Here is a 56,387-nt window from a genome sequence, read left to right as displayed (position 1 = left end):
CCGTCCGGATGAAAAGATTGAACTGCCGGTGTCCAATGTGCTGAAACTGTTTCTTGATGATGGCTCCTGGTACTGCCTGCGTCCATCCGGAACAGAACCGAAAATCAAGTGCTATTTCGGTGTGAAAGGGAGTAGTCACGACGAAGCACACGCCCGTTTGGAAGAAGTGAAAAAAGCCGTCCTGGAGCAATTGGAATCTATTTAACTTTACCAATGCAGTGAAAGGTGTCTCCTCCGGGAGGCGCCTTTTTCACGTTCCAGCGGGCATAAAATAGATATTGTTCTGTTCATGCGGAAAAAACACAGCAGAGTCTTGAGCAGGCAGTCAGTAGAAAACAGTAAAAAATAGTAAGCGGAAAACTGGAAATGATGAGACAAGAAATGGTAAACTGGACGACACAAAGACGAATAGCAAAGGTGAGTGAAATGGAAAACGAGCAGATTTATCCGGCCGAACTGGAGAAAAAACGGGCACAGATGGTGGAGATCGCTCTGAAGCGGGGGTTTACACATCCAGATACGATTCGTCTCAGCAGGGAAGTAGATGGAATCGTCCAGTCTTTTCAAGCTGTTACTGCCATGCCGGAGCCCGCATGGTGACCGCTTCCTGCAGTCAGATAGGCTGTGCGCTCCAGGTTTGGAGTGGGAATATTCTGAAAAATGTGTTATGATGGGGGAAAGCCGAAAAGAGGTGGCTCGATGGCGATCGTATTCATTTGCAGAGACTGTCGGGGAAAAGGGCGCATCGAGCGGAAAGTTCTTGGAGTAAAAAGACAGATGAAGTGCAGGACATGCAACGGTACCGGCAGAAAAAAGTATGTGAAAAAACAGGCAGCCGGAGCAGGAACAAATGGATAACAAAAAGACGCCCGGCTTTTGGGCGTCTTTTTGATGCTACTCCAGAATATCCCATCCTGTAGCGAGTTTTACATCCGGATGTTTGTCCTGGAACCAGCGGAGGGCGAAATCGTTCTCAAACAGCAGAACGGGACGTTTCTGCTGATCCAGAACGAGCATTTTCCGCGAGTCGGTCATGCCTTCATCCACACTGCCTTCTGTCACCCAGCGGGCGGCCTCATGGCTCATGTGCTGAAATTCAATATCCACATTGTATTCATTTTTCATTCTGTATTCGAATACCTGGAACTGCAGTTCACCAACGGCACCAATAATATAGTCTTCAAAGTATGGCGTTTTATAGAGCTGAATCGTTCCTTCCTGAACGAGCTGTTCCATTCCTTTATGGTACTGCTTATGCTTTAACGCATTTTTTGCAGTAACTTTTGCAAATTTTTCCGGCGGGAACTGCGGCATTTCTTCGTACTGAATCCGGTCACTTCCGGTGCAGATTGTATCACCGACCTGGAAATTTCCTGAATCGTATAACCCGACGATGTCTCCGGGCTTGGCAGATTCGACAGTCTCACGGTCCGAAGCAAAAAACGACGAGGACTGATTCAGTTTCATCTTTTTGCCGGTCCTCGAGAGAAGTACTTCCATGCCGCGGTCAAACGACCCGGAGCAGACGCGCAGAAAGGCGATACGATCGCGGTGGTTAGGGTTCATATTCGCCTGAATTTTAAAGACGAAGCCGCTGAAACGGTCTTCTTCCGGCATCACGAGATCACCGGATGCTTTTCTCGGCTGCGGAGAAGCTGCCAGGTGGACGAAGGAATCGAGAAAGGACTGCACACCGAAATTGGCAAGTGCACTGCCGAAGAAAACAGGAGTCATCGTACCGTTCTGCACTTTTTCCTGTGTAAAGGTATTCCCGGCTTCTTCCAGAAGAGCCGTTTCCTCTTCGAGTGTTTCTTTTTCGTAATCCTCCAGATTTTCTGCTTCCTCCAGCGGAACGATGCGTCGTTCCTGACTGGCTTCATCAAACATCTCCACCGTTTTATTCTGCATACTGTAAATGCCTTTCAACCGCTTGCCCATACCGATCGGCCAGTTCATCGGGTAGGTCTCCATCTCGAGCGTGGATTCGATTTCCTCCAGGAGTTCGAGCGGTTCTTTACCTTCCCGGTCCAGCTTGTTAATGAATGTCAAAATAGGAATGCCACGCATGCGGCAGACTTTAAACAGCTTCAGCGTCTGGGCTTCAATCCCTTTGACACAGTCGATTACCATCACTGCTGTATCTACAGCAGTCAGGGTCCGGTATGTGTCCTCACTGAAATCCTGGTGCCCGGGAGTGTCCAGAATATTAATCTGTGTGTCATCATAATGAAGCTGCATCACACTGGATGTAACAGAGATACCTCGCTGCTTCTCAATTTCCATCCAGTCAGATGTAGCGAATTTACCGCTTTTTTTTCCTTTTACCGTTCCTGCACTGCGGATACTGCCGCCAAGAAGCAGCACTTTTTCGGTCAGCGTCGTTTTCCCGGCATCCGGGTGGGAAATAATGGCGAACGTCTTACGGGGAAGTCCTTGTGTCATAATACATAACCCTTTCTATCCGATGCTCAAAGGCATTTCATCCAACACTTCATTATACGTGAAAAAGAGACAATGGTAAACAGTGGAGCGCTTCACAAAAAAACTCCCTCTCCGCTGGGGAAGAGGGAGGAGGCAGTCAGCTGCGTGACGCCTCGAAATCTGCAATTTTTTCGTCCAGTGTCAGTGTAACGGAAATTTCATCCCAGCCGTTCAAAAGCATTTCACGCATGTAGGGCGTAATGTCAAACGAAGCTTCAAAGCCTTCGCTGTCGTATACCTTCTGTTCTTCGAGGTCGGCAGTCAGACGGTAGCCCGGATTTTCCGCTTTCGCCATGAGCTGCTGCACTTCATCCTCTTCGAGTTTAATAGGGAGAATGCCGTTTTTTGAACAGTTGTTGTAAAAAATATCGGCGAAGCTCGGCGCAATAATAACGAGAAAGCCGTAGTCCTGAAGCGCCCATGGAGCGTGTTCCCGGGAGGAGCCGCAGCCGAAGTTTTCCCCGGCTACAAGAACGGTTGCTCCCTGATACTGCTCTTTATTCATGGAAAAATCGTTTCTCGGCTGATCATTATCGTCAAAGCGCCAGTTATAAAACAAGAACTGGCCGAAACCCTGGCGCTCGATCCGTTTTAAAAACTGTTTCGGAATAATCTGGTCTGTGTCCACGTTGGACCGGTTTAATGGAAAAACAAGTCCTTCGTGCTTTCGGATAGGTTCCATCGTGGTTCGTCACTCCTTTATCGTTATCGTCTATCAGCCTGCGGGAGTGGAGAAGTAGCTGCGTACATCCACGAAGTGTCCTTCTACAGCCGCAGCAGCCGCCATTTCCGGTGCGACCAGGTGGGTGCGTGCGCCATTACCCTGACGGCCTTCAAAGTTACGGTTGGAAGTCGAGGCACAACGCTCTCCGGGAGGTACGATATCATCATTCATCGCAAGGCACATGCTGCATCCTGCTTCGCGCCATTCGAAACCGGCGGCTGTAAAGATTTTATCCAATCCTTTTTCCTCGGCCTGCTGTTTGACGGTCTGGGATCCCGGCACAACGAGTGCACGTACGCCTTCATGCACGTGACGGCCTTCCACAACTTTTGCTGCGCGTTCGAGGTCACTTAGACGCGAGTTTGTACACGATCCGATAAAGACGTGCTGAATCGGTACCGAAGAAATCGGCTGACCCGCTTCCAGTCCCATATATTCCAGCGCACGTTCGATTTCTTCACGGTCTGCATCTGTTTCCGCATCCTGAGGTGACGGAACACTGCCGCTTACAGGAAGGCACATGCCCGGGTTAATGCCCCACGTCACCTGAGGCTCCACTTCATCGGCGTCAATTTCGACAACGGCATCGTACTCAGCGCCTGGATCGGTGGCAAGAGAGCGCCAGTAGTCCGCAGCTTCTTCAAAAGCTTCGCCTTCTGGCGCATGGCGGCGGCCGCGGATATAATCAATCGTCGTTTCATCCGGACTGATCAGACCGGCGCGAGCGCCTGCCTCAATCGACATGTTGCAGATCGTCATCCGTTCCTCCATCGAAAGGTCCCGGATCGCTTCTCCGGTATATTCAAGAATATGGCCGGTACCAAAACGGACTCCAAATTTACCGATAATCGCAAGGATTAAGTCTTTTGCTGTAACGGAAGGAGCCAGGCGGCCGTTTACTTTTACGTTCATCGTTTTCGGGCGGGCCTGCCAGATAGACTGTGTCGCGAGGACGTGTTCCACTTCACTTGTTCCGATTCCAAACGCCAGAGCGCCGAACGCTCCGTGTGTGGAGGTGTGGCTGTCTCCGCAGACAATCGTTTTGCCGGGCTGCGTTAAGCCGAGCTCGGGACCGATTACGTGCACAATGCCCTGATCGGGGTGATTAATGTCAGCAAGGTTGATGCCGAATTCCTGACAGTTGTCGTACAGCGTTTCCATCTGCTTTTTGGAAACCGGATCGCTGATAAAATGACGGGCAATCGTCGGAACGTTGTGGTCCATCGTTGCAAACGTCCGCTCCGGCCGGCGGACACGGCGGTTTTTCATGCGGAGTCCTTCGAAAGCCTGCGGGGAAGTAACCTCATGAACAAGATGAAGATCGATATAAAGCAGATCTGGTTTATCTTTTTCGGTGTGGACGACGTGATCCGCCCAGATTTTGTCTACGATCGTTCTGGCTCTGGCCATTTTTGATTCCTCCTTACGTTATGCGTAGCAGTTCATGATGCTGTTTGTCGTGCTGTCTGCTTTTAACAGCTCTACAACGACAGCGGTCATTTTGTGTGTGTTTACTTGTTCACCGTCTTTTACATTCAGGTCACCCGTGTGGTACCCACGGTTTAACGCTTCAGAAACGGCACATTCGATTCGTTTTGCTTCGTCCTCCATGCGGAAAGAATGGCGGAGCATCAGCGCAGCAGAGAGAATGGTCGCAAGCGGGTTGGCGATACCCTGTCCGGCAATGTCCGGTGCAGAGCCATGGACCGGTTCATACAGTCCGAATGCTTCTTCGTTGAGACTGGCGGACGGGAGCATTCCGAGAGACCCGGTAAGAACAGATGCTTCATCCGATAGAATGTCGCCGAACATATTCTCTGTAACGATAACATCAAACTGTGTCGGGCTGGTAATGAGTTTCATTGCTGCAGCATCCACGAGCATATGCTCCACGGTTACTTCCGGGTATTCCGGTTTGATTTCTTCTACAATTTCGCGCCACATCCGGCTGGATTCCAGTACGTTTGCTTTATCTACGGAGGTGAGGTGTTTCCGGCGGAGCATCGCCGCATCGAATGCACGGCGGATGATCCGCTCAATTTCTTCACGCGAGTAGGCGAGTGTATCGACAACGTCACTGCCGTTATTGCGGCGTTCACTCGGTGTGCCGAAGTACAGGCCGCCTGTTAATTCACGTACGATGAGCATATCGCTGTTTTCCACGACTTCCCGCTTCAGCGGTGAAGCATGAAGTAAATTAGAAAAACCTTGAACCGGACGGAGGTTGGCAAACAGGTTCAATTCTTTTCTGATTCCAAGCAGTCCTTTTTCCGGGCGGAGGTGGGAAGGGTTGTTATCCCATTTTGGTCCGCCTACTGCTCCGAGGAGAACAGCGTCCGCTTTGCGGCAGGCATCGATCGTATCCTGCGGCAGCGGGCTGCCGTGCTGATCGATAGCTGTTCCGCCGATATCTTTGGATTCAAATGTGAATGTGTGATTAAATTCGTCCGCGATCGTCTCCAGTACATCCTTTGCCGCCGATGTCACCTCGGTTCCGATGCCGTCTCCTGGTAGTAGTACAATGTGTTTTTTCATGGTCGAAAATCCTCCTTGTAGGTTTACCGGCGGCAGCCGGCTGATAACACGGTAAGAGAAAATCCCGGCCCGGCCGGGAGCCGGGCGGGGTCATTAATAGGCAGCGCTTTTTGCGTCTGCAGGAACCTGATTGTAAAAACCGCGGTTTACGCCGTTCAGGAAAGCTTTAACAGCTGCTTCCAGTACGTCCTGAGACGAACCGCGGCCTGCGTATTCACTGCCGTTTACTGTCAGTTTCACATTGGACTGAGCGAGAGCGTCGCGTCCGCTTCCGACTGAGCTTAAGCTGAAGTCGGTTAAGTGAACATCCTCTTCAATCATCTCATCAAGCGTGTTGAATAACGCTTCAACCGCACCCTGACCAGGTGCACTGGACTCGATCTGTGTACCGTCCGGCTTTGTTAGCTGCACAGTCGCAGTAGGGTGGTTGTCTTCGCCGTATTCCACCTGGAACCCTGTCAGCTCGTACTTTTTAATCTGCGGCGTCTGCGTCTGAACATCTGTCAGAATCGTAAAGAGATCATCATCCGTGATTTCTTTTTTCGTATCGGTCAGCTTTTTAAATTCAGTGAAGGCTTCCATCAATTTTTCTTCGGCAAGCTCTTCGTAGCCGAGCTGCTTCAGTTTGTCTTTGAAGGCATGTTTGCCGGAATGCTTACCCATCACAAGGGAATTGGATGTGACGCCGACCATTTCCGGTGTAATGATTTCATACGTCTGTGCATGTTTCAGTACGCCGTCCTGGTGAATTCCGGATTCGTGGGCGAATGCGTTTTGACCGACGACCGCTTTGTTTCTCGGTACGTGCATGCCGGAAAGTCTGCTGATTAGATCACTCGTCCGCTTAATTTCCTTTAGCACGAGCCCGGTTTCATGCGGGTAATAGTCACCGCGGATTTTGAGTGCGACAGCCAACTCTTCCAGTGCAGCATTTCCGGCACGTTCTCCGATCCCGTTGATTGTTCCTTCTACCTGCGTCGCGCCGTTTTCGACAGCGGCGATCGAGTTGGCCACAGCCATGCCGAGATCATCGTGACAGTGGGCGGACAAATCGACTTTGTCAATATTCGGAACATTCTGTCTGATATAGGCAAACATCTGTCCATACTCATAAGGTGTCGTATAGCCGACCGTGTCCGGCAGGTTGATAACCGTCGCACCGGCATCAATTACTTTTTCGATGATTTCAGCGAGAAACGGAAGGTCGGAGCGGGAAGCATCTTCAGCGGACCACTCAATTTTGTCAAACTTCGTTTTCGCATAAGTCACCATTTCAACGGCTTTTTCAATCACCTGTTCCGGTGTTTTTTTCAGCTTGTACTCCATGTGGATGGGGGAAGTGGCGATGAAAACGTGTACCCGCGGATCCGCTCCGTCTTTCAATGCTTCATAGCAGGCATCGATATCGGATTTCACTGCACGGGCAAGACCGGTGACAGATACATTTTTGATCGTTCTGGCAATTTCTCTGACGCTATCAAAATCACCCTTGGAGGAGGCAGGGAAGCCTGCCTCCATCACATCTACACCAAGGCGTTCCAGCTGACGGGCGATCTCCAGTTTTTCAGGGCCGTTCAGATTGACGCCGGGAGACTGTTCGCCGTCCCGCAACGTCGTATCAAAAATTTTAACGCGAGCCATTATTGACCACATCCTTTTTCTTTTGGGACTGCTTGACGAACGGCATCAGTTCACGCAGCTGGCGGCCAACCTCCTCGATCTGGTGCTTGTTTTCACGGGCATTGATGGCATTGAACTGTGGACGGTTCGCCTGGTTTTCAAGGATCCATCCGTGGGCGAATGTACCGTTCTGGATGTCTGTCAGGATATCTTTCATGCGTGCTTTTGTATCGGCATCAACCACACGTGGTCCGGAAACAAAGTCTCCCCACTGAGCTGTGTCGGAAATGGAATAGCGCATGCCTTCCAGTCCACCTTCGTAAAGCAGGTCCACGATCAGCTTCAGTTCGTGCATGCACTCAAAGTAGGCAACTTCAGGCTGGTAGCCTGCTTCAACCAATGTTTCGAATCCGGCTTTGACGAGGTGGGAAACACCGCCGCAGAGTACAGCCTGTTCACCGAAGAGGTCTGTTTCTGTCTCTTCCTGGAACGACGTTTCAAGCACACCGGCACGGCCGCCGCCGATTCCTTTTGCATACGCAAGAGCAATATCTTTCGCCTGGCCGGTAGCATCCTGGTAGATACCATATAGTGCAGGCACGCCTGCTCCATCTTCAAATGTACGGCGTACAAGGTGTCCCGGACCTTTTGGAGCGATGAGGAATACGTCAACGTCAGACGGTGGAACGATCTGGCTGAAATGAATGTTGAAACCGTGGGCAAACACGAGTGCATTGCCGGATTCCAGGTTTGGTTCGATCTGCTCTTTGTAGATAGTCGGCTGGTACTCATCCGGAAGAAGGATCATGATTACGTCTGCCTGCTTGGAAGCATCTTCTACAGTGGCTACTTCCACGCCGTCTTCCTGTGCTTTATCCCAGGATTTACCTTTTCTCAGGCCGACAACAACGTCAAATCCGCTTTCTTTCAGGTTCAGTGCGTGGGCGTGGCCCTGAGAACCGTATCCGATTACTGCGATTTTCTTCTCCTGCAGGATTGCTTCCTCAATGTTGTGGTTGTAAAGTACTTTTGTCATTTTCTCCATCCCTTTCTTTCTCTCAAATAGTTTTTATTTCAGTAATGAATACTGCGGCAGCTCCTGAACCTGCGGCTGCTGGCCGCGGGAGAAAGCTGTAAGACCCGTGCGGGCGATGTCTTTAATTCCATATGGCCGCAGCAGATCAATAAGTGCCTCTATTTTTTCGGGTTTTCCTGTCACCTGTACAGAAAGGCTGTCTTTACTGACGTCGATGACAGAAGCCCGGAAAGGCTCAATAATGCCCTGAACTTCATTGCGGACCGCTGCATTGCTGACAATTTTGATGAGTGCAAGCTCGCGTGCAACGATCGCTTTTTCTGAGAGGTCGGTTACTTTGAGTACGTCGATCTGCTTATGGAGCTGCTTTGTCAGCTGTTCCAGTTTGCGGTGATCTTCGACATCGACGACGAATGTCATCTTGGAGATGCCTTCCTGTTCCGTACGGCCGACTGAAATACTCTCAATGTTAAACTGACGCTTGTGCATCAGCCCGGTCACCCGGTTTAATACACCACTTCGGTTCTGTACTACGAGGGAGATGATTCGTTTCATGGTTTCACTCCTACCATATCGTTAATTCCGCGGCCCGGTGCTACCATCGGGTAGACATTTTCCTGGCGGATGACGCGTGCATCGATGACTACCGGCTCATCGGAGTGGAGCAGTTCACCAATCTGTGCTTCAAAATCAGCCTGTGACTCAATTTTGACGCCTTTGATATCATATGCATCTGCCAGTTTGACAAAGTCCGGCTGGGAATTAACGAGTGATTCCGAGTAGCGCTCCTCATAGAAGCTTTCCTGCCACTGGCGGACCATACCGAGCGCCTGATTGTTCAGGATAACGACTTTGACCGGCAGGTTCCGTTCCTGACATACCGACAGCTCCTGCATCGTCATCTGGAATCCGCCGTCTCCGACGATCGCAATGACGCGGTCATCCCGGTTCGCCAGCTGACAGCCGACTGCTGCCGGAAAGCCGAAGCCCATCGTGCCGAGTCCGCCTGAGGTTACCCAGCGGTCGGGACGGGTAAACTGAAAGTACTGCGCCGCCCACATCTGGTGCTGCCCGACGTCTGTCGTAATCGTCGCATCGCCGTTCGTTACCTCATAAATCTTTTTAACGGCCCACTGGGCGACCATTTCAGTCTCCGGAGAGTTATACCATAGCGGGTAGGCATCTTTGTTGTAGCTGAGTTCCTGAAGCCACGCTTCGTGATCTTCCGGGCCGGCTTTCATCTGGCGCTTCAGTTCCTCAAGCGCGGCTCTGGAATCAGCAACGACCGGGATATCGGTCGGAACGTTTTTACCGATTTCCGCCGGGTCGATATCGATGTGAGCGACCATGGCGTTCTTTGCAAAGTGTTCCAGGTTGCCGGTCAGTCGGTCATCAAACCGGGCGCCGATATTGATGAGAAGATCGGCATCGGTAATCGCCATGTTGGACGTATACGTACCGTGCATGCCCGCCATGCCGAGGAACAATTCGTGATCACCCGGAAATGCGCCGAGCCCGAGAAGGGTGGACGTAACCGGAATACGGTATTCATTAACCAGTTCAAGCAGCACGTCAGAGGCGCCGCCGTGCAGAACACCTGCACCTGTAAGGATCAACGGCTTTTTCGCTGTTTTTACAGCTTCAGCTAGTTTCTTGATCTGAAGCGGATTCGGCTTGATTGTCGGCTGATAGCCCGGCAGATGAAACGGCGACTGATCGGTTTCGAAGCATGGGTTTGCGGCAATATCTTTCGGAATATCGACGACGACCGGCCCCGGACGTCCAGTAGACGCAATGTGGAATGCTTCTTTGATGATACGCGGCAGTTCATATGCGGACTGAATCTGATAGTTGTGCTTCGTAATCGGTGTTGTGATGCCCATAATATCTGCTTCCTGGAATGCGTCGGTGCCGGTAACGTTTGTCGCCACCTGTCCGGTCAGCACGACGAGTGGAAGGGAGTCCATCATGGCATCTGCAATTCCAGTAACAAGGTTCGTTGCTCCCGGACCGGAAGTAGCGAGAACAACGCCGGGCTTTCTGCGGACTCTGGCATAGCCTTCAGCAGCATGAATGGCACCCTGCTCATGGCGGGTCAGAATGTGCTGGAACTCTTTATCAGAGCGGTAGAGGGCGTCATAGATAGGAAGGACCGCACCGCCTGGATATCCAAAAATCGTTTCGACACCTTCATCAATTAACGCATCGACTAAAACATCTGCTCCTGTCTGTACCTGCTGGGCAGGCTGCGCGTTGGTTTTCTTTTCTTCCACTTTCATCAACGATCCCTCCTTAAAGGATTAAAAAAACGAAAAAGACTTTTCTTCCTGCACGTGCTGATGAAAGATCACCAGCGTATGTGCGGGGAGAAAAGTCTTTCTTTTCACGGTACCACCCGGATTCACAGCATCCTCGCGGATACTGCCTTCGTAAGCCTGTCATCAGGCTTTATTTGATAACGGGTGCAGACACCCGGTCCGGCCTACTGTCAATTCAGCGGGACACTCGAGGACGATGTCGGAGCGGGCAGCTGTTCCGGGCTTCCACCATCCCCGGATCTCTGTTACAGCCGTCTTCCCGTTCCTTTATCCTTTCATCGATTTCATTTATTGTTATGCTATTATACTGCGTTGACATTGGCTGGATAGCATTTAACTCCATCTGTCTGAACAACGCGTCTGAATTCTGCTAAAAGATGGTTCGTCACCTTACCCGGCTTTCCGTCGGAAATCGTCCGGCCGTCGACGTCCACAACCGCAATTACTTCCACCGCGGTTCCCGTCAGAAATACTTCATCTGCCGTGTAGACATCGTGGCGGGTAAAAGGTTCCTCCTGCATATCGTAATCGAATTCTCGCGCAATTTCAATAATTGCGTTGCGGGTAATTCCTTCAAGTGCCCCAAGATAAACCGGAGGGGTGATAATTTTTCCATTTTTTACTATGAAAATATTATCGGCAGAGCCTTCCGTCACGTATCCCTGATCGTTCAGCATTAGAGCCTCATCGACCCCTGCCTGGTTCGCTTCCAGTTTTACGAGAACGTTATTCAGGTAGTTAAGTGATTTCACCTGCGGGCTTAAAACATCTGGACGGTTCCTTCTTGTAGCTACAGATCCCATCCGCAGCCCGCGCTGGTAAAGTTCTTTCGGGAAGAGGGCGAGTTCTTCCGCAATGACGATAACACTTGGGTTCGTACAGTTGGCCGGATCCAGCCCCAGGTTTCCGGGGCCGCGGGAAATCACGACGCGGATATAAGCAGAGTTCAGTTCGTTGTGACGGATCGTCCCGACGATAATCTGCTGCATTTCCTCCTTTGTATATGGAATCTGCAGCATGATCGACTGTGCTGACTGGTACAGCCGGTCAAGGTGCTCGTCCAGCTTGAAGATGTTTCCGTCGTATGCACGGATTCCTTCGAACACGCCGTCGCCGTAAAGTAGACCGTGATCGAAGACAGATACGACAGCTTCTTCCTTGCGGACAAATTTGTCATCGAGATAAATCCATTGACTGCTCATTCCGTTCGCTCCTTCCCTGTAAAATTCAGCCTGTGAAAACGGCCGTCAAAGTTGATGTTGAGCCTTATCTTACTCTCCTTATGACACATCGTCAACCGCTTTTTGTGAAAAATTCTCACATTTCAAAACAATCAGTTTTTAAGCAAGCGCTTACATTTCGTGTGGGCGGGAGAAAACGTGTCATAACGCAGAAAGTGTAAATATTTATAAAGCGCTTACAATGTTTATGCATGGTCTGCCAATCCACATCGTGCCGCTGCCTTTCGTTTCTTTATATAGAAGCGGCTGATAAACAGATGTCCTTCGAACGTGTTCCGGCAGAGATAGAAAGCTGGATGACAGACAGCATCGGAAGAAGAAGGTATGATGAGCGGGAGAGGGAGGGAAATTGATGCACCAATATAAAGGAGTCATACTAAAAGCAGCCGCTGTTATTATCATTATTGCCGTCCTGCTGTATATTAATCAGCGTTTTATTCAAGTGAGCCCGGAGGAGATCCGGACATTTGTTCTTCAGGCCGGCGTGTGGGCACCTGCGTTTTATGTCATTTTGTATATCGTCCGGCCGCTGGTTTTATTTCCTGCCTCCGTATTATCTCTGGCGGGGGGATTAATATTTGGGCCTGTCTGGGGAACGGGGCTCATTGTGGCAGGAGCAACGGGAGGAGCCGTACTGTCTTTTTTTGCTGCAAGGTGGTTAGGAAAAGGAGCGGCGGGGAAAGAATGGAAAGGGAAGGGAAAAGCGGTACAGGAGCAGCTGGAGAAGAACGGTTTTCTCTATGTACTGCTGATCCGTCTGATTCCTATATTTAATTTTGACATGATCAGCTATCTGAGCGGCGTCTCCAAAATCCGGGCACGGGCATTTGCTGCAGGGACGTTTCTTGGCATCATTCCGGGAGCATTTGCTTACAGCTTTCTCGGTGCAAGTGTTGTCGAAGGAAATGCCGGACTGATTTTCGCCGCAGTGGCTGTATTTATCGCAGTCAGCGCCATCCCTGTTTTCTTCAGGAAAAAGTTATGGCAGAAAACGACGCAGAATGAAGGGGAGGAACAACATGACAACCTATGATCTTATCGTCATCGGCGGGGGTTCTGCCGGATTGACGGCAGCCTCCGGAGCAGCACAATTCGGAGCACGGACAGCTCTGATTGATAAACACGGATCACTCGGAGGCGACTGCCTTCACTATGGCTGTGTTCCGTCCAAAGCTCTTATAGCAGCAGCTACCGAAGTCCACAATATGAAGCGGAACGCAGAAAAACACGGCTTCCACCTGGAAGGAAGTGCTGACTGGCAGCGGGTCCGCTCGCAGATTCAGTATGCTGTCGATACCATTCAGGAACATGACAGCACGGAGCGTTTTGCTTCTCTCGGCGTCGATATTTATTACGATGAAGCTTCATTTGAAGATGCGCAGACGGTGCGCCTGGCGGATGGCCGGACACTGAAAGCAAAGCGTATACTTATCTCCACAGGCTCCAGCCCGGTAACACTTCCGCTGGACCTTCCCGCTACACTCCCGGTCATAACGAATGAGTCGCTGTTTTATCTGGAGGAGCTTCCTAAGAAAATCATTATGATCGGCGGCGGAGCGATCGGTCTCGAAATGGCGCAGGCATTAACACGCCTCGGCTCTGAAGTAATCGTCGTTGACCGGGCACACGAGCTTTTTGAAAAAGAGGACAGAGAAATTGCGGAGCGGGCCGGTCGTCAGATTCGAAAAGAAGTACCGGTTTACCTGGAGAGCGAAGTAACGGATGTGACAGAGAAGAATGGAACATTTCAGGCTGCCGTATCTACGAAAGGCGACACGTGGACAACAGATGTTGATGCCGTTTTCTTTGCTGTCGGAAGAAAGCCGAATACATCCTCCCTGGGACTGGAACGCGCCGGCGTGGAAACCGACGGCCGCGGGTATGTTCTCGTTAATGACCGGATGCAGAGTTCCGTGGAGAGCATCTACGCTGCCGGGGATGTAACAGGAAGGTTTCCGTTTACACATGGAGCAGGAGAAGAAGCAAAAATTGTCGTTTCAAACGCTGTGTTCGGCTTGAAGCGCTCTCTGTCCTATGAGAATTTTCCCTGGTGTTTCTATACCCAGCCGGAGATATTCCATCTCGGAATGACTGAGGTGGAAGCCCGGGAAGCGTACGGTTCAGACTATGAAGTGATCCGGGCGTCGGATGCCGACCGTCTGATTGCTGAACAGGATGATGTGTCCTTCGTGAAAGTTATTCTGTCCAAAAACGGAAAAATACTTGGCGCACACGGTATCGGCGCCAATGCAAGCGACTGGATGCAGACACTTGTTTATGTGAAGGCGCAGGGGGAAAAATTGACCTCTCTTTCCAGCGTTGTGCACCCGTACCCGGCAAGAACAGAAATTGTAAAACAGCTCTCCGACACGTATTTATCGACACATGTCATGCAGGGGAAGCTTCCGAAAGTAACGGAAAAGTACATTCAGTACCTCCGCAGGTAATAAGAAACAGCGCCCTCACTCCGCGGTGAGGGCGCTGTTTCGGTCTGAGGCGTTATTTCTGCCGGCCGATAAAGCCGAGCATACGGCCGGTGTGCGCACCGTCACGCCGGTGGGAGAAGAAGGATTCTTCTTCACAGCTCGTGCAGAGCGTTGACATGCCGATGTTTTCCGGAGGTACGCCGGCTTTTATTAAAAGCTGCCGGTTTGCTTCTTTCAAATTCAATGCGTACGTATCTTCGCCGGTTTTCTCATAGGGAGCTATATCCGGCAGCACTTCCTGAAGCTGATCAATCACCTTCTGATCGACTTCATAGCAGCAGCTGTCGATGCCGGGACCGATCCATGCCCGGACAGTGCCCGGCTCCATCTGTTCCGCTGACTCCCATAAATGAATTAATTTCCCTGCGATATTTTTAACGGTCCCTTTCCAGCCGGCATGGACAATGCCGCAGCACGATCCATCCTCAGACAAAAAATAAACAGGGATGCAGTCTGCATATCCGAGTGTGAGGAGCAGACCGTCTTCTGTTGTATAAAATCCATCTGTCCCTTTGATTGTGTCTTCATAGGAAGAGGCACCGAGTCCGGCAAAAGACTGCTGTACTTTCACGATCTGGTCGCCGTGTGTCTGCTCTGCTCCGACCCAGGTAGAAAGCGGCATGCCGGTCTCACCGGCCGTGATTTCCCGGTTCCGCGTGACAAGTGATGGGTCATCGTGAACATGATAGCCGAGGTTCAGTGTATCGTATGGTTCCGGACTGACTCCTCCTGAGCGGAGCGTAAACCCTGCGGTCAGACCGGGGTGTGCTGCTTCCCATTCTTCGATGCGGAGTGTGTTTCCTTTTTGAATCATGAGCGGTCCTCTTTCTGATCGTGTTCTTCTTCGGTTTCGTACATTTCATATACTTCCTGATTCTGGTCCTGCTGCTTTTTTTCGTGTTTTTTGTTTGCGCGCTTGAAGCGGTATAGAGTAAAAACGGCGATCATAAGCGTCACAGCCATAAACAGATAAGCGTATCCCATTTCGGGTGCATTCGGATCCGGCACATTTATAATATCCATCTGCATCGATCCTTTCTTTAAACTTTCAATGAAACAACAAGTACAGTATAGCAGGGAAAGAGCGAAATTGCTTTGTCAGGATTTCTTTTTTGGAGGTGGAGATAAGAGACAAGCGGCTATACCTGCGATAGGAAAAACAAGGGAAACAAGCAGAATTTCTTCGTAGCCACCAAAGAAATCATAGGCTGCTCCAAACGGCAGCGGGCCGAAAGCAGAACCAACAACGGTCATCGTGGAGGCGATGCTTTTGATGCTGCCGATATGTTTTCTGCCGAAATACTCGGGGAAAACGATCGAAATACAGATCCGCTCAAGCCCACCGGTAAAGCCCCAGATGAGGCCGAAAGCCACCGCCCATGCAAAAGATTGTGTAAAATAAAGTACGATGAGAAAAATAAGCTGACCGAGAAAAACAAAGGCAAAAACGTAGTGGACGCGGATCCGCTCCAAAATAAATCCCGCGGCAAATGTCACCGGAAATCCTACTGCAGCCATCAGGCTGAGAACGAAAGCGGCAGCGGCGATATCCATACCCCGGTCTGATACAATGGAAACAAGATGAAATGTCAGACCGGTGTTAAGCATGGAAGGTATGCCGACGCAGAGCAGAAGAAGCCAGAACTGGCGTGTGCTTTTTGCTTCTTTTAACGTCCACGAAACATCCTGCTTCTGTGCAGCTGTATGCTCGCTGCTTCCCTTTATGGCATTATCCGGCAGAAGACCGATATCCTCCGGCTTATCTTTCATAAAGAAAAAGACAAGTGGAACGAACAGCAGAAGGATGGAGGCGCCGAGCACCTGCCAGGCTGTCTGCCAGCCGAATGACGTTATCAGCCAGGCATTCAGCGGTGGGAACAGCGTAGAGCTTGCAAATCCGCCGAGCATCATCAGGCTGAAAGCACGGCCGCGTCTTACAATAAACCACTGGGGAATTAACGTGTTCGGAACGAGCGTCATCGATCCCTGGCCGAGGAAACGGATCAGAAAAAAGCCGATAAACAGCATCCACGGGGAAATGACGATGCTGTTCCAGAAGCATGCTGCAGCAAGCAGGATACTGACGGTTAACGACACTTTCCGCTGGCCGATCGTATCAATCGCACGTCCAGCAGTAAAAAGGATCAGCCCGGCGCTCAGCGTGGCGGCCGAATAAATACCGGAAACGAGCGAACGCTCCCAGCCAAAATCGGATATGTAAAAATCGATAAAAACGGAGTTGGAATACGTCTGTCCGGGACCAGAGAAAAAAAGACTGAGTGCCCCGAGCGCAACGATGTACCAGCCGTAATAGAAAGAAGGTTTCGTATTCACTAGGTTATTCCTTTCGTAAATGAGAATTTATTATTCCTCCGTCAGTATATCAGATAATTCGGTTTCCGAAAAAATGAAAGCAGGTGAATAATTCATGCAGGAAGACCAGCTCCTTGCCAGACAGAAATACGTGAAAGTGGAACGGGAAATGTCCAGTATTGCAATGGAAAATGTGGAGTATGAACGGTGGCTGCTTCTCTATGAAGACCGTCTTGTCACGCATCGCCGGGAGTTTCCCGCAGAGCAGATTTTCGATATGTCGTACCGCAGGATGCCGTCGGCAGAAGCGCTTTTGTATGTACACACAAGCCGCGGAGTGTATTCCTATAACGTAAAAGAAGATCCGGATGCATTTATTGAAGCGTTTAAAAAACTGGAGAAGCGGATATTGGAAAAAGAAGCTAAAAAATACGATAAGTAGGACGGTGAACAGAATATGAATTACAGAGCACTTGGAAAAACAGGACTGAATGTAAGTGAACTGAGCTTCGGCACATGGGCGATCGGAGGTGCCTGGGGTACAACCAATGATACGGAAGCGATCCGGGGTCTGGAAACAGCGATGAATGAAGGTGTGAATTTCTTCGATACGGCTGACGTGTACGGCGATGGTCACGCAGAAGAGCTGCTGGCCCGCGCAACCCGGGGCAGAGAGCAGGATATTCATATTGCAAGCAAATTCTGCCGTGCCGGAGATATTGAGGACCCAGCTACGTATTCGGAAGACAGTGTGCGGGGATATCTGGAAGCCACGCTCCGACGTCTGAACCGCGACCAGCTGGATTTATACCAGATTCACTGTCCACCGAAGCATATTATTGAAGACGGCGCCGTATTTGATGTCCTGGATAAATTGAAGCAGGAAGGCAAAATCGCTCATTACGGTGTCAGCGTAGAAACGGTCGAGGAAGGACTGCTCAGTCTGGAAAAGCCAGGCGTTGAAGTACTCCAGGTCATTTTTAATATTTTCCGCCAGAAGCCGGTGGCCGAGTTATTCCCGAAAGCGCAGGAGAAAGGGGCCGGTATTATCGCACGCGTTCCACTTGCAAGCGGCCTGCTGACGGGCAAATTTAAAGAAGGTCATGAATTTGAAGCAGATGACCACCGCCGGTTCAATTCGGAAGGCCAGGCGTTCAACGTCGGTGAAACATTCGGCGGCGTGCCTTTTTCTGCAGGTGTTGCTCTTGCACAGGAGCTTGAATGGATTGCAGAAGGGCGGAACACGATGACGCAGGCATCGCTTCGTTGGATTCTGGATCACGAAGCAGTATCCACCGTCATTCCAGGATTCAAGCGTGTGGACCAGGTGCAGGATACACTGCAGGCTGTAAAGGTGCCGTCCTTCTCCAAAGAAGAGATGGACCGTCTGACTGATTTCTATGACCGGCAGGTGCACGATTTGATCCGCGGCGCTTACTAATTGAAGACAGAAGAAGCAGGCAGAAATTCTCTGCCTGCTCTTTTTATTTAGGGTTCGGTAGACCCCGTACTTAGGAATCCGCTATGGCTTTAGCCTAGCGGTAGTTCAAAGGTTTCTTACGCTTCTTCAAGCTGACGCAGTTCGTCCTGCACAAAGACCATCAGCTCATGAAGTGTTTCTTTCGAAAAATCGAACTTGATGCCTGCTGCTTTGTATACGTCGGGCAGCGGCACGGACGATCCGAGCTTAAGGGCTTCTTTGTACTGCTGAAGCGCCTGATCCGGATTCTGTTTGTAATTTTTGTACACCTGCAGCGCACCGATCTGTGCGATGACGTAGTCAATAAAATAAAACGGCACTTCAAAAATATGGAGAATTCGGAGCCAGGAGCGGGAGCGCCATTCTTCAAGACCGTCCCAGTCAACGACGCCAGTGCCGAATTTTTCGTGAAGCGACTGGAATTTCTGCAGGCGCTCTTCTTCCGAATGATCAGGATTTTCATACATCCAGTGCTGGAACTGATCGACTACGACACCGATCGGCAGAAGGGAGAGGACCCCTGTAAATTGATCCCGCTTTGCCTGGTTGAGTTCTTTTTCGTCCTGGTAATAATGATGCCAGTGATCCATCGTCAAAAGCTCCATGCTCATACTGGCAAGCTCTGCAGCCTCCATCGGTGTCTCTTTATATTCGTGGAGACGAAAATGGGACGTAAAATCGTTATGGATGCAGTGACCCATTTCGTGCAGAAGGGTAATCATATCATCGTGCACCCCGGAGGCATTCATAAAAATAAACGACAAGTTGGAAATCGGCAGGTTGGAGCAGAAGCCGCCGGGAGCTTTTCCTTTGCGGGCAGTTAAGTCAAGCATGCCGCGGGCGTCCATCGTTTCAATCAGCTCCTGAAAGCGCGGATCGAGCTTTTCAAAAATGGACGAAGCACGGCTGACAAGCTCAGCGCGGTTCTCAAATGGCTTCAGCGGCTTTTCACCGGGGGCGGGTGCCTGAATATCCCATGGCCGGTATTGTTGAAAACCGAGTTTTTCTTTATGTTTTTCCTGGACTTCAGATAAAACAGGAAGCACTTCTTCACGTACAGACGCAGCGAGGGTGCGGCAGTCTTCAGGTGTATAGTCAAACCGCTCGTACTCTTTAAACATGTATTCTGCATAATTGGAGAGTCCGGCATTCTCCGTTTTTTTCTTTCGGAGCTGAATAAGATCCGAAAGAATCTGCTGCAGTTCCTCTTTCACTTCTCCGAATGCTTCATAGGAAAGGCGCATCGCTTTTTCCCGCACGCTCCGGTCTGTGTGTTCCATATAAGGAGATAGTTCGCTGAGCGAGAGCGTCTGGCCTTCCCATTCCGCAGTCAGGCCTCCGGTAATTTCGAAATAGCGCGTCGAGAGCCGGTCCTCTTCCACTTCCAGACGGGTATTTTCTTCGCGGTATAAATCCTGAGCGTTTACTTTCCTCTTAATGAGCGGCGCATACCAGTGGATGTCGAGATCTTTCTTGAAGCGGTTTTCAAGAAATTTTTCGTCCAGCTTTGCACTGTATGTTTTGCGGAGCGGCTCGAGGTACTCATTATCAAATTCGTACTGTTTCCGGGCAGTCTCCGAATCACTGTAGCACTGAAAGTCAATGTAATGCCCGGAAATTCCTTCTTCTACTTCTTCCTGAAGCGTTGAAACCCGTACCAGCCAGTCTTCCAGCTGGCGCACAGATTCAATGTTTTCCTGAAGCAGTTTTTCGTAAGCGGCTTCGATTTCCTTAGTCGTCGTAAAATCCAGTTTTTCCTGATAAAACGTGGCCATATGTATCTCCTCCTTTTTCCATTATAAAGGAAGCAGAAGAAAGAGTCGAAACATATAATAAGGCCCGCCCCGGATTGCCGGAAAGCGGGCCTTTAAATGGTGCAGCTTAAAGACGAATTAGTCGATAACAGTAACCTGAACGTTACGGCGGCCAAAGTCAACGGCTTCGCCCTGGCTCTGCATGTAGAGGTCGATGCGGTTACCGTTAATGGCACCACCGATGTCTCCTGCTACTGCTGTTCCGTAGCCTTCCACGTGAACAGTGGAACCGAGTGGAATGACATCAGGGTCTACTGCGACGACTTTCTGGTTCGGGTTCGCATTCAGGTCAATTCCTGTATACGTAACGCCTGTGCAGCCAGTGCAGTTCGCCGTGTAGGCAGTTGCTTCCATGTTCAGTGTAGTACCTTCCACTTCATTGGACGGTGCAGGTTCTTCCTGAGCCGGTTCAGATGCTTCTGTTGTTTCTGCAGCCTGGACTTCTTCTTCCTGCGCAGGCTCTTCTACTGGTTCTTCAGCAGGCTCTTCCGCTGGTGCTTCTTCCTGAGCAGGTTCCGCTGCTTCTTCTGCCGGTGCTTCAGCAGGCTGTGCTGCAGATGCCTGACCAGGATTCAGAAGTGCTGCGAATGTTTCTGCTCCGGCAATTCCGGACTGACCGTTCAGTCCCTGGGACTGCTGGAAAGAAACGACTGCTTCTTCTGTGATTGGGCCGAAGATGCCATCTACATCAAAGCTGTAGTAGCCAAGGTCCGCTAGTTCGGACTGAAGCTCTTCTACGAGGTAGCCGGAATCGCCGCGCTCAAGTTCGGAGAGGGCGCCGAGTGTCTGTACTCCTGCAATACCATCTGTCATCAGGCCGTTGCTTTCCTGATACGTGCGGACAGCAGCTGACGTGTCAGCGCCGTAAGTGCTGTTTACTTCTCCATCAAATACGCCTGCTCCGGAAAGCAGCTCTTCCAATTCGACAACATCCTGAGAGACTGTTCCTTCAGTCAGCAGGTCATCGCCAAAACTATTATTTTCTTCTGCACCTGCGGCAGTGCCACCGACAAACAGGATTGCCCCTGCAGCCGCTGCTGTGATACCCAGCTGCTTAATTGACTTTAGTGTACGAAATTTGTTCATTTTATAAGAACCTCCTTGATTGCGCTTGATCTGCGCTGTGTTGCTCAACGAGACCAATATTATCAGCGCCTCAAGGGAGTTACAAGGTGTTTTCACTTTATTTAATATAGTGACTTCACATTGTCACAGGTTGAAATGTTTCTGCAAACTATTGAAGATTTTCACACATTTTGTCGAAAACGATCGAATTCATTCGACAATACGGCCATTTCGCAGAGATCCCAGTAATATCCGTCAATATAACGGACATCCCGGAAAATACCTTCTGTTTGAAAACCATAGTTCTCATAAATGCGGCGGGCAGCTGGGTTGTTGGTAAACACGCCGAGTGAAACACGGTGGAGGGACAGCTCCAGGAACGCCCGCTTGAGTACAAAATCGAGCATCATCGGCGTACAACCCCGGCCACGGACAGAAGGAGCGGTCATGATCTTTCCAATTCTTGCCGAATGGTGCTCATGATCGATTCTGCGGAGAGCGATGTGACCGGCCGGGCGGGAGCTGTCGTCGAGAAGCGTATAGATCTCCGCATCGCTTTCATGAGCATACGTTTCCAGCTGTGCTTCGGTGAGCGGGTAGGTGAACGTCGTTCCGGCCCAGCGCACCATATCCGCCCGGTTTCCGCTGTTTACCCATTCTATGAGAAAAGGGTAATGAGATGATTGAAAAGGAACGATCTGCATAATTACCTCCAGTTACAGAATTGGTCCGAGGACGCGCAGTTCACCAGGACTCAGGTTACTGCAGTCGCTTCCGCTGTTCGTAATGTCTACGCCTGGATAAGCTTCTCCTTCGAGAGAAAGTGACCCCTGCACACACATGGATCCTTGATCATATGGCGAATTGGAGCCGATATTGCCGCGGATGTCGGCATTGCCTTCTACAATAATGGTGGATCCGGACTGGTAGCTGAAATCGTCCCGGCTGGTGAGCGTGCCGCCGATCGTGACAACCGGGTCCTGCCTGAGAGCTGCGCCGTTTTCAAGCACGAGATCGCCGCCGACAGTCATGTACATCGTATTTTCTGTCGTCAGGCCGCCGTTAATGCCCGCATCCCCGTCGATTTGTATAACCGGGGTGCCGGTCACTCGCATATTGCCATCGATAAACAGCGATCCTGCCTGTACGTTGACATTCTCCTGAAACGTCGCCTCCCCGCCGATCGTGACTTCGTTCTCCGAAGCCAAAACAGCGTTGGAACGGAAGGTGCCGGCGCCGCCGAGGCGGAGGGAGCCGGTCGTAAAGATACTGTCACGATCCATCGTGAGCGGTCCGTCGATGGTGGAAGGACCGGCAATGGTAAGGACAGAATCCGACTGGAGCGCTGCAGTACCTGTCAGCTGAAGCTGGGATGCGGCAAGTTCACTGCCACCCTGCATCGTGGCATCCCCTTGTATTCTTGCACCGTTCTCCGCATTGATCGCGGAGCCGTCTTCCATCGTTAGATTTCCATCCACCCAGACATAATAGCCGGTGTTAATGAAAATGTCAGATCCAATGGTCAGATTCCCTTCCCGAAGAAGCGAATGGTCAATGTTAAATGACAGCGGCTGGTCGTTATTCGTTCTAAATGCAGAAGCATTTCGATAAAGTATAAGCCGTCCATCGTGCACTACGTTATCTTCTGCAACGTCATCAAGTTCCCAAGGAGTTATTGCGGCACCCGATTGCACGTCGCCATAGGCTTCTGAAGAAAAAAGAGGCATGCTGTTAATGTCCGGTCTGGAGGGAAACGTAATGTCTTCCAGCGCTTCAGGCGGAAGCGGCTCTTCAGGAGGCGGTTCAGGCTCTACGTCCTCATTTCCTGCACCGGGGTCATATACAAACGCGCCGGTCCGGCGGGACGCTGTACGCAGTTCGTGGTTGTAGCCGCCGGCGGTAATAGTGCCCTCAAACCGGTATGTATCCTGTGTCAGCGTGATACTCGTTCCCGGTGCGAGTTCATTTTCATTAGCATAAAACGATTCAATGCGGATATCTTCGTTCAGAATCGGCCGGTCGGCGCCGCGCCCTTCATAGAGCATCGATCCGTCGTAATAGATTGGCGCTCCGCTTTCATGGAGCCGTCTTAAATCGGCGGAAAGCAGGTTCACTTCCTGAACGAGCGACTGCCGTTCTGTCACCCGGTCCTCAAATAAAAATGTATTCATTAAAAAAGAGTAGGCCACGGCTCCTACAATGGATAAGAGCACAATGACACTCAAAACTTCGAGAAGACTCGCTCCACGCTGCTGGCTTAATCGGTTCATAAGCATATGCTTCCCTTTCTTTTCCATAGTATACTAGACAGTATACCAGCTGAAACGGGGATTGAGGAGGAAGATCATGCATCGAAATGAACGAGGCGCCACATTAATAGAAATTCTTGCCTCCCTTGTGATTTTATCGGCAGTCGGCATCGCTCTTGTCAGTGTCTTTACCCAGACAGCACTGTTTGCCGATAGAAATGAGGCAGAAATCGAAGAAGTGAATATCAACCAATATCTGCTTGATCAGGCGGAAACCATGATGACGCAGGAGGAAGCGGATGACCTGGAAGGAGGTCCGCCGTCCAACGATTTTTTCACCGTCCTGGCAGATGGAGTGGACAGTGCCGGATATTACATGGAAGGGAACCGCGGTGACCGTTTTTACCCTCAGATTCAGACAGCCCGCGGCCCGGTGGAAGCTGGAGGAAACTCTCTGGAGTCGCTTGGAGCCTACGAAGTACAGGTGCGCATCACAAATGAAGCAGGAGAGGTGCTGAGTACGATGCAGCGGCTTCTCTATGAACAGGATTTATCATGATAGGAGGTAGGACATGCTGAAGGAAGAATCGGGGTATGCGCTGCTTATTGTCTTATTGACAATTGTGCTCGTCGGCATTGCTGCAGTACCTCTTATCAACCAGACGCTGACGAGTGCTCAGCAGGTGGAAGTAGTGAAAGCACAGGCGAAAGCGGATGAAATGCGTACATACGGCGAACGCTATTTCCAGCAGCGCACGGCTGTATCAATCGAAGAAAGCATCCGCACCTTTGAAGCGGCTCTATGGGAAGAGGAAGAGAGACGAATCGGAAGCCGGGACCTGGAGGATCTATATGCGTATCTGCGGAATTCTTTACAGGACGAATACAGCCGGTTCACAGCTGCTGATCCGCTCGGGATTACACCGGCATCAGATGGGGAAGGAGCAGCAGCGGTCATCCCGGAAGCGGTTACGCTGGATACTTCTGAGGACGGAGCGGGTATTCAAATCCGCTATGAGTCGATCGGCGAAGCAGGCGGCCGGGAAAGCAGGGAAGCGCAGCTGCTGGAGTTCTCCTTTCAGCTTGATGGCGGAGGAAATTCAGAACCGGGCCGGGTGGAAGAAGTCGCGGAGCGTAATCTGGATTCCGATCGTTTTAGAGAGGAAGGTGGTTCTGTCTTTAATGAGAAGGATATAAACCAAAACGATGATTTTCCTTCTGGAGATGTCTTGTTTACAGATGGAGTTACTCTAAAAAAAGGTGCAGGGGAAAAAACGATCACTGGGGACTTATTTGCAGAGGGAAAGATCGAGTTAAAGCAGCGAAGCGTTTTGAGGATAGAAGATTATTTTTATCATGTAGACCCTAAAAATGGGAAAGATAATCTGCAGACACAAAGACCTGATAGAGAAAGTTTTATTGTAGTAGGCAAAGATATGGTGACCGAAACTATAACCCTTCAACAGCAGGCCAGGGTTTGTGTGAATGGCTTTGTGTATATTAAGAATGGGAATCGTATTCAAAAGCATCTTGCCGAAAATGACGAAGAGAACACAGGGAGTCCTGAACACGAGGAATTAAATAAAGTATCCTCCTGCAGCGTTGAAAATGTAGAGTCTGAATGGGAACAGGGCGCAATTAATTATGCCGGAATTACGACCAGCAGCGGAGGGGGAGGCGGCTCCCAGCCGATCACCAGTACATCAGGCTGGATTCTCCGTTCGGGGAACTCACAATGAGCCCGGTGGGAAAAGGGCTCATGTATATTGCAGCACTGGCAGCGGCGCTCACCGGACCCGTCCTCCGTCTCTTTTTTGAACCGGTCTGGTGGGGCTATGTCATCAGCATTGCCGGAATAGGCTGCTTGTTTTTGCTAGAACGGCGATAACTTGCTAAACTATAGAAGGTAAAAAACAGGAGCGGTCTCCCGTGTGGGGCCAGCGAATACAGATAAAGGATGTGCCACAATGATTCAACGAAAATCGTCCAGAGAAATTGAGCTTATGAAGGAAGCGGGAGTTCTTGTTGCGAGTATTCACAAGAAAATTGCGGAGATGATCAAGCCGGGTATTACGACGAAAGAAATCGATGCGTTTGTCGAGAAAACCTTGGAGGCGCATGGTGCAACAGCAGCGCAGAAAGGATATCAGGGGTATGAATTTGCAACGTGTGCGTCGATCAACGATGAAATCTGCCACGGCTTTCCACGGAGAGAAAAGCTGAAAGAAGGCGACGTTGTGACGATGGATTTCGTCGTGGAGCTGAACGGTGGGCTTGCAGATTCGGCATGGACATACGAAGTTGGAAGTGTGCCGGAAGAGATAAAGACGCTGAACCGTGTTACGAAAGAGGCTCTGTACAAAGGCATAGAGCAGGCGCGCCACGGTAACCGGATCGGCGATATCGGCGCCGCTATTGAAGCCCACGTTGAGCCATACGGCTTTGGTATCGTGCGCGATTTTGCAGGGCACGGCATCGGACCGACGATCCACGAAGAGCCGAATATTCCGCACTATGGAAAAGCCGGCCGCGGCGTCCGCCTGAAAGAAGGCATGGTCATTACGATTGAACCAATGATTAATACCGGCGGATGGGAGTCCAAGATGGATAACAACGGATGGACAGCAAGAACACGCGATGGATCGCTGTCTTCCCAGTATGAGCATACGCTCGTTATTCAAAAAGGGGAACCGATTATTACAACGGAGCAGGACCGTACAGACCTCCTGGATCTGTAGTACAGCCGGTAACGAATAGAGCAACGCAGAAGAAGAGAGCGCTCCGGATCAGGGCGCTCTCTTCTTCTTGTCGTCCGCCTTTCTAAATGGATGGAAATAATCCGCTGAACTGGACCACTGCCCAGACTGCGGCTGCAGCAAAAGCGCCAAGAAATAAGAAGCGCCCCCGGCTTTTGTTCGTTTTCGTCTTGCTGTTCATTTTTTCAACAGGTATATGGCCCGGCATGATAAAGCCTCCTTTTCCAAGGCTGTTTTCCAGTATAGCAGGGAAAAAGAACCAGCAGGGCTATACAAAAAATTTTTCTGTGCAAGCCGGCTGTTTCTAGTAGAATAGATATAAGTTCAACATTGGAAGAGGGGGATAAAAATGGCGGAAACAGAAGTATTAAAACAACTCATTGGTAAAAGGCTTCTTGATAATCAGCAGACACTTGCTGAAGAGATCCATCAGGGATTCCAGGACAAACATGCTATTCGTTACACTCGCATTTCTGCGGATGCTGTTATCCAGCATGCGGGAACCCTCATTGAAAAAGTAGGGATGGAATTAATCGGAGAAGGATCCAGTACCAGAGGGATGAGAGAATGGGGCAGGGCGTTTGGTACGGAAGCCGCATCACTCCAGCTTTCGGCGGATAAAGCCATGCTCGTCGTACCCGTTTTAAGACGCGTACTGTACAGCCGGATCCGCTCAGTGTTTCAGGAGGAGCAGGGCGAATTTGAAGCGTATTTCGATATTGCCGATACGGTTAATCCAATGATTGATCAGGCGATTTATGCGTTTACGCAGGCTTATTTTGAAAGCCAGGAGTCCAGGTTCCAGGATGCACAGGATGAAATTCTGGAGCTTTCAGTACCAGTGGTACCTGTAACATCGGATGTAGCCATTCTTCCAATCATCGGTTCGGTGGATTCCGATCGTTCCCAGCAGCTGATGAGTCAGGCACTTGAAAAGAGCCGGGAGTTGAAGCTCAGAACGCTGATTCTTGATTTATCGGGAGTTCACACGATCGATACGTATGTGGCACAGAATTTATTTCAACTGAACGATGCGCTTCGTATTTCGGGCGTGCAGGTCATTTTATGCGGTCTCCGTCCGGAGCTTGTCCAGACGATCGTCCATCTCGGTATCTCATTTGATCAGCTTACCGTTGTAAACAATCTGCCTCAGGCGCTTGCAAAAACCGGTCTGACTGTTTCCGATTCGTAATTTTCAAGGAGGTTGCATATGGATATTCATACGTATTCGTCCCCTGCCGCGTTATACCGGCTCGCTGCCCCTTACTTAGAGAAAGATGAAGTGCGTCACAACCTGGCACTCGGTATCCTGCGCCAGCTGGTCCGCGAAGAAGAAAAAGGAAAAAGAGGGGATGCTTTTCTTGCCTGCGGAATCATCGACGATCAGCCTGCTGTTATTTTTATTCAGACACCGCCAAGAAGAATGATTATCTGCGGGAAAAAGCAGTATATGCCGGAAGCAGCAGAATGGCTCTATCATAATAAACCGGACACAGCCGGCATTGCTGCTGGTGACGAGGCGGCTGATGCGTTTGCAGAAGCGTGGGAGGAGTTATCTCCAGTATCTGCAAAGCTCGTGAAGCGGCAGGTCATTTATCAGCTCGATCATGCAGCAGAATGGAAACAGCCCCCTGGGAAATTAACCTACGCCTGTGAAGATGACGCGGCACTAGTTATGGACTGGACAGAGCAGTTTGCGATGGGATCTCTCCGTGAAGAAGACCTTCTGGAGCTGGAGGAGAGAACAATGGATGAAATCCGGCGCAATGAAGTCTTTTTCTGGCGGACGCCGGATTATACGCCGGTCTCGATGGCGAAACGGGCGAGGGAACTGCAGCACGGTGTCGTCGTCAATTACGTCTATACACCGGAGGAATATGAGCGTCAGGGCTATGCCACGGCGCTTGTGGGAGCCCTTGCTGAGCGGCTGATGGCAGAAGGATTTACCTTCTGCAGTGTGAATACGAATGTCGAAAACGGCGCATCCAGATCCGTCTATGAAAAACTCGGATTTGAACCAGCCGGAATCTCCCACGAATATTCTTTTTTGCAGTAAATTTCGATTTTTTAAACAATTCTGTCCTTTTTCATCGTAAAATAGACGTATGATTATGGACGGAGGAGGTCTGGCTGTGCGCCATTGGATGAGGAAACCATCATTTCGAATCAGTCTGCTTTATGCCGGTGTGGGATTAGTCTGGATTCTGCTTTCAGACCGGGCCGTCCGGCTGCTGTTTTCAGGGAGCAGCTTACAGGCACCGCTTCAGACTGGAAAAGGCGTTATTTACGTTCTTTTGACAACAGGACTGCTTTACCTTCTAATCCGGCGTTCCGAACTTCGGGCAGGATCGTTTTATCAAATGAGAATGCAGGATAAACAGCGTCACATTCAGGCGCTTGAAAGCTATAAATCGGCTATTGAAAGTATCAGCGATGCAATGATCACACTCGATGACCATTGGCGCTTTCACTACGTTAATGAAGAAGGGGCGGCCGTTTTTCAGAGCACTCCGGACGAAATGCTCGGAGGTAATATCTGGACTCGTTTTCCATTTCTGCGGAATTCCCGGTTCGAAGAGCGGATGAGGGAAGTGAAAGAATCGGGGGCCCCCCGGGCAGTGGAAGAATATTTCACGAGGCTGGAATCATGGTTTGATATCCGCGCCTTTCCATCCGAAGAAGGAATATCGGTCATTTTTGTGGATGTCACCGAACGAAAAACTGCAGAAGACAAACTGACACATCTTGTTTATCACGACAGTCTGACCGGAGCGAAGAACCGGACAGCATTTATGAGTGAAGTGGAGTCTGCCATCCATGATGCGGAGAAGACGAAAACACCGCTTGCGATGCTTGTTATGGACGTCGACCGCTTCAAAACGATCAATGATACGCTCGGCCACCCTATCGGTGATGAGCTGTTAAAACAGATGAGCCGCCGGCTGAAGGAAGCAGATGTACCCGGTACAAAAACAGTTTACCGCCATGGTGGGGACGAGTTTGCTGTCCTTGTGTCCGGTTTTGGAAAAATTGAGCAGCTGGAGCGGGTGACTGCCGGTTTGATTGATGCGTTAAAAGCGCCCTATACACTTGGAAAGCAGCATTTAACAGTGGATATAAGCATGGGGGCATCGATTTTTCCGGATGACGCCAAAGATACGAGACAGATGCTTCAGCACGCAGATATGGCGATGTACGCAGCGAAAGAGTCCGTTCACCACACCGTGCAGTTTTATCTCGACCATGTTCATCAGAGGGTGGATGCTTTCCGGCTCGAACATGATCTTCAGGCAGCGCTTGAAAAGGAAGAGTTTGTTCTTGAATACCAGCCGCGTATTACTGTAGCTGATGGAAAAGTCACCGGGGTGGAGGCGCTGGTCCGTTGGGAACACCCGGAACGCGGAAGGATTTCGCCGCTGGAATTCATCCCGATTGCAGAAGAAACCGGCTATATTCTTCCGCTCAGCAGCTGGATCATGGAAGAAGCTTTTTCCCAATGGAGTAAGTGGAAAGAAGACGGGATGGAACTGCAGATGGCGGTGAATTTATCCGTCAGGCAGATCGAAGAGGAGCAGTTTATCGACCGTGTCGAGGCGCTGCTGGGGAAATATCAAGTGCCGCCTGCGTCCATCGAATTTGAAATTACCGAATCAGTGCTTATGTATCATCTGGAAACAAGCCTTCAGGCAGTAAGAGAACTGCGGCGGATCGGCTGCCGTGTCGCGCTCGACGATTTTGGAACCGGATATTCGTCGCTGAATTACTTAAAGACGATTCCGGCGGACGTCGTGAAAATTGACCGGTCGTTTATGAAAGAGATCCCGGATAATGCGCAGGACACAGCAATTGTTGAGACCATTATCCGCCTGGCTTCGGTTCTTAACATGGATGTCATTGCAGAAGGAGTGGAGACGGATAGAATGCTCTCTTTCCTAAAGGAGCAGCACTGCTTCGGCGCCCAGGGATATTACATCAGCCGGCCGGTGCCGCCGCAGGATATTCCTGAACTGACACAGTCCACGGGGCAGGAGCTGCCGCAGGAGACGCTGTAAATAAAATAAACCAGGCAGAAACCGCCTGGTCTTAAAAGAAAAGTGAGATCTGTTGAATAGGTTCCCGCTTTCTGCCTGCATCTGCAGCCGTACGCGTTCCGGAGGGAACGGGCTCAACTAATTCCTTCTTCCTTCCGTCAGAAGGAATGGATTTTCGCCTCGTTCGGATCCTCCCGGAGTCGACGGCCTCCGGTTTCGGCAGGTTGGAAGAAAAGGCTTGTTAGAAGCGGTCCCTTTTGCGCAGAAAATGCTGTCATTCAATCGAATTGGAAGAGACCATCATTACCTTATAAAAATCGTTCCTGCTACAGAGCCTCTGTTTTTCATCTCTATTTTGCTACGCTTCGAAGCGTTCGGCAGAGACGCCGGTGGGATTTAAGCGCAGTCTGAAGATCCTTTCTCAGGGCGCAGGCCATGAGAAATAGCTGAAGACAAGCCCACGGCAAGCTTCTGCCGAAAAGCGGAGAAGCTCTCCATTAACAAAAAACTAACGGCCCATAGATCAGAACGTTGACATGCTATAACCCTTGCATCCCAGCTCGGAAGAGGCTTTGGATTTTATACATTCTTATTAGTTAACAAAAGAAATCGGACCCCTTTGAGGATCCGGTTTTTTCTTCGTTTATGACGGAGGATTATTCCCGTCATTCTGTTTTTTCTCTAGAGATTCCAGGCGGGCTTCGAGGGACTGAACTCTTGCCTGCAGTGCGTCAAGGTCTTCGCGCGGCACCATATCGAGATCCCGCAGCATCAGACGCAGCTTTTCGCGGGAACGCCGCTCCCAGCCTTCTTCTGTTTCAGAGCCTTTCTGCAGCAGCTGATTGTAAAGATCATCTGCTTCTGCCGGCGTCACTTTTCCTTTTGCCAGAAGGTCATCCATGTAGCGGTCCACTTTCTCTTTGCTTGATACAGCGGCCCCGAGGCCGAGCAGAAATCCTGTTTTTAATACATTGTTCATCCGTTATTCCTCCTCAAATTAATCGTTCTCTTCACGAAATTGGAGCACCCAGCGCCGGTGCCTGTAAAGTGTAAGCAGGCCGGCAGCTGCGGCAGTACCGGCAGCGGGAGCTGTAACATACAGCAGCAGCTGGGCTTCAAACCAGAGAGCCAGGTAAAGAAAAGGGAGCGTTACTACAGCAGCTGCGCCGGAACCGAGATAGGCCCATAAGTAGCGCTGGTGGTGAAACTGCCGGAACTGTCTCCGGGATGCTTCTCTCCGTTCGTAGGAAGGTTCTTCCAGAAATTCATTCAGGTTTCTCGGCAGGGACAGCATCGGCTTTACGGAGTCTTTCAGTACCTGTGCCTGAATGCTTCCTTTTTTCTCATCTGCTTCATTCAGCCATTCCATGACGACCGGCCGGCCCAGTTCGATAAAATCGATTTCCGGATCCACAATAGTGAGAACGCCGAGGCCGATGGAGGCAGCTCTTCCGAGAAAAGCAAACTCTGCAGGCAGCTGGATTGGCTGATCACGTACAATATGCTGCAGGTCGTCGAAAATTTCTTCGACGATTTCCTGATCCAGCTGACTGATGTCGGAAGATAAGTACATGTTCACATAATTTCGAAGCGTCGATTCCAGCTTCGATTTATCGGCGTGGGGAAGCAGAAAGCCGAGTGTCTGCAGCTCATCAATGACGAGCTGGTAATCATCGAGTACGAACCCCTGTACCATCCGGCGGATGCTTGCAGAATCTTCCCGTGTAATATAGCCGACCATTCCGAAGTCCAGAATCACAATCATTCCGTCCTCCTGGAGCAGAATATTTCCCTGATGGGGGTCGGCGTGAAAACGGCCTTGATCCAGAAGCTGATCCATGAAGAACTGGAAGATCCGTTCGGCTGTTTTTTTCCGGTCGATATTATGCTCCCGGATAAAGGAAAGGTCTGTTACTTTCCGGCCTTCCATCCATTCCATCACTAGAACCCGGCGCGTACAGTATTCTTCATAAAATTGAGGAATGTAATAATGGCTGCTCTCCGAAAAGCGGCGCTGAAAGTTCTGTGCGTTCTTCATTTCCTTATGGTAATCCAGTTCATCTCCGATAATTTTAACGACTTCCTGGTAAAGAGCTTTCGTATTAATTTCTTTACCCATTTTCGTAAAATGACGCGTAATCCATAGGACGATCCGGAGTGCTTTAAAATCACTCTTAATAATCTGATCCACTTTGGCCCGCTGAATTTTTATCGCCACTTCCTGTCCATTGGGAAGTTTTCCACGATACACTTCGCCGATGGAAGCGGATGCGACAGGGCGGTCGCTGATTTCATCGAGCCGGTTTTCGATCGGCTGTCCCCATTCGTGCTCCAGAATGCCTTTTGAGACAGCGGGTTCTACAGGAGGCACCTGATCAATTAAGTCTGCCAGCTCTTTTAAAAATGCTTCCGGCATAATATCCGCGCGCGTACTGAGAAACTGACCCACCTTGATCATCAGACCTTCCAGGTGGAGTGCTTTTTCTCTGTACTCTCTGGCCTGGGAGGCGACAAGTGCTTCCCACTTTTCCTGTGTAAAGCTGTCCCAGGCCGGATTCCGCTTATTAAACCAGTAGAGCTGGAGGACGAATTTAATAAACATGTAAACGATGACCGTAATCCGGTATAAAGCGTTGTTTTTCATCCCAGCCCCCTTTCCTCTGCATTACATACTATTATACCCTTTTCTATTGTAAATTATGTGTTTTTCCAGACATTTGTACACGAAACCACGCCGAAGAGAAGAGTACCTCCAGCGAGGAAAATAAAAGGGGGTAAACATTTGACTATTGTAAAGACATAAGTTTATAATGGAGACAGGAGGCGGACATATGGGAAAAAAAGAAGAAATTTTATCACTCATACGACAAAATGCCTATTATTCTCAGCAGGAGCTCGCAGATCTCGTCGGACTGTCCAGGTCTGCCTGCGCCGGCTACATTTCACAATTGATGCGGGATGGAGAAATACTCGGTAAAGCATACGTGCTGAAAGAAGAAAAGCGTGTATGCTGCATCGGCGGTGCCAACCTGGACCGGAAAATGACCGTGGAGGCTTTCCGCTGGAAGGACTCCAACCCTGTTACAAGCCACGAGTCGTTCGGCGGTGTAGCAAGAAACCTTGCGGAAAATATGCATGTACTCGGCCTGCACTCGCAGCTTATGACCGTCCTTGGCAGCGATGAAGCTGCAGGAAGGCTGACAGCGGACTGCCGTGCCGATACATCCCTCGTTCAGATTCTGCCTCAGGAGCGGACTGGAACGTACACTGCAGTAATGGAATCCTCCGGAGAGATGCTGTTTGCACTGGCGGATATGGCCATTTACGATGCATGGACACCGGCAGTCTACCGGGCACAGAAGCACCGGACAGCTGCGGCGGATGTGCTTGTACTGGATACGAACCTTCCACAGGAAACGATGAAAGAAATTCTTTCTTCGAAACTTCCGCACCAAAAAGCAGTCATCGTACCGGTGTCTGCAGCGAAAATCAGCCGCATACCGCAGGAGTCGATTCAGGATATTGATCTGCTTTTGTTAAACGAGCTGGAAGCAGAAGCAATGGCCGCTCATTTAGGGAACGAAGCGGACGAACTGGAAGCCCGGGCAGCGAATATCGTACAGGCCGGAGCCGGGATGGTGATCGTTACACGGGGTGCAGAAGGAGTCTACATGGCTTCTGAAGAGGAAACCGCTTATATTGAAGCAGAGGAAGTCAAAGCGGTGGATGTTACCGGAGCGGGGGATGCGTTTGCATCTGTCTGCATTGATGGTCTGCTCCATGATGAAGAGCCGAAAGTATGGATCAAGCGTGCACTTGCCCGTGCAGCTGCTACAATTCAGTCGACAGAGAGCGTCATTCGAACACAGGAGGGAAAACGATGAATATTGTTTACGCACAGGAAGTAAAAGAAGCGATGGAGCAGGGGAAAGCAGTTGTTGCACTGGAATCAACGATTATTTCCCACGGCATGCCGTATCCTCAGAATGTAAAAACGGCAGTGGAAGTCGAAGAGATTATCCGGGAAGGCGGAGCTGTGCCTGCGACGATCGCAATTATGGACGGTGCTGTCCGGATCGGTCTTGAAAAAGAAGAACTTGAAGCGCTCGGTAAAGCAGAAGGTACGGTAAAAGTGAGCCGGCGCGATATTCCGTCGGTGCTAAGTGGAGGCGGATACGGAGCAACGACCGTTGCGGCAACAATGATCTGCGCCGATCTGGCCGGCATCCGCGTATTTGTTACCGGTGGTATCGGCGGTGTCCACCGCGGAGCAGAGAAAACGATGGATATTTCCGCCGATCTGCAGGAACTGGCTAAAACGAATGTAGCGGTCGTCTGTGCCGGCGCAAAATCTATTCTGGATATCGGACGGACGCTTGAATATCTGGAGACATACGGTGTACCGGTTGTCGGTTTTGAAACGGACAAGTTTCCAGCATTCTACACGCGTGATAGCGGTTATGATGCGGGTCTGCGCGTAGACACGGCGGCAGATCTTGCTGAGATGATGAAAATAAAGTGGGACCTGAAGCTGAACGGCGGCGTTGTCGTCGCCAACCCAGTGCCTGAAGAGAGTGAACTGGATCCGGAATGGGTATCCGAATTAATCGAGAATGCGGTGCAGCAGGCAGAAAAAGAAGGCATCAGCGGAAAAGAAACGACGCCTTACCTTCTTTCCGCACTGGTGGAAGCGTCAGGCGGAAAAACGCTGGATACAAATATTGCGCTTGTAAAGCACAATGCCGTCGTCGGAGCAGCGGTTGCTGTTTCTTACGCAGAGGCTCAAAACTAAACGAATGCATACAAAACCACCGCTCACCCGGAAAGGGGAGCGGTGGTTTTTGTACAATTACTTAAACTGTCCACGTGCCACGGTACGTCCGTATGCGAGTGTGAGCACAAACGGAATAACGAGTACAATGACCATACCGATAGCAAATTCAAGCCATGCCCCGGGCTGAATGGAGAAGATACCCGGAATACCGCCGACACCGACGGAGTTTGCAAGTACGTTGTTATTGGAAATAAATGTCGCAGCGATCGCCGAGCCGATAATGGCACAGATAAACGGGAATTTAAACCGTATATTCACACCGAACATCGCAGGCTCTGTCACGCCGAGAAAAGCTGAGACAGAAGAAGTGCCTGCCACCCCTTTGACATTTTCATTGCGGGATACAAACAGCATCGCAAGCGCTGCAGCACCCTGGGCAATATTGGACAACGCAAGGATCGGCCAGAGGAATGTTCCGTCTCCGGCGCCTGTCAGCTGAAGGTCCACAGCAAGGAAGGCATGGTGCATTCCTGTTACGACGAGCGGAGCATAGAGAAGGCCGTAAGCCAGTCCGCCGACTGCAGGCATGACATCGAAGAGCCATGTAAACAGGCTCGTAATACCGTTACCAAGCGCAAATGTAATCGGACCAATCACAATAAAGGTGACAAATCCGGTCACGAGAAGCGCAACGGGTGCGACAACGAGAAGCTGGATGGAGTCCGGCGTTTTACTGCGGAGCCAGAGCTCCAGTTTTGCAAGAAGCAGAGAAGCAAACAAGACAGGAAGAACCTGACCCTGATAGCCGATCGCTTCGACGCTCAGTCCAAATAAATTCCACGTCGGTACATCACCCGACTGCTGGGCATCAGCGTAGCTCCAGGCACTCAATAAGTCCGGATGGACGAGAATGAGACCGAGCACAATACCGAGAAGATCACTTCCGCCGAAGCGGCGCACCGCTGACCAGCCGATTAAGGCGGGCAGAAATGCGAACGCGGCGTTAGCAATAATAAAGATCATTTCTGCAATGCCGGCCCACTGCGGATAGACATCGACAATGGATGCCCCGTCAAAGAAAATATCCGGACCGGTGAGCAGGTTGTTTAACCCGAGCAGAAGACCTGCGGTAACAATCGCCGGAAGAATAGGAATAAAAATATCCGCAAGCGTTTTGACCGCTTTCTGGAACGGATTCATTTTCTTGGCAGAAGCATCCTTTACATCAGACTTGGACGATTCTCCAATATCCGTCAGTTCGACAATATCCCGGTAAACCTGATCCACCGTTCCCTGACCGATAATGACCTGAAACTGACCATTCGTAGAGAACGATCCTTTTACCAGTGAAATAGCTTCCAGTTTGTCTGTATCGACGATACTTTCATCTTTCAGCGCAAACCGGAGCCGGGTGACACAGTGGGTTGCTTTATCGACGTTTTCTTCTCCGCCGATGGCCTCGAGTATTTCCCGGACCTCCTGTTCATACTTTGCCATACTTATACCCTCCTAAAGCGTTCTCATGGAAACGTTGCTTGTATATACAACTTTATGACTTCGCTTTCATTATATGTTGTATATACAAGTTTTGCAACCGTTTTACTCATGGGAATTTAAGTAAGCTACAGCGCTTTCCCGAAAAAGCGGACATTCATCGTAAGCAGCCTGCGGGTGACGATCAGGGCAAACAGCAGAAATGTACAAAAACCGATCCAGTACGAAATAATCCGGAGAGCGTTGGCACCCCATGGAGCGAGAGAAGAAACGATCATACCGCCGAAAAAAGCGACGAGAATGACGAGAAGAACGGCGGTGGGCACGGTCATCTGCTTAAACAATAAAAACTCGCCGTTATACTCCACACGGTTCCGGTGATAGAAAAAGATACCGGCCCAGAGCGTCAATCCGATAAAAATGCAGGATAGACTCATTCCGATAACGTCCGACATTTCTCCAACCGCATACAGTCCCGGAGTGAGGTAATCGACCCATCTCGGTACGGCGCCGATGGTAAACAAAAAGAAGTCATGAACACGCATAAGTTCCTGAAGCAGTGTAAAAATGATCTGCGGCAGAAAGGCGGTTACGAGTGTGATGATCGTCTGGGACATCATTTCCCCGGTAAGAGAAGCGATAAACAAACAGAAGGAAAAAAAGAACAGATACCCAAGCAGCGGTCCCCAGAAAATATCAGGTGCCGTGATGAGCGTCAGCGCATAGGAAAAATCCGACTGCTGAATGATAAAGTAGGACGGGAAAAAGTTCAACAGGAAAAATAGAAGAATCGTGCCGGTACCGAGCAGCCATTTTGCCAGATAAAGCTGGGTGCGTGTAAATGGGAGAGCGAAGGTAAAGTCATTTCGTCTCGTATTCCGTTCGAGACCGACAAGTACGAGTGCAAGCAGAAGGATCGCACCGGAGACCATGAGGGAAAATAGATCATCCGAGAAAATGGCTTCGACTTCCCAAGATTGGACTTCATATACGTATTCTTCTGCCTGATCTGCCTGAGCGGCACGCTCATTCCACGTTTCGATCGTTAAAATCGCCTGAAGCGGCATTTGAATGACGAACAGGACGAATAGGATACCCAGCACAAAGCGGGACTGCTTGTAATTTTGAAACCAGAGAGCTTTTTTAAACATCGTGTTTCCCCCCAAGCTTCGCAACAAAATAGTCTTCCAGCGACATAGGAAGCTCCTCGTAAAAAATCGGGCGGGCTTCTTTCAGCGCGGCGTCAAACGTGTCGTCGGACCTGGGAACAAGCAGTGTATAGACTCTGCCTGTCTGTTCGAGGATATGAACGTGTGACGCTACATCTTCAGGTAGGGCATCGTCAAAGGCAGCCTGCATTTTGCGGTATTCTTTCTTCATGTCATCCAGCTGGTAATGGCTGTTTACTTTTCCATCTTTAATAAGAACCACTTCATTGACCATGTACTCCAGTTCATCGAGCCGGTGGGAACTGATAATGACGCTCGTTTCCTTTTCAGCTACTTCCTCCACGATCATCTGCAGTACCTGACGTTTAATGATGACATCCAGGCCGTCTGTCGGCTCATCAAGCAGAATGTAGCGTGCATTGGTAGAGAAAGCCAGAATCAGCGAAAACAATGCGCTCATTCCTTTAGAGTAATGGCCGATCTTGGAAGCACGTTCCAGGCCGAAACGGTACATCAGCGCGTCAAAATGATCGACATCGAACTCAGGATAAATGTGTCTGTATAAGTAGACGAGTTCTTTCGTGCTGTAATTTTTCATTGCTTCGGAGGAATCGGGTACAAACATCAGCTTCTCTTTGATTTCCGGATGCTTAAAAATACTTTTTCCATCAATCAGTACGTCTCCGTGTGTTGGTTTCAGGATACCGGCCATCGTGCGGAGGAGGGTCGTTTTCCCTGCGCCGTTTCTGCCGACCAGACCGATGATATTCCCTTCGCCCGCTGAAAAGTCGATATCACGGAGAATATCCACTCTACGGATCTGTTTGGATACATGTTTAATTTCCATCATGCGGCGCCTCCAGTTCATTCAGGCAGTGTTCTGTAACGTCCCTTATCTGCTCCCGCGTCAGCCCGCCGTAATAACTGTCAATGATCTGACGGCGGAGCATACGCTCAAGACGTGCCCGTTCTCTCGGCGTGCTCCGCTCCGGAAGTACCTCAGCGACAAATGTTCCCCGGCCCCGGATCGTAACGATCAATCCCGAGCGTTCCAGTTCGGCGTAGGCACGGCTGACGGTATTCGGATTGACGACCATCTGTGAAGAAAGCTCCCGGATGGAGGGGAGCTGTTCGCCCGGACGGAGCAGTCCGGTGTAGCACATTTCTTTTACCTGGGAAGTGATCTGTTCATAAATGGGGGAGCTGCTGTGTGTATCGATATGAAATAACAACCGTTACACCCCTCTCAAGTGTATGGGATCAGTTAGTACAGTTATAACGTTTGTGGAAGAGATTGTCAATCGTCGTGCCGATAGTAATTTTTTACGATTCTTTATGGATTCTATTATATAATCGATTTATTATGTATAATGAGTGTGGTTTAATACATAGATGATGGAGGCCTATAAATGAATTTACGTGTATTGATGGAGATTTTTATCGTCTCTCTCCGTCTCGGACTTACTTCATTCGGTGGTCCCGTTGCTCACCTCGGCTATTTCCGGCATGAGTACGTCGAGCGGAGAAAATGGCTTTCTGAAAAAAACTATGCGGATCTGGTCGCACTCTGCCAATTTCTGCCGGGTCCTGCCTCAAGTCAGGTGGGGATCGGCATTGGTATGAGCCGCGGAGGCATTGCCGGTGGTTTTGTTTCTTTTCTCGGCTTCACCATGCCATCTGTACTTATTCTCATAGCTGCGGCTGTGGGTTTTCAGCAGCAGGGCTGGACAGATACCGGTATTATTGACGGGCTGAAAATTGTCGCTGTCGCTGTTGTGGCCCATGCTGTGCTCGGCATGGGGAAGAACCTGGCGCCCGACAAAGAAAGGGCGACGATCGCGGCATCGGCGTTTATCCTGCTTCTCGTGCTCCCGTCAACGTGGATGCAGGTCATTGTGATTCTGATCGGAGCTGCAGCAGGTTTCCTCCTCTACCGTCATGAGTCCGTTGAACAAGCAGAGTCGCTGCCTATTCGTCTATCGAGAACCGTATCAATTATCAGCCTTTCGCTTTTCGCTGTTCTTCTCGCGGGTCTGCCGGTACTGCGTGCACTTGTCGATCATGTGTATATCCAGATTCTCGATGGATTTTACCGGGCGGGAGCACTCGTATTCGGCGGCGGGCACGTCGTACTTCCGCTGTTGGAACGGGAAGTCGTGCCGAACGGACTGGTTAGTGAAGAAGCATTTCTCGCAGGTTACGGGGCAGCACAGGCAGTTCCGGGGCCGCTTTTCACGTTTGCCAGCTACCTCGGGATGGCTGCAGAAGGAATTCCGGGGGCTGTGATTGCCACTGCAGCTATTTTTCTGCCGGCATTCCTTCTATTAATCGGAGCGCTTCCCTTCTGGCTGAAACTCCGGGAATATGCACCGGCCAGAGCAGCTCTTTACGGTGTGAATGCAGCGGTCGTCGGTATCCTTCTTACCGCGCTGTACGCCCCAATTTTCACAACAGCAGTGGAGACTCCTGTGGACCTTGCTTTTGCAGCGCTTCTCTTCGTTCTTCTCGTCTACTGGAAGAAGCCGGCGTGGATGATCGTTATTCTCGGCATTGCAGGCGGCCTGCTGTTTGGTCTTCTTTAATAAAAAATAAAAAAACAGGCTGACCGGTCAAAAAATCCGGTCAGCCTGTTTTTATCTGCATGATTCAGGAAGAAAAATCAATTGGCGATGCGGTCATTTTCTGCTGCGGCCGTTTCTGCATCTTCATACGAAACCGGCTGGGCATTTTCCAGAAACGAAGGGGTTTTCCCTTTCGCACCCCAGACAAACGCAAACACGACGGAGGAAATGAGCACCAGCTGCGGTGCTGCAAAAATGAGAAAGTCAGTCATAGTCATTTTTTCTTCTCCTTTCGGGATTCAGGATCAGGCAGTGTCCGGCGGCTCCCGCTGATAAAAAAGATAAAGGCAAGAGCCGCGGCAATGACGAGCGGCGGAGCTGCAAAAATAAGAAAGGATTCCATGAATGATCTACCTTCTTCCTTCTACATAGTCAGCGTCAAACAAAAACAGCCGCATTAACAGGTACAGGGAAGGAATCAGCAGAAGCAGTCCTGCAATAAATGCTGTAACCAGTGCGATGGCCATCGACTCGTTCGTAAACCCGTCGTAGATTGTCAAATGCGGGTATAAGAGGTACGGCAGGTGAGAGGCACCGTACGCAAAAAATGCTGCGAAATACTGGACCATCATGAGAATCACGGCAAGACCGAGCCGTTTCTGCTTCCAGATAAAATAAACGGTTCCGAGAAATGCGGCGAACGAGACAGCAAACATCCACCAAAGATCCATCATGCCGGAAAAGTGCTCCGGATTCCGCTCTCCGAGAAGAACGAAAACGATGATTCCCATAAGAATGGAAGGTGCTGCCCATGTCAGTGCGTATTTCCGGAGGAGAGCAAGAGCATTCTTATCCTTCGCACGGTCCGCGTAGTACGTCAGAAATACAGCAGAGATGAAGAGAACACTTACTACTGCAAGAATAACCACTCCCCAGGAATAGCCGCTTGTGAACAATTCTCCGTAGAGAAGAGACACATCTCCGTTGTCCGCAATCGAAATATAGCCGCCTTCGGAAATGGTGAGTACGGTTGTCAGAGAAGCAGGAATCAGCAGCCCCGTGGCCCCGTAAAGAAAGCTGTAAAAACTGCTTTCCTCCGCGCCGTACGTATTAAACGCGTAATAGGAGCCGCGGATCGCAAGTAAAATAATCGCGACGCTTCCCGGAATTAACAGCGCAGATCCGTAATAAAAAGCAGTGTCCGGAAAGAAGCCGACGATGCCGATAAAGAAAAAGACGAGAAACACATTCGTCACTTCCCAGACGGGGGAGAGGTAGCGCTGAATGATGGAATCGATAAGGTGATTTTTATTTGTCCGTTTGGAGTAATAGCTGAAAAATCCAGCGCCGAAATCAATGGAGGCGACGATCAGATAGCCGTACAGAAACAGCCATAAGACAGTAATACCGAGAACTTCATACGTCATTGGATTGCTCCTCCCCCTTTCTTATACTTCATAATTCTCTATGCCGCGCTTGTGCATTTCTTTCTGAACAGGATTACGTTTAAACATTTTACGCAGTACCGTAACACATGTGACGCCGAGAACAGTATACAGTGCGGCAAACAGCAGGAGCATCAGTCCGACATGGTCGGAGGATGTTGCAGCTTCCGATGTCTGCATAATCCCGTTTAAGATCCATGGCTGCCGGCCTACTTCTGCAAAAATCCAGCCGGCTTCAATAGCGAGAATCGACAGCGGTCCGCCTGCCACCACCATCATAAGAAGCGGCTTATTAAAGGCATTCCAGTTTTTCTTCCAGTTCATAAAGACGAACAGCATACTGACAGAGGCAAGATACATGCCGATGAACACCATTGAGTCAAAGAAATAGTGGACCCATAAAGGCGGAATTAAATCCGGGTCAAACTCATTCAGACCGGTTACTTCGGTATCCGGACTGAATCCGGCAAGAATACTCAGCGCATAAGGAATTTCCAGAGCATAGCTGACTTCGTTTTCGTCATTAATAATTCCACCGAGAATCAGCGGCGCTTCCGATTCTGTTTCGAAGTGCCATTCGGCAGCAGCCAGTTTTTCCGGCTGGTATTCATGCAGATATTTTCCGGAAAAATCGCCGATAACAGCCGTAGCGACAGCGAATACCGCTCCGGTAATCATCGTCATATGGAGCGCTTTTTTGTGATAGACGGATTTATTGCCACTCAATATTTTCGTTGCTGCAATCGCACCGAGAACGAAGGCAGCCGTCAGGTAGCAGGTAATGATAACGTGGGACACTTTCGTCGGCGTTGCCGGGTTAAACATCGCTTCGAGCGGATTGACGCTTGTCACGACCCCGTTTACCATTTCAAATCCCTGCGGCATGTTCATGAATGCGTTGACGGTTGTAATAAAGAAAGCACTCGCTGTAGCACCGAGAACGACGGGAATGACCAGCAGAAAATGCTTCATTTTGGATTTGAAACGATCGAATGTGTACAGATAAATACCTAAGAAAATAGCTTCAAAGAAAAAGGCAAATGTCTCCATAAACATCGGCAGGCCGATCGTATGACCTGCAGCCTGCATGAAGTTCGGCCAGAGCAGACTGAGCTGCAGACCGATAGCTGTACCGGTCACGACACCGATGGCGACCGTAATGACAAATCCTCTGGCCCAGCGCCTTGCAAGCAGTGTATAATGTGGATCATTACGCTTCATTCCCATCCATTCCGCAATGGCAATCATCATCGGGATACCGACACCGATCGTTGCAAAAATGGCATGGAAACCGAGCGTTAAATACGTTAATATTCTGCTTAAGAGGACCGGGTCTTGATCGAAGAACATGAAGTTTCCCCCTCTTGATATAAAATAACAGACCATCCGAAGACGGTTAACCCCATCTTAATGGATTAGGAACGGGAAGTTGATAGGGGAAAACCCCTATATAATGTGAAATTATGAGCAAATCTTGAACAAGCTGTTACAAAACGCAGGAGGTGAAACAATGAGGATACTGGCCGCCGTTCACCATGAACTGGTCCGCTACGGGTTAATGCAGGTAGTGCGTGATATTCAGGAGACCGATTATATTGTCACCGCCTCCACCAAAGAGGAGACCGTGGATATGCTCCGGCGCTACACGATCGATTATTTGTTTATCCACGAAGACCTGCCGGGTGCTGTGCGGCTGGAAACGATACAGAAAGAGGCAGCCGGCGCCGTCATTATTCAGCTGCATGGAGCCAAAGGAATGTCCGCCGGCACGCCGTTTCGGGAATCTCTGTCTGAATGGCTCTCTCTGGATGACTGGTATCGGATGCTGACAGACCTGTTTTCAACTGATCACAGCAGCAGGCTCCCTCTGCAGCCGGAGGCCGACATGGAGGACCTGACTCGGAGGGAGGAGGAAGTCTTCCGGCTGAAGGTGCAGGGGTATTCACTGAAAGAATCTGCCCGGGTGCTGCAGGTGTCCGTAAAAACCATCGAAAACCACCGGCGCAGCATTTCCAAAAAGTTAATGCTGAAAACAAACAGGGACTGGATCAAGCGGGCTGAATCAGAAGGTTTTTTCGATAAGCAGCCGCGTGGAGAAGAATAATACGCTACTCTATTTCCACAAGACCGACTCTGGCATGATGGAAGCTTTCATCATGAAGGTGTCCGGCAATAAATGCTGCGGTGCTGCCGGTCGTTATGCGCGAACCTTCTTCGGGAAGATAATCAAATTCAAATGCGACCGAGTCCACTGCTTCTCCATCCGGAAGGTATGTCGGACAGAAAATCGTCCACGTAAGGGAAGAATCGAGAAGAAGTCGGTAGACAGCAGCGTGCTCCTCGGCAGCCCGCGTGGAGCTTCGTCTGGATTCTTTCGATTCAAAGCGGAATGTATCCGGTTCGCTCCGCGCATTCAGAATGCCGGCTGTGCCGATCGTAAGAATGCGATGAATGCCCCGCTTTTCCATTTCCATAATAATATGAGGAAATGCGGTGGAAAGTGTATCGCTTTTATCCGTGGATAGAGCGCTGATAACAATGTCGGCAGGCTGCTGAAACGCCGACTCCACATCTTTCGGGTTTGTCACATCCCCATCGATAACCGTAAGCTGTTCCTGCGGCTGGAGCCGGGATGTACCATCCCGCACGAGTGCTGTAATCGTATGGCCTCCGTCCAGCAGATGGTTCAGCAGCCGGTTTCCTGTACGGCCGGTAGCTCCAAATAGTATAATATGCATGTTCCATCACTCCTTGAATGACATAAGTCAACACTCTGTTCCCGTTTGATTCTTTACGTAAACTACAACGAAAAGCCGGGCCGGAGTATTTTGAATGGAGGATATAGATGTTTGAAACGATCGATGCGTGGAGTCAGGTCATTCGTGATCCTTTTATGAATGCGGCGAGGCAGGCGGAATCACTTCCGCTGCTGTTTGCTTTTCTCCTGGGGATCGTCGGAGCGCTCGCGCCCTGCCAGCTTTCCGGAAATATCAGTGCCATGACGCTGTATGGTTCTTCTTCCTTGAAGAAAGGGATCTCCTGGCGGGAAACAGGCTGGTATACCGTGGGGAAAATTGCAGCTTTCTCTCTTCTCGGTACGATCGTCGTTTTCCTTGGCCAGGAATTCCAGCGTCAGCTGCCATTGTTTTTTCAGCCGATGCGCCAGTTTCTCGGACCGCTGTTAATTTTTATCGGCATTTTTCTGCTGGGATGGCTGCGTATTCCTGATTTCCTTCCCGCACTGAAATTGAAGAAGCGCCCCGGGTCTGTCGGAGCGTTTCTGCTCGGCTTTACATTTTCGCTCGGATTCTGTCCTACGATGTTTATTTTGTTTTTTACGCTGTTAATGCCGCAGGCTGTAGCTTCCCCTGCAGGATTTATCATGCCGCCGCTGTTTGCCCTTGGAACGTCGCTGCCGCTCGTCCTGTTGATTTTCATTATGTGGTATCTGGATCTTGGGCGGGCTGCAGTGAAAAAAAGCCGTGCAGTAGGTCTCTTCGTGCAGAAGGCAGCAGGGGTCGTTCTGATCGCCCTGGGGATTATGGACATGCTGACATTCTGGTAGAGTTTGTAAAAGAAAGCGTTTACAAAAAAGAGTGTTGCCGATATAATTAATTTAAAGTGGAGGATAACTGAACGTACGCTCAGGTATGCTCCCTTTCTTTTTGTGATGTTATGTAAGCCCTTACATTAAAGGAGGTCCGGATGAATTTTGCCCGTACGAAAGAGCAGGATATGATACGCGACATGGCCAGGGGATTTGCTGAGAAGGAGATCGCCCCTTTGACCGCTGAAATTGACGAAAAATCCTGGTTTCCGGAAGATATTTTTAAAAAAATGGGAGAACTCGGCTTTCTTGGTATTCCTTTTCCTGAGCAGTACGGAGGCTCGGGTGGCACTATTCTTGAATATGCATCAGCTGTAAAGGAAATTGGCCGGGTCTGCGGCAGTACCGGACTCAGCTATGCTGCAGCTGTTTCACTCGGCGCTGCACCGTTTTATCATTTTGGTACTGAGAAGCAGAAGGAAAAATACCTGCGGCCGCTTGCGGAAGGGAAGACGCTCGGAGCGTTTGGACTGACAGAGCCGGGAGCAGGTTCTGATGCCGGAGGAACAAAAACGAAAGCCGTAAAAAAAGAGGGACGGTACGTTATCAGCGGCGAGAAATGCTGGATTACAAATGCCTCCTACGCCGATACGATTATTATAACCGCCCGGAATGAAGATTCGAACGGAAAAATTACGGCGTTTATCGTTCCCGGAGACGCGGCAGGGATGACGATACGGACACCATATAAAAAAATGGGCGTAAGAGGATCAAACACTACCGAAATCGTACTGGATGAGGTGGAAGTGGCAGAAGATGCTATTCTCGGCGATCCGGAGCGCGGTTTTTCACAGTTTCTTTCTACATTGGACGGCGGCAGAATTTCAATAGCAGCACTTGCTCTCGGTATCGGTACTGCGGCCTATGAGAAAGCACTTGCCTACAGCAGAGAGAGGGAGCAGTTCGGACGTCCAATCGGCTCCTTTCAGGCGATCCAGTTCAAACTTGCGGATATGGCGTTAAAGCTCGAACTGGCAGAGACGATGGTGATGAAAGCGGCGTGGCTGAAAGATCAGGGACAGCCGTTTAAAAAAGAAGCGGCAATGGCAAAATTGTATGCTTCTGAATCAGCCACTTCCGTCTGTAATGAGAGCCTCCAGATTCACGGAGGGTACGGATACATGGCAGAGTATGGGATCGAGCGGTATCTCCGGGATGCCAAACTGATGGAAATCGGCGAAGGCACGTCCGAAATTCAGCGGCTCGTCATTGCAAGAGAAATCGGCTGTCCGCAGGAACCGAAGATGGAAAGGAGAGGATCCGGATGAAACAAATCCGCCGTGCCGCTGTTGCGAACAGAGGGGAAATAGCCTGCCGGATCATACGAACGCTCCGCAGGCTCGGGATTACGAGCATTGCCCTTTATTCGGAGGCGGATGAAAAGGCCCTCCACGTTCTTGAAGCAGATGAAGCGGTATGTATCGGCCCGGCTCCGCCGAAAGAAAGCTATGTCAATATCCAGCAGGTGCTCCACGCTCTGCGTGATTCGGGAGCAGATGCGGTTCATCCCGGCTACGGTTTTCTTTCGGAACGGGCAGCGTTCGCTGAGGCTGTAGAAGAAGAGGGGATTCTCTTTCTCGGTCCGGATCCGGACGTCATACGTGCCATGGGAGAAAAAACGCAGGCACGGAGCAGTATGGAGAATGCAGGCGTACCGGTCGTACCGGGGAGAACAATTAAAGATGATGCCGTTCAGGCAGCAGAAGCCGTCGGCTACCCCGTTATGCTGAAAGCTTCCTCCGGGGGAGGCGGCATCGGCATGCAGTGTATCCGTAGTAGAGAGGAATTAGAAAAATCAGCAGCTTCGATTTCGAGGCGGGCGGAAACATTTTTCGGATCCGGTGAATTGTACATTGAAAAGTATCTGGAAACGCCGCGGCATATTGAAGTTCAGATTGCCGGAGATGGAACAGGGGACTGTCGTGCCGTCGGGCTGAGAGACTGTTCGGTGCAGCGGAGGCACCAGAAAGTGATCGAGGAAGCTCCTGCGTCTGTAACCGGTGAGGTCCGGCAGAAGCTTGTCCGATCCGCGGTACAGGCAGGATCCGCGCTCAAGTACCGGAGCGTCGGCACTGTTGAATTTCTTGTGGAAAACGACGACGTGTATTTTCTGGAGATGAACACCCGCCTGCAGGTGGAGCATCCGGTAACGGAGCTTACGGGGGGAATGGATCTCGTCGAATGGCAGATCCGTATCGCGGAAGGAGCCGGACTGGAAGCTCTCCCGGTGAATGAACCGTCAGGAGATCATGCTGTAGAAGCCCGTCTCTATGCGGAAGATCCAAAAACGTTTTTTCCTTCCCCGGGAACCATTACAAAATGGGAGCTGCCGGAAGAAGAAGGTATCCGCATCGACGCTGGTTTTAGAAACGGAGATACGATTACGCCGCACTATGATCCGATGCTCGCTAAAATCTGCGCATATGCTCCGGACAGAGAAACAGCTTGCAGAAATCTTCTCTCCTACATGAATAAAGTTCGTGTGGAGGGCATAAAAACAAACCGTACGTTTTTAATCCAGGTGCTTGAGAATCCGTTGTTTCAGCAGGGAAACTATGATGTCACACTTACAGAAACGATTTTAAAGGAGGTGCAGCCATGACGGAAATCCGCACGGAAATGGCAGGGAACGTATGGAAAATTCTCGTCGGCAGAGGAGAGGAAGTGAAAGCCGGGCAGGAGCTCGTCATTCTGGAATCCATGAAAATGGAGATTCCTGTAGAGGCCGCTCAATCGGGTGTTGTCAAAGAAGTTCTAACAGAAGAAGGCAGCTTCGTGGATGAAGGACAGGTATTAATGACCTTTGAGGAATAGGGAGGAGAGGATCCTGGATGACATTTCCCCAGAAAGTCGGCATTAGAGAAGTCGGCCCCCGGGACGGCCTGCAGAATGAATCTGTCATCGTACCGACACGAAGAAAAGTAGAGTGGATGGAAAAGCTGCTCGATGCAGGCATCCGTTATCTGGAAGTATCTTCTTTTGTTTCGCCGAAATGGATTCCCGCGCTGGCCGATGCGGAAGACGTTTTCCGTATGCTGCCGAAACGGACGGGCGTGACCTATGCAGCGCTCGTGCCGAATGCGAAAGGCCTGGAGCGGGCACTGCAGGCAGATGTTGACGAGGTCAGTCTTTTCGTTTCCGCAAGCGATACGCATAACCGGAGAAATGTTAACCGGCCGGTGGAGCAGTCGCTCCGCGAACTGAGGCCGGTTGCCGAGGAGGCCCTTGCTGCAGGAAAGTCGGTCCGGGGTTATATATCCATGGTCTTTGGATGCCCCTATGAAGGGAAAATATCCATCGGAACGGTGGAGCGGACTGCCCACGCGCTTCTTGATATGGGGGTAAGGGAGCTGTCTCTGGGCGACACGATCGGGATTGCTCATCCACGACAGGTAACTCGTGTGATCCGTCAGCTGAAAACGACGATTCCATCGGGGAAAATGGCGCTTCATTTTCATAATACACGGGGTCTCGCGCTGGCAAATACGATGGCCGCCCTGGAGCAGAACATCCAATTTTTCGATGGTGCTGCAGGCGGTCTCGGCGGCTGTCCCTATGCACAGGGAGCGGCAGGAAACATCGCGACCGAAGACCTGGTCTACCTTCTGGAACAGAGCGGTATTCAAACAGGAATCAACGTCAATCAGCTCGTTCAGGCTGCCGGTTTTATTAAGCCGCACATCGGCGGGAGACTGTCGAGTTTTCAAGCATCGCTTAACGAGGAAGGAGAGGACGGCGCATGATTGAAACGACGATTAACGGACCGATTGCCTCGCTCTATTTAAACCGCCCGGAAGCCGCGAATGCGCTCTCGTCGACATTGCTGCTGGAGATGACGGCCATCCTTGAAACGTGGGCGGAAAGCCGGGAAATCCGCGCAGTTATCCTCGGAGCGAGGGGGAAAACGTTCTGTGCAGGTGCCGATTTAAAAGAAAGGCTCGAAACAGCAGAGGAAAATGTTTGGAGTGCGGTGGAAAACATCCGTCATCCCATCAGCATACTTTCAAGAATGCCGCAGCCGGTGATTGCAGCTGTGCAGGGAGGTGCCGTCGGAGGCGGAATGGAGTTAACCCTCGCCTGCGACTTCCGAATCGCTTCGGAGCGGGCACAGTTTCAGCTCGCAGAAACCGGCATCGGTGTCATTCCCGGAGCCGGAGGTACGCAGCGCCTGCCGGCTCTGATCGGTATGCAGCGGGCGAAAGAGATGATCCTTGCGGGAAGAAAAATCACCGGACAGGAAGCAGCTGTCTGGGGACTTGCGCTGAAAGCCGTGCCGCATGGACAGCTGTATTCAGAAGCGGAGGCACTGGCGTACCAGATATCACGAAAAGCGCCGCTTGCAGTCCGTGCAGCTAAGTATGCGATGGATCATGGGGCGGCTGTACCTCTGGAGCAGGGAATGGAGGTCGAAAAACAAGCATATCAAGGAATTTTACCATCAGAAGACCGTCTGGAAGGGCTCCGCGCATTTCAGGAAAAGCGGGCGCCCGAATTTCATGGCCGGTGAGAGGAGGACTTAGGTGAGATTAAATCAGGAATGGCAGGAGCGGGTTGACGCGGTCCACCGCGGAGGGCAGGAAAAATACCATCAGGCAAATGCTGAAAAAGGAAAACTTCCCGTCCGGGAGCGCATCCGTCTGCTCCTGGATGAAGATGTATATGAAGAGGACGGTCTGTTTGCAGCCGGAGCCGACCGCGGGCTGCCAGCTGATGGTGTTGTCACAGGGACCGGGAAGATGCATGGAAGAATGGTCTGTTTCATGGCGAATGATTCCACCGTCAAGGCAGGTTCGTGGGGACCGGGGACGGTAGAGAAAATTATCCGGATTCAGGAAACGGCTGAAGAACTTGGACTGCCGATGATGTACCTTGTCGACAGTGCCGGGGCCCGGATTACAGATCAGGTGGAGATGTTTCCGAACCGGAGAGGAGCGGGACGTATTTTCCACCAGCAGATAAAAATGTCCGGTGTTGTGCCACAAGTATGTGTTCTATTCGGACCTTCCGCAGCCGGCGGCGCCTATATGCCGGCATTTTGTGATGTGGTGGTGATGGTTGAAGGGAACGCCTCCATGTATCTCGGATCGCCGCGGATGGCGGAGATGGTGATCGGTGAAAAAGTAAGCCTTGAGGAAATGGGTGGTGCCCGCATGCACTGCAGCGTGTCGGGATGCGGCGATATGCTGGCGGAAAATGAGGAAGAGGCCATTCTTGCTGCGCGTACGTACATGACGTATATGCCGGACACGTGGAAAACAAAGCCTGCATCCACAGATTCCAAACCACCGGTGCACATGGAGAATCTCGATCAGATGGTACCGGAAAACCAGAATGCAGCGTTTGATATGCTTTCAGTCATTCACGCGCTGGTTGATGAGGACAGCTGGTTTGAAATAAAAGCACTCTTTGCAAAAGAGCTTCTGACGGGGTTTGCACGAATTGACGGGCGGGTGGTGGGCATTGTCGCCAACCAGCCGAAGCAGAAAGGCGGCGTTCTTTTTCCGGATTCTGCGGATAAAGCAGCGCGGTTTATACATTTATGTGATGCGTTTCAGGTGCCGCTTCTTTTTCTTATGGATGTCCCAGGTTTTATGATCGGATCCAAAGTGGAGCGGGCCGGGATTATCCGTCACGGTGCGAAAATGGTAGCGGCCATGTCTCAGGTCCGGGTGCCGAAGCTGTCTGTCATTGTGAGGAAAGCCTATGGAGCCGGTTTATACGCGATGGCAGGACCTGCATTTGAACCGGACTGGTGTATTGCGCTGCCGACAGCCAAAGTGGCTGTGATGGGACCGGAAGCAGCGGTGAATGCCGTCTATGCGAATAAAATTGCAGCGCTGCCGGAAAACGAACGTGCTGCTTTTATCGAGGAAAAACGAAAAGAATATCAGGAGCATGTCGATATATACCATCTGGCATCTGAACTTATTGTAGATGATATTCTTCCGATGACAAAGCTGCGGAGCTCACTCGCTTTCCGCCTGGAGGCGGTCTCGGCAAAAGACAAGAAAAAGCCGGCGAAACATAATCCTGTTTATCCGGTATGACCGCTGATTTTCACCTAAATAGACAGCAAGTTTCATGCGGGCAATAAGCACTTCACTTACAGAAAAGAATGTAAAAACAAAAGGAACCGTCCTCAGAGAATCAGCGGACGGTTCCTTTTTCGGCTTTTTAGTCAACTTTCATGAATCGGAGAGGGGTGCATCCATTTCTTTAGACGGCCCCGGAAGCGGAGACAATGAACCGTTTCCGCTTCCGGTTCGTTCCGGGTGTGGCATGCATTCCCGGTCCCAGCGAGCCGCTGTACAGATTCAGTGCGGAGAACAGCGCTTCTTCGGAAAAGGCATTATGAATCTCCTCCGCCCGGAGAGCGATGACTGCTGCAGCTCTGGCATCTTCCAGGGCATGGTGATGTTCGAATGTGATCCCCAGTTCATGCGCGACGGTTCCGAGCTTATGATTAAAAAATTCCGGCCATGTCTTTTTAGCGATCTGCACCGTGCAGTTGTACGCAGCTTCCGGCCAGGGAAGCTGCCAGGCATCCAGTGCAGAGCGGAGAACACGCATATCAAAGCTTGCGTTATGTGCAAGCAGAAGGGTGTGTTCCATAGCAGGCTGTAAGGAGGGCCATAAGTCGGCAAACGTCGGTGCATCTTTGACATCGTTCCAGGTTAAACCATGGACAGCAACGCACTTCGGGTCAAAGTACGGCGTAAACGGGCGGATAAGGGAATAGGTTTCCTCGACGATTTCACTGTCTTTTACCTGTACAATACCGACGGCACAGGCACTTCCCGCTTCCTGGGAAGCCGTTTCAAAATCGATGGCGGTAAAATTCATGTAGCTGAGCCTCCTGCAAACATACGTTTCCTACATTTTAGCAGAAAGGCGGGAGATATCCAAGCTGTTCTACATACAAAAAGGAAGCACCGGCTGGTTAGACCGGTGCTTCGAAAAAGGGGGAAATTATATTGAAAACCAATCGAAATTGGTAATCAGCGGATCCGCTGCTCGTTCTCCGGGTCGAAGAAGTGCGCTTTGTTCATATCAAGGGCAAGGTCGATTTCAGTTCCGCTGGATACATCTGTACGGGAATCGACACGTGCGATAAAGTCCTGATCGCCTACTTTGGAATAGAGATAGGATTCTGCACCCATAAGCTCTGCTACATCAATCACCGCTTTAAAGCGGGAGTTCTCCGCAGAATCAAGGAATACCGGCTCGTCGTGGATATCTTCCGGACGTACGCCGAGAATAAGCTCTTTCTGATCATATCCTTCCAGCTGCTTCATTTTGCCTGCAGGAACCTGCACGGAGTGACCGTGCATGTCAAAGCGGTCGCCGTTCAATTTACCGTGAAGGAAGTTCATTGCCGGGGAACCGATGAACCCGCCGACGAAGACGTTTTCCGGATAGTCATAAATATCCTTCGGTGCGCCTACCTGCTGCACGAGACCGTCCTTCATAACAACGATCCGGGAAGCCATGGTCATCGCTTCGGTCTGGTCGTGTGTTACATAGATTGTCGTCGTCTGCAGACGATGGTGGAGTTTGATGATTTCTGAGCGCATCTGCACACGGAGCTTAGCATCCAGGTTGGAAAGCGGCTCATCCATCAGGAATACTTTCGGGTTACGGACAATGGCACGTCCGAGTGCAACACGCTGACGCTGACCACCGGACATTGCTTTCGGCTTTCTGTCGAGCATTTCCGTCAGACCGAGAATTTTCGCCGCGTTCTGTACACGCTCTTCAATTTCGTCTTTCGGGAATTTACGGAGCTTCAGGCCGAATGCCATGTTCTCGTATACGTTCATATGTGGATAAAGCGCGTAGTTCTGGAAAACCATCGCAATGTCACGGTCTTTCGGTGCAACATCGTTTACGCGGTCTTCGCCGATGTATAGATCTCCTTTAGAGATGTCTTCCAGACCTGCAACCATACGGAGCGTTGTCGATTTACCGCACCCGGATGGACCGACGAAAACGATAAATTCCTTATCTTCAATGTCCAGGTTGAAATCTGTTACCGCCTGAACTTCACCATCATAAATTTTATAGAGATTCTTAAACGTAATATCCGCCATTTTTCTCTCTCCTCCCGCTGTCTGTGCTTGTTTTTTTGAACTGACCTCAGTGTATCCTGTAAGGGGTTTCATTGATAGGGGCATCCTGCACAAAGAAAAATCGCATTTTTTGTGCAGGATGTTGCAAGCGATTTCAGCGGGCTATTCTTCGGCGGCCAGCTGGGCGCCGCACAGGAGCAGATAGACGCAGGCGGCATTTTGAAACTGCTTAATATCAATGGACGTTCGTTCAATAAATTTTTCGACCCGGTACTGCATCGTGTTCCGGTGCATGAACAGACGCTTTGCCGCCATAGAGATATTCATACCGCACAAGAGGAACATTTCGACAGAACGGAGCAGCTCTGTTTCCTCCCGGACTGGATCCAGAAGGGCCGTCATTTCCTCCAGTGCCTCCGGTTCGATGCTGGACAGCATGTAATATAATACAAGTTCCTGTTCAATGAACACATGATGCTTCGGGTACGCCTCGATCACGCGGCGGAACATCCGCAGCTCCCGTTTATACCAGGAATAGGCTTCACCGGGATCCCGGAAAAAGCTGCCGGCGTGAAGAGACGGGCGGATGTAGAAATCGGCGGCGAGGGTATCGATGACGGCATTTGTGACCGGCTGATCCTCAAAGTCTTCATTAACTTCCTGAAGCAGAAGAAGCTCCCGGCGGTTCAGCCAGCAGGAGTGCCCGGTTCCGGGAAGCAGTTGAAAGAGTGCTTCGGTAAGCGCCTCTGGTTCCTCTGCCGGCTTCGGGAAGTGTATGTAGATAAAACGTGCCGGAAGCTGGATGGAGGAAGGCGGGGGTGTACTTCCTGAAATGATCTGTTTCAAAAGATGGGAGGCTTCCGGTCCGGCAGGCATGTCCCGGGTACCTGTCATTTTTTCCAGTAGGGCCCGTTCTTCAGCGGACAATGATTTTTCGTCAATATAGTGAGTTTCATCATGGTAATGAAGGGTTATCACGCGTCATCCCTCTTTCTAATGATCTTCATAGACATGGTAGAGCATTAAATCGTGTATCTGCCCTTCGAGTGTCTCTGCTTTTTCCGGTCGTGTTTCCGGCTGATCCCAGCGGATAGTACCGTCCCGGTGGTAAAAACCCCGGTATCTTGCGCCCTGATGATAAAAGGAAAAAGACCAGCCGGAGGGGCGGTGGGCTTTCCATTGGAAATGCTGTATCATGTTAAGCTCCTTTCATGTTACGGACAGCCCGTTAAGGGGAAGAGAATGAAAGAAACATCCATCTGCCTCGTCTGCTTTTCTTTATCCTATCACGAAAGCCCGGGTGGAAAAAGAAAACCCGTGGATGGATACGCAAAACAATGCAGGTTATACTTATATAGAATGAAACAGCTGCAGCAGGAGGTTCGACATGAATGAATGGATAATGCTGCTTGTGATCATACTGCTCGGTGCAGTGATCGGAGGCGGTACAAATATTATTGCTATACGGATGTTATTCCGCCCCTACAAACCGTGGTTCCTCGGCCGCTTTCAAGTGCCGTTTACGCCGGGCCTGATTCCGAAGCGGCGCGGAGAAATTGCCGACAACCTCGGAAAACTGGTGGAGGATCACCTTGTGACACCGGAGGGGATGCAGGCACGGCTGGAAGAAGGAGTTCTTTTTGAGGAGGTGAAAACGCGGCTGGAAGACGGGATCCGCGACTTATTGAAAGAAGAGCGGACACTGGACGAGTGGATGGAGGAACATCTCGGCACGAAAGACAGAATGGGAAGGTTCCGGATATCTGTAGAAGCGGAAATCAGCAGAAGGCTGACGGAGTGGTTTGATTCGTATCAGGACCGGCCGTTTAAAGACTGGGTTCCGGTTGAAATGCTGGAATCTGTGGAGAGGCGTCTGCCGAAAGCGGCTGCAGATATCGCAGCGCGCGGTGCAGAATACGCCTCCTCACCGGAAGGAAAAAAACAGCTTGAAGCAGCTGTCGATAACTATCTTCATTCAAAAGGGTCTGTGACGACCTGGTTCAGCAGATTTACAAAACGTTTTTCTGTCGGGGATATGCTGGCTGGTGAACTCGAGCGTTTTTTCCGCGATGATCGGACACAGGGCATGGTGGAGGAAGTGCTGGTAAGAGAATGGGAAAAATTAATTGAGACGACGCCGTCTGCCTATGTGGAAGCCGACCGTTTTCATCAGCAGGCGGAAAATCTGACGAAAAATGTGATGGGGCATGTACCGGTAATCGGTGAGTGGAACCAGCCTCTCTCCGACTGGAGCGGACGGTATGAGGAGATGCTCCAGAAAACGGTGCTTCCCGGGATAATGGCTTCCGCTTCGATGATTCTGACCAATTATATGAAATCGATTATGAAACGGATCGGCATTCGGGATATAGTTACAAAGGAAGTAAACTTGTTCCCGCTGTCGAGGCTGGAGGAAATGCTGCTTCTTATTGCAAAACGTGAACTGAAAATGATCGCTCTGCTCGGGGCACTGATCGGCGGCCTCGTCGGTTTCATCCAGGGGACCCTGCTTCTATTTGTGTTTTAAGCAGAAAGTATGTTAGAGTCTAGGCTGGTTGTGCGAAAAATGCAGAACGGTATAAATCACAAGGAGGAGTTACGCATATGGCAAATCCAATGGATAAAGCACAAGAACTGCAGCAGGAGCTGCGCAACAGCGAAGAGTTTGCACAGTTAAAACAGCTGCATGAAGACATCAATAACGATGAGGTAGCGAAAAAAATGCTCGATAACTTCCGCGGACTGCAGATGCAGCTTCAGCAGAAGCAGATGAACGGAGAGCAGATTTCCGAGGAGGAAGTGCAGCAGGCCCAGCAGCAGTTTGAAGTGGTCCAGCAGCACGAACAGATCATGAAGCTCATGGAAGAAGAACAGAAAATGAGCCAGATGGTCAGTGAGATCAATAAGGTTGTTACGCAGCCGCTTGAAGAGCTTTACGGCGAAGGCGAACAGGAATAATTATTAAGCGCCTCAGGTCGTCCCGGGATTCCCGGGGGCCACTGAAAATCTAGCGATTTTTCATTTCGTATCGTAGGATCTCATATGAAAACCGCCCGTTTCTCCCCAACCTTGGAGAAACGGGCGGTTTTTTTGTCAGTCGTGTGGTTTGCAGTGGCTAC

The 56,387-nt window shown here is 50.5% G+C and carries 57 protein-coding genes (1 of these 57 running past the window's edge); 25 read left to right on the top strand and 32 right to left on the bottom strand.

Going from position 1 to position 56,387, the window contains the following annotated elements:
- Both C6I21_RS13395 and C6I21_RS13390 read left to right on the top strand, forming a co-directional pair.
- Positions 1-205 carry the end of a phospho-sugar mutase gene (locus tag C6I21_RS13395; protein ID WP_105960001.1) on the top strand. The gene continues 1,532 nt to the left of window position 1, outside the view, so the window shows 205 of its 1,737 coding nt (coding positions 1,533-1,737); its start codon lies off the left edge, out of view; it ends in the stop codon at positions 203-205.
- Between the two features lie 161 nt (positions 206-366).
- Complete coding sequence (locus C6I21_RS13390) at positions 367-600, top strand: aspartyl-phosphate phosphatase Spo0E family protein (RefSeq protein ID WP_105960000.1); 234 nt, start codon at positions 367-369, stop codon at positions 598-600.
- A 294-nt stretch (positions 601-894) separates the two neighbouring features.
- Here the strand turns inward: C6I21_RS13390 and C6I21_RS13385 are convergent, their stop codons facing one another.
- From C6I21_RS13385 to ilvE, 9 genes are all read right to left on the bottom strand, one after another.
- Complete coding sequence (locus tag C6I21_RS13385) at positions 895-2,442, bottom strand: peptide chain release factor 3 (protein ID WP_105959999.1); 1,548 nt, start codon at positions 2,440-2,442, stop codon at positions 895-897.
- A gap of 136 nt (positions 2,443-2,578) precedes the next feature.
- Positions 2,579-3,163, bottom strand: coding sequence for a 3-isopropylmalate dehydratase small subunit (leuD, locus tag C6I21_RS13380; protein WP_105959998.1), 585 nt, complete (start codon positions 3,161-3,163; stop codon positions 2,579-2,581).
- Between the two features lie 33 nt (positions 3,164-3,196).
- Complete coding sequence (leuC, locus tag C6I21_RS13375) at positions 3,197-4,615, bottom strand: 3-isopropylmalate dehydratase large subunit (protein WP_105959997.1); 1,419 nt, start codon at positions 4,613-4,615, stop codon at positions 3,197-3,199.
- Positions 4,616-4,633: 18 nt separating this feature from the next.
- Positions 4,634-5,740: a 3-isopropylmalate dehydrogenase gene (gene leuB / locus C6I21_RS13370; protein ID WP_105959996.1), complete on the bottom strand. Its 1,107-nt coding sequence runs from the start codon at positions 5,738-5,740 to the stop codon at positions 4,634-4,636.
- A gap of 93 nt (positions 5,741-5,833) precedes the next feature.
- Positions 5,834-7,381, bottom strand: a complete 1,548-nt coding sequence (locus C6I21_RS13365; RefSeq protein ID WP_105959995.1) for a 2-isopropylmalate synthase — start codon at positions 7,379-7,381, stop codon at positions 5,834-5,836.
- Positions 7,368-8,396 (bottom strand): ketol-acid reductoisomerase, encoded by a 1,029-nt coding sequence (gene ilvC, locus C6I21_RS13360; protein ID WP_105960032.1) that lies wholly within the window; start codon positions 8,394-8,396, stop codon positions 7,368-7,370. The genes C6I21_RS13365 and ilvC overlap by 14 nt, the downstream gene beginning before the upstream one ends.
- A 33-nt stretch (positions 8,397-8,429) precedes the next feature.
- A complete protein-coding gene (ilvN, locus tag C6I21_RS13355) occupies positions 8,430-8,951 on the bottom strand; it encodes an acetolactate synthase small subunit (RefSeq protein ID WP_105959994.1) in 522 nt (173 codons plus the stop codon).
- Complete coding sequence (gene ilvB, locus C6I21_RS13350) at positions 8,948-10,675, bottom strand: biosynthetic-type acetolactate synthase large subunit (RefSeq protein WP_105959993.1); 1,728 nt, start codon at positions 10,673-10,675, stop codon at positions 8,948-8,950. The genes ilvN and ilvB overlap by 4 nt, the downstream gene beginning before the upstream one ends.
- A gap of 341 nt (positions 10,676-11,016) precedes the next feature.
- The gene (gene ilvE / locus C6I21_RS13345; RefSeq protein ID WP_105959992.1) at positions 11,017-11,916 is read right to left on the bottom strand and encodes a branched-chain-amino-acid transaminase; all 900 of its coding nucleotides are present in this window, start codon (positions 11,914-11,916) and stop codon (positions 11,017-11,019) included.
- Between the two features lie 391 nt (positions 11,917-12,307).
- Between ilvE and C6I21_RS13340 the strand changes: the two genes are divergently transcribed.
- Both C6I21_RS13340 and C6I21_RS13335 read left to right on the top strand, forming a co-directional pair.
- Positions 12,308-12,988: a TVP38/TMEM64 family protein gene (locus C6I21_RS13340; RefSeq protein WP_105959991.1), complete on the top strand. Its 681-nt coding sequence runs from the start codon at positions 12,308-12,310 to the stop codon at positions 12,986-12,988.
- Positions 12,975-14,402: a dihydrolipoyl dehydrogenase family protein gene (locus C6I21_RS13335; protein ID WP_181186260.1), complete on the top strand. Its 1,428-nt coding sequence runs from the start codon at positions 12,975-12,977 to the stop codon at positions 14,400-14,402. Before C6I21_RS13340 ends, C6I21_RS13335 begins: the two co-directional genes overlap by 14 nt.
- A 52-nt stretch (positions 14,403-14,454) precedes the next feature.
- Here the strand turns inward: C6I21_RS13335 and pgeF are convergent, their stop codons facing one another.
- The 3 genes from pgeF to C6I21_RS13320 form a co-directional block, all read right to left on the bottom strand.
- Positions 14,455-15,255, bottom strand: a complete 801-nt coding sequence (gene pgeF, locus C6I21_RS13330) for a peptidoglycan editing factor PgeF (protein ID WP_105959989.1) — start codon at positions 15,253-15,255, stop codon at positions 14,455-14,457.
- Positions 15,252-15,464 carry a hypothetical protein gene (locus C6I21_RS13325; RefSeq protein WP_105959988.1) on the bottom strand — a complete coding sequence of 71 codons (213 nt, stop codon included), beginning with the start codon at positions 15,462-15,464 and terminating at the stop codon, positions 15,252-15,254. The genes pgeF and C6I21_RS13325 overlap by 4 nt, the downstream gene beginning before the upstream one ends.
- Before the next feature lie 75 nt (positions 15,465-15,539).
- On the bottom strand, positions 15,540-16,775 hold the full coding sequence (locus C6I21_RS13320; RefSeq protein ID WP_245411645.1) for an MFS transporter: 1,236 nt from the start codon (positions 16,773-16,775) through the stop codon (positions 15,540-15,542).
- A 94-nt stretch (positions 16,776-16,869) separates the two neighbouring features.
- On the opposite strand from C6I21_RS13320, the gene C6I21_RS13315 reads away from it, so the two are divergent.
- Both C6I21_RS13315 and C6I21_RS13310 read left to right on the top strand, forming a co-directional pair.
- Positions 16,870-17,196 (top strand): hypothetical protein, encoded by a 327-nt coding sequence (locus C6I21_RS13315; protein WP_105959986.1) that lies wholly within the window; start codon positions 16,870-16,872, stop codon positions 17,194-17,196.
- A 15-nt stretch (positions 17,197-17,211) separates the two neighbouring features.
- Positions 17,212-18,195: an aldo/keto reductase gene (locus C6I21_RS13310; protein ID WP_105959985.1), complete on the top strand. Its 984-nt coding sequence runs from the start codon at positions 17,212-17,214 to the stop codon at positions 18,193-18,195.
- Positions 18,196-18,311: 116 nt separating this feature from the next.
- Here C6I21_RS13310 and C6I21_RS13305 read toward each other — a convergent pair whose 3' ends face one another.
- From C6I21_RS13305 to C6I21_RS13290, 4 genes are all read right to left on the bottom strand, one after another.
- On the bottom strand, positions 18,312-20,009 hold the full coding sequence (locus C6I21_RS13305; protein WP_105959984.1) for a M3 family oligoendopeptidase: 1,698 nt from the start codon (positions 20,007-20,009) through the stop codon (positions 18,312-18,314).
- A gap of 117 nt (positions 20,010-20,126) precedes the next feature.
- Positions 20,127-21,134, bottom strand: a complete 1,008-nt coding sequence (locus C6I21_RS13300) for a peptidoglycan-binding protein (RefSeq protein WP_105959983.1) — start codon at positions 21,132-21,134, stop codon at positions 20,127-20,129.
- 161 nt (positions 21,135-21,295) lie between these two features.
- On the bottom strand, positions 21,296-21,817 hold the full coding sequence (locus C6I21_RS13295) for a GNAT family N-acetyltransferase (protein ID WP_105959982.1): 522 nt from the start codon (positions 21,815-21,817) through the stop codon (positions 21,296-21,298).
- A 12-nt stretch (positions 21,818-21,829) separates the two neighbouring features.
- On the bottom strand, positions 21,830-23,383 hold the full coding sequence (locus tag C6I21_RS13290; protein ID WP_142393267.1) for a PulJ/GspJ family protein: 1,554 nt from the start codon (positions 23,381-23,383) through the stop codon (positions 21,830-21,832).
- Between the two features lie 76 nt (positions 23,384-23,459).
- On the opposite strand from C6I21_RS13290, the gene C6I21_RS13285 reads away from it, so the two are divergent.
- The 3 genes from C6I21_RS13285 (at position 23,460) to map (ending at position 26,100) form a co-directional block, all read left to right on the top strand.
- Positions 23,460-23,921, top strand: coding sequence for a type II secretion system protein (locus tag C6I21_RS13285; protein WP_105959980.1), 462 nt, complete (start codon positions 23,460-23,462; stop codon positions 23,919-23,921).
- A gap of 13 nt (positions 23,922-23,934) precedes the next feature.
- Positions 23,935-25,101, top strand: coding sequence for a hypothetical protein (locus C6I21_RS13280; RefSeq protein WP_105959979.1), 1,167 nt, complete (start codon positions 23,935-23,937; stop codon positions 25,099-25,101).
- A gap of 228 nt (positions 25,102-25,329) precedes the next feature.
- Positions 25,330-26,100 (top strand): type I methionyl aminopeptidase, encoded by a 771-nt coding sequence (gene map / locus C6I21_RS13275; protein WP_105959978.1) that lies wholly within the window; start codon positions 25,330-25,332, stop codon positions 26,098-26,100.
- An 82-nt stretch (positions 26,101-26,182) separates the two neighbouring features.
- On the opposite strand, the gene C6I21_RS16595 is transcribed toward map, so the two are convergent.
- Entirely contained in the window at positions 26,183-26,326 is a 144-nt protein-coding gene (locus C6I21_RS16595; protein WP_181186259.1) for a hypothetical protein, read from the bottom strand.
- Positions 26,327-26,467: 141 nt separating this feature from the next.
- On the opposite strand from C6I21_RS16595, the gene C6I21_RS13270 reads away from it, so the two are divergent.
- From C6I21_RS13270 to C6I21_RS13260, 3 genes are all read left to right on the top strand, one after another.
- Positions 26,468-27,310, top strand: coding sequence for an STAS domain-containing protein (locus C6I21_RS13270; protein ID WP_105959977.1), 843 nt, complete (start codon positions 26,468-26,470; stop codon positions 27,308-27,310).
- 18 nt (positions 27,311-27,328) lie between these two features.
- Positions 27,329-28,174 (top strand): GNAT family N-acetyltransferase, encoded by an 846-nt coding sequence (locus C6I21_RS13265; RefSeq protein WP_105959976.1) that lies wholly within the window; start codon positions 27,329-27,331, stop codon positions 28,172-28,174.
- Positions 28,175-28,262: 88 nt separating this feature from the next.
- A complete protein-coding gene (locus tag C6I21_RS13260) occupies positions 28,263-30,170 on the top strand; it encodes a putative bifunctional diguanylate cyclase/phosphodiesterase (RefSeq protein WP_181186258.1) in 1,908 nt (635 codons plus the stop codon).
- A gap of 622 nt (positions 30,171-30,792) precedes the next feature.
- Here C6I21_RS13260 and C6I21_RS13255 read toward each other — a convergent pair.
- Together C6I21_RS13255 and C6I21_RS13250 are read right to left on the bottom strand one after the other, a co-directional pair.
- The gene (locus C6I21_RS13255) at positions 30,793-31,128 is read right to left on the bottom strand and encodes a phasin family protein (RefSeq protein WP_105959974.1); all 336 of its coding nucleotides are present in this window, start codon (positions 31,126-31,128) and stop codon (positions 30,793-30,795) included.
- Between the two features lie 18 nt (positions 31,129-31,146).
- Positions 31,147-32,793, bottom strand: coding sequence for an ABC1 kinase family protein (locus C6I21_RS13250; RefSeq protein WP_105959973.1), 1,647 nt, complete (start codon positions 32,791-32,793; stop codon positions 31,147-31,149).
- A gap of 187 nt (positions 32,794-32,980) precedes the next feature.
- Between C6I21_RS13250 and C6I21_RS13245 the strand changes: the two genes are divergently transcribed.
- Both C6I21_RS13245 and C6I21_RS13240 read left to right on the top strand, forming a co-directional pair.
- Positions 32,981-34,033: a carbohydrate kinase gene (locus C6I21_RS13245; RefSeq protein WP_181186257.1), complete on the top strand. Its 1,053-nt coding sequence runs from the start codon at positions 32,981-32,983 to the stop codon at positions 34,031-34,033.
- Positions 34,030-34,941 carry a pseudouridine-5'-phosphate glycosidase gene (locus C6I21_RS13240; protein WP_105959971.1) on the top strand — a complete coding sequence of 304 codons (912 nt, stop codon included), beginning with the start codon at positions 34,030-34,032 and terminating at the stop codon, positions 34,939-34,941. The genes C6I21_RS13245 and C6I21_RS13240 overlap by 4 nt, the downstream gene beginning before the upstream one ends.
- Positions 34,942-34,998: 57 nt before the next feature.
- Here the strand turns inward: C6I21_RS13240 and treP are convergent, their stop codons facing one another.
- From treP to C6I21_RS13220, 4 genes are all read right to left on the bottom strand, one after another.
- Entirely contained in the window at positions 34,999-36,420 is a 1,422-nt protein-coding gene (gene treP, locus C6I21_RS13235) for a PTS system trehalose-specific EIIBC component (RefSeq protein ID WP_105959970.1), read from the bottom strand.
- A gap of 125 nt (positions 36,421-36,545) precedes the next feature.
- A complete protein-coding gene (locus C6I21_RS13230) occupies positions 36,546-37,568 on the bottom strand; it encodes a hypothetical protein (protein ID WP_105959969.1) in 1,023 nt (340 codons plus the stop codon).
- Positions 37,561-38,436: an ABC transporter ATP-binding protein gene (locus C6I21_RS13225; RefSeq protein WP_245411644.1), complete on the bottom strand. Its 876-nt coding sequence runs from the start codon at positions 38,434-38,436 to the stop codon at positions 37,561-37,563. The genes C6I21_RS13230 and C6I21_RS13225 overlap by 8 nt, the downstream gene beginning before the upstream one ends.
- A complete protein-coding gene (locus tag C6I21_RS13220; protein WP_105959968.1) occupies positions 38,423-38,818 on the bottom strand; it encodes a GntR family transcriptional regulator in 396 nt (131 codons plus the stop codon). Before C6I21_RS13220 ends, C6I21_RS13225 begins: the two co-directional genes overlap by 14 nt.
- A 177-nt stretch (positions 38,819-38,995) precedes the next feature.
- Here C6I21_RS13220 and chrA point away from each other — a divergent pair, with 177 nt between their 5' ends.
- Positions 38,996-40,168 (top strand): chromate efflux transporter, encoded by a 1,173-nt coding sequence (gene chrA, locus C6I21_RS13215; protein WP_105959967.1) that lies wholly within the window; start codon positions 38,996-38,998, stop codon positions 40,166-40,168.
- Positions 40,169-40,245: 77 nt separating this feature from the next.
- Here the strand turns inward: chrA and cydS (C6I21_RS13210) are convergent, their stop codons facing one another.
- From cydS (C6I21_RS13210) to C6I21_RS13200, 4 genes are read right to left on the bottom strand one after another with little or no spacing between them, the layout of a single operon-like run.
- Entirely contained in the window at positions 40,246-40,425 is a 180-nt protein-coding gene (gene cydS / locus C6I21_RS13210; RefSeq protein WP_105959966.1) for a cytochrome bd oxidase small subunit CydS family protein, read from the bottom strand.
- Complete coding sequence (gene cydS, locus C6I21_RS16790; RefSeq protein ID WP_280953456.1) at positions 40,422-40,550, bottom strand: cytochrome bd oxidase small subunit CydS family protein; 129 nt, start codon at positions 40,548-40,550, stop codon at positions 40,422-40,424. Before cydS (C6I21_RS16790) ends, cydS (C6I21_RS13210) begins: the two co-directional genes overlap by 4 nt.
- A 7-nt stretch (positions 40,551-40,557) precedes the next feature.
- Entirely contained in the window at positions 40,558-41,574 is a 1,017-nt protein-coding gene (locus C6I21_RS13205; protein WP_105959965.1) for a cytochrome d ubiquinol oxidase subunit II, read from the bottom strand.
- Positions 41,575-41,595: 21 nt separating this feature from the next.
- Positions 41,596-42,942, bottom strand: coding sequence for a cytochrome ubiquinol oxidase subunit I (locus C6I21_RS13200; protein WP_105959964.1), 1,347 nt, complete (start codon positions 42,940-42,942; stop codon positions 41,596-41,598).
- A gap of 160 nt (positions 42,943-43,102) precedes the next feature.
- Between C6I21_RS13200 and C6I21_RS13195 the strand changes: the two genes are divergently transcribed.
- Complete coding sequence (locus C6I21_RS13195) at positions 43,103-43,696, top strand: response regulator transcription factor (protein ID WP_105959963.1); 594 nt, start codon at positions 43,103-43,105, stop codon at positions 43,694-43,696.
- Between the two features lie 4 nt (positions 43,697-43,700).
- Here the strand turns inward: C6I21_RS13195 and C6I21_RS13190 are convergent, their stop codons facing one another.
- Positions 43,701-44,330, bottom strand: coding sequence for an NAD(P)-dependent oxidoreductase (locus tag C6I21_RS13190; RefSeq protein ID WP_105959962.1), 630 nt, complete (start codon positions 44,328-44,330; stop codon positions 43,701-43,703).
- A 107-nt stretch (positions 44,331-44,437) separates the two neighbouring features.
- Here C6I21_RS13190 and C6I21_RS13185 point away from each other — a divergent pair, with 107 nt between their 5' ends.
- From C6I21_RS13185 to C6I21_RS13155, 7 genes are all read left to right on the top strand, one after another.
- Positions 44,438-45,157 (top strand): urease accessory protein UreH domain-containing protein, encoded by a 720-nt coding sequence (locus C6I21_RS13185; protein WP_105959961.1) that lies wholly within the window; start codon positions 44,438-44,440, stop codon positions 45,155-45,157.
- Positions 45,158-45,297: 140 nt separating this feature from the next.
- Positions 45,298-46,467: an acyl-CoA dehydrogenase family protein gene (locus C6I21_RS13180; RefSeq protein ID WP_105959960.1), complete on the top strand. Its 1,170-nt coding sequence runs from the start codon at positions 45,298-45,300 to the stop codon at positions 46,465-46,467.
- Positions 46,464-47,801, top strand: a complete 1,338-nt coding sequence (locus tag C6I21_RS13175; protein ID WP_105959959.1) for an acetyl-CoA carboxylase biotin carboxylase subunit — start codon at positions 46,464-46,466, stop codon at positions 47,799-47,801. Before C6I21_RS13180 ends, C6I21_RS13175 begins: the two co-directional genes overlap by 4 nt.
- Positions 47,798-48,013: an acetyl-CoA carboxylase biotin carboxyl carrier protein subunit gene (locus C6I21_RS13170; RefSeq protein WP_105959958.1), complete on the top strand. Its 216-nt coding sequence runs from the start codon at positions 47,798-47,800 to the stop codon at positions 48,011-48,013. The genes C6I21_RS13175 and C6I21_RS13170 overlap by 4 nt, the downstream gene beginning before the upstream one ends.
- Before the next feature lie 17 nt (positions 48,014-48,030).
- Positions 48,031-48,942 carry a hydroxymethylglutaryl-CoA lyase gene (locus C6I21_RS13165; protein ID WP_105959957.1) on the top strand — a complete coding sequence of 304 codons (912 nt, stop codon included), beginning with the start codon at positions 48,031-48,033 and terminating at the stop codon, positions 48,940-48,942.
- A complete protein-coding gene (locus tag C6I21_RS13160) occupies positions 48,939-49,706 on the top strand; it encodes an enoyl-CoA hydratase-related protein (RefSeq protein WP_105959956.1) in 768 nt (255 codons plus the stop codon). The genes C6I21_RS13165 and C6I21_RS13160 overlap by 4 nt, the downstream gene beginning before the upstream one ends.
- 13 nt (positions 49,707-49,719) lie before the next feature.
- Positions 49,720-51,246 carry an acyl-CoA carboxylase subunit beta gene (locus C6I21_RS13155; RefSeq protein WP_105959955.1) on the top strand — a complete coding sequence of 509 codons (1,527 nt, stop codon included), beginning with the start codon at positions 49,720-49,722 and terminating at the stop codon, positions 51,244-51,246.
- Positions 51,247-51,415: 169 nt separating this feature from the next.
- Here the strand turns inward: C6I21_RS13155 and C6I21_RS13150 are convergent, their stop codons facing one another.
- From C6I21_RS13150 to C6I21_RS13135, 4 genes are all read right to left on the bottom strand, one after another.
- Positions 51,416-52,042, bottom strand: a complete 627-nt coding sequence (locus C6I21_RS13150; protein WP_105959954.1) for a 3'-5' exonuclease — start codon at positions 52,040-52,042, stop codon at positions 51,416-51,418.
- A 155-nt stretch (positions 52,043-52,197) separates the two neighbouring features.
- Positions 52,198-53,289: an ABC transporter ATP-binding protein gene (locus C6I21_RS13145; protein ID WP_105959953.1), complete on the bottom strand. Its 1,092-nt coding sequence runs from the start codon at positions 53,287-53,289 to the stop codon at positions 52,198-52,200.
- A 141-nt stretch (positions 53,290-53,430) separates the two neighbouring features.
- Entirely contained in the window at positions 53,431-54,246 is an 816-nt protein-coding gene (locus C6I21_RS13140; RefSeq protein WP_105959952.1) for a PucR family transcriptional regulator, read from the bottom strand.
- Between the two features lie 15 nt (positions 54,247-54,261).
- The gene (locus C6I21_RS13135) at positions 54,262-54,465 is read right to left on the bottom strand and encodes a DUF5342 family protein (RefSeq protein ID WP_105959951.1); all 204 of its coding nucleotides are present in this window, start codon (positions 54,463-54,465) and stop codon (positions 54,262-54,264) included.
- A 190-nt stretch (positions 54,466-54,655) separates the two neighbouring features.
- On the opposite strand from C6I21_RS13135, the gene C6I21_RS13130 reads away from it, so the two are divergent.
- Together C6I21_RS13130 and C6I21_RS13125 are read left to right on the top strand one after the other, a co-directional pair.
- Entirely contained in the window at positions 54,656-55,795 is a 1,140-nt protein-coding gene (locus C6I21_RS13130; protein ID WP_105959950.1) for a DUF445 family protein, read from the top strand.
- 77 nt (positions 55,796-55,872) lie between these two features.
- Positions 55,873-56,226: a YlbF family regulator gene (locus C6I21_RS13125; protein WP_105959949.1), complete on the top strand. Its 354-nt coding sequence runs from the start codon at positions 55,873-55,875 to the stop codon at positions 56,224-56,226.
- Positions 56,227-56,387: the final 161 nt, after the last annotated feature.

This window comes from Alkalicoccus urumqiensis (genome assembly GCF_002993335.1).
Taxonomy (GTDB): Bacteria; Bacillota; Bacilli; order Bacillales; family Salisediminibacteriaceae; genus Alkalicoccus; species Alkalicoccus urumqiensis.
Note: the sequence above shows the minus strand (reverse complement) of the source record. Positions and strands in the feature narration are given on the sequence as shown.

Excerpts from the sequence above, each read along its gene's own strand:
- C6I21_RS13340 (WP_105959991.1), top strand. The coding sequence starts at position 12,308 with ATGCACCAATATAAAGGAGTCATACTAAAAGCAGCCGCTGTTATTATC.
- chrA (WP_105959967.1), top strand. The coding sequence starts at position 38,996 with ATGAATTTACGTGTATTGATGGAGATTTTTATCGTCTCTCTCCGTCTC.
- C6I21_RS13290 (WP_142393267.1), bottom strand. The coding sequence starts at position 23,383 with ATGAACCGATTAAGCCAGCAGCGTGGAGCGAGTCTTCTCGAAGTTTTG.
- C6I21_RS13285 (WP_105959980.1), top strand. The coding sequence starts at position 23,460 with ATGCATCGAAATGAACGAGGCGCCACATTAATAGAAATTCTTGCCTCC.
- leuD (WP_105959998.1), bottom strand. The coding sequence starts at position 3,163 with ATGGAACCTATCCGAAAGCACGAAGGACTTGTTTTTCCATTAAACCGG.
- C6I21_RS13195 (WP_105959963.1), top strand. The coding sequence starts at position 43,103 with ATGAGGATACTGGCCGCCGTTCACCATGAACTGGTCCGCTACGGGTTA.
- C6I21_RS13185 (WP_105959961.1), top strand. The coding sequence starts at position 44,438 with ATGTTTGAAACGATCGATGCGTGGAGTCAGGTCATTCGTGATCCTTTT.
- C6I21_RS13225 (WP_245411644.1), bottom strand. The coding sequence starts at position 38,436 with ATGATGGAAATTAAACATGTATCCAAACAGATCCGTAGAGTGGATATT.
- C6I21_RS13385 (WP_105959999.1), bottom strand. The coding sequence starts at position 2,442 with ATGACACAAGGACTTCCCCGTAAGACGTTCGCCATTATTTCCCACCCG.
- C6I21_RS13325 (WP_105959988.1), bottom strand. The coding sequence starts at position 15,464 with ATGGATATTATAAATGTGCCGGATCCGAATGCACCCGAAATGGGATAC.
- pgeF (WP_105959989.1), bottom strand. The coding sequence starts at position 15,255 with ATGATTCAAAAAGGAAACACACTCCGCATCGAAGAATGGGAAGCAGCA.
- C6I21_RS13390 (WP_105960000.1), top strand. The coding sequence starts at position 367 with ATGATGAGACAAGAAATGGTAAACTGGACGACACAAAGACGAATAGCA.
- C6I21_RS13270 (WP_105959977.1), top strand. The coding sequence starts at position 26,468 with ATGGCGGAAACAGAAGTATTAAAACAACTCATTGGTAAAAGGCTTCTT.
- ilvN (WP_105959994.1), bottom strand. The coding sequence starts at position 8,951 with ATGAAACGAATCATCTCCCTCGTAGTACAGAACCGAAGTGGTGTATTA.
- C6I21_RS13145 (WP_105959953.1), bottom strand. The coding sequence starts at position 53,289 with ATGGCGGATATTACGTTTAAGAATCTCTATAAAATTTATGATGGTGAA.
- C6I21_RS13240 (WP_105959971.1), top strand. The coding sequence starts at position 34,030 with ATGAATATTGTTTACGCACAGGAAGTAAAAGAAGCGATGGAGCAGGGG.
- C6I21_RS13175 (WP_105959959.1), top strand. The coding sequence starts at position 46,464 with ATGAAACAAATCCGCCGTGCCGCTGTTGCGAACAGAGGGGAAATAGCC.
- C6I21_RS13170 (WP_105959958.1), top strand. The coding sequence starts at position 47,798 with ATGACGGAAATCCGCACGGAAATGGCAGGGAACGTATGGAAAATTCTC.
- C6I21_RS13295 (WP_105959982.1), bottom strand. The coding sequence starts at position 21,817 with ATGCAGATCGTTCCTTTTCAATCATCTCATTACCCTTTTCTCATAGAA.
- C6I21_RS13190 (WP_105959962.1), bottom strand. The coding sequence starts at position 44,330 with ATGCATATTATACTATTTGGAGCTACCGGCCGTACAGGAAACCGGCTG.
- C6I21_RS13250 (WP_105959973.1), bottom strand. The coding sequence starts at position 32,793 with ATGAAAAACAACGCTTTATACCGGATTACGGTCATCGTTTACATGTTT.
- C6I21_RS13305 (WP_105959984.1), bottom strand. The coding sequence starts at position 20,009 with ATGGCCACGTTTTATCAGGAAAAACTGGATTTTACGACGACTAAGGAA.
- C6I21_RS13165 (WP_105959957.1), top strand. The coding sequence starts at position 48,031 with ATGACATTTCCCCAGAAAGTCGGCATTAGAGAAGTCGGCCCCCGGGAC.
- C6I21_RS13365 (WP_105959995.1), bottom strand. The coding sequence starts at position 7,381 with ATGGCTCGCGTTAAAATTTTTGATACGACGTTGCGGGACGGCGAACAG.
- C6I21_RS13135 (WP_105959951.1), bottom strand. The coding sequence starts at position 54,465 with ATGATACAGCATTTCCAATGGAAAGCCCACCGCCCCTCCGGCTGGTCT.
- map (WP_105959978.1), top strand. The coding sequence starts at position 25,330 with ATGATTCAACGAAAATCGTCCAGAGAAATTGAGCTTATGAAGGAAGCG.
- C6I21_RS13125 (WP_105959949.1), top strand. The coding sequence starts at position 55,873 with ATGGCAAATCCAATGGATAAAGCACAAGAACTGCAGCAGGAGCTGCGC.
- C6I21_RS13300 (WP_105959983.1), bottom strand. The coding sequence starts at position 21,134 with ATGAACAAATTTCGTACACTAAAGTCAATTAAGCAGCTGGGTATCACA.
- C6I21_RS13310 (WP_105959985.1), top strand. The coding sequence starts at position 17,212 with ATGAATTACAGAGCACTTGGAAAAACAGGACTGAATGTAAGTGAACTG.
- cydS (WP_105959966.1), bottom strand. The coding sequence starts at position 40,425 with ATGACTATGACTGACTTTCTCATTTTTGCAGCACCGCAGCTGGTGCTC.
- C6I21_RS13200 (WP_105959964.1), bottom strand. The coding sequence starts at position 42,942 with ATGTTCTTCGATCAAGACCCGGTCCTCTTAAGCAGAATATTAACGTAT.
- C6I21_RS13150 (WP_105959954.1), bottom strand. The coding sequence starts at position 52,042 with ATGAATTTTACCGCCATCGATTTTGAAACGGCTTCCCAGGAAGCGGGA.
- C6I21_RS13130 (WP_105959950.1), top strand. The coding sequence starts at position 54,656 with ATGAATGAATGGATAATGCTGCTTGTGATCATACTGCTCGGTGCAGTG.
- ilvC (WP_105960032.1), bottom strand. The coding sequence starts at position 8,396 with ATGACAAAAGTACTTTACAACCACAACATTGAGGAAGCAATCCTGCAG.
- C6I21_RS13265 (WP_105959976.1), top strand. The coding sequence starts at position 27,329 with ATGGATATTCATACGTATTCGTCCCCTGCCGCGTTATACCGGCTCGCT.
- leuC (WP_105959997.1), bottom strand. The coding sequence starts at position 4,615 with ATGGCCAGAGCCAGAACGATCGTAGACAAAATCTGGGCGGATCACGTC.
- ilvB (WP_105959993.1), bottom strand. The coding sequence starts at position 10,675 with ATGAAAGTGGAAGAAAAGAAAACCAACGCGCAGCCTGCCCAGCAGGTA.
- treP (WP_105959970.1), bottom strand. The coding sequence starts at position 36,420 with ATGGCAAAGTATGAACAGGAGGTCCGGGAAATACTCGAGGCCATCGGC.
- C6I21_RS13180 (WP_105959960.1), top strand. The coding sequence starts at position 45,298 with ATGAATTTTGCCCGTACGAAAGAGCAGGATATGATACGCGACATGGCC.
- C6I21_RS13255 (WP_105959974.1), bottom strand. The coding sequence starts at position 31,128 with ATGAACAATGTATTAAAAACAGGATTTCTGCTCGGCCTCGGGGCCGCT.
- C6I21_RS13280 (WP_105959979.1), top strand. The coding sequence starts at position 23,935 with ATGCTGAAGGAAGAATCGGGGTATGCGCTGCTTATTGTCTTATTGACA.
- C6I21_RS13160 (WP_105959956.1), top strand. The coding sequence starts at position 48,939 with ATGATTGAAACGACGATTAACGGACCGATTGCCTCGCTCTATTTAAAC.
- C6I21_RS13205 (WP_105959965.1), bottom strand. The coding sequence starts at position 41,574 with ATGACGTATGAAGTTCTCGGTATTACTGTCTTATGGCTGTTTCTGTAC.
- C6I21_RS16595 (WP_181186259.1), bottom strand. The coding sequence starts at position 26,326 with ATGCCGGGCCATATACCTGTTGAAAAAATGAACAGCAAGACGAAAACG.
- C6I21_RS13245 (WP_181186257.1), top strand. The coding sequence starts at position 32,981 with ATGGGAAAAAAAGAAGAAATTTTATCACTCATACGACAAAATGCCTAT.
- ilvE (WP_105959992.1), bottom strand. The coding sequence starts at position 11,916 with ATGAGCAGTCAATGGATTTATCTCGATGACAAATTTGTCCGCAAGGAA.
- C6I21_RS13230 (WP_105959969.1), bottom strand. The coding sequence starts at position 37,568 with ATGTTTAAAAAAGCTCTCTGGTTTCAAAATTACAAGCAGTCCCGCTTT.
- cydS (WP_280953456.1), bottom strand. The coding sequence starts at position 40,550 with ATGGAATCCTTTCTTATTTTTGCAGCTCCGCCGCTCGTCATTGCCGCG.
- C6I21_RS13315 (WP_105959986.1), top strand. The coding sequence starts at position 16,870 with ATGCAGGAAGACCAGCTCCTTGCCAGACAGAAATACGTGAAAGTGGAA.
- C6I21_RS13335 (WP_181186260.1), top strand. The coding sequence starts at position 12,975 with ATGACAACCTATGATCTTATCGTCATCGGCGGGGGTTCTGCCGGATTG.
- leuB (WP_105959996.1), bottom strand. The coding sequence starts at position 5,740 with ATGAAAAAACACATTGTACTACTACCAGGAGACGGCATCGGAACCGAG.
- C6I21_RS13260 (WP_181186258.1), top strand. The coding sequence starts at position 28,263 with ATGAGGAAACCATCATTTCGAATCAGTCTGCTTTATGCCGGTGTGGGA.